We start from the raw sequence: 56,684 nt of genomic DNA on the forward strand, positions 1-56,684 counted from the left end.
ACACCAGTTTTTTGTTCATCTTCAACTAATAGTATTCTCATTTCCGAATCCTAAGTCATTCATTAAAACTATAATAACGTTATAAAACATCTAATCGAGATAGATTACAAAAATGTCATTTTCAAGTCACTTAGATGTTCAGTGCTTCACTTTATTGTAGTAGCAAGAAATTAACTTTTAGAGAAACTTATGAAAACTGTAGTGCGTCGTAGTCTAACAATTTTAATGTGTGCTGGAACTTTAATTGCTGGTACTCAATCTTGGGCAAAAGATGTATCAACCTCAAGTGCCACTAAAACGGTAAAAGCACAGGAACCTTGTACAAAACCTTGTAAAATGGAAAAAGATGACAAGACTCAGCAAGATCATAGTCAACATCAGTCTCCTAACTCATCTGACATGTCAAAAATGGATCATTCTATGATGAATATGGACCATTCTAAAATGGATCATTCAAAGATGAATATGCCTAGTAGCAATAAATAATTTTATAAATAGCGAGAAAGAAGTATTAAAGTTTATACTAAATATTTGCTTTATTACTTCAATCTTGACCTTTCTAAAGGTGAGATAGAATGTCAAAAAAGTTAAGTCATATACTCTTAATTGGAGTTGGTTTATTTTCATCAACTTGGGTAATGGCGGCAGTTAAAGAATATGATTTAACAATCGCTGAACAAACTGTAAATATCACAGGAAAACCAGTTGAGAGAATTACTGTAAATGGTAAATTCGTTGCACCACTTCTTGAATTTGAAGAAGGTGATGAGGCCGTTATCCGTGTTCACAATAAGTTAAAAAATCAGGACTCTTCAATCCATTGGCATGGCTTATTATTACCTGGAATTATGGATGGTGTACCTGGATTTAACAAATTTCATGGCATTGCCCCTAATAAAACTTATGAATATAAGTTTAAAGTCCGCCAAAATGGTACTTATTGGTATCATTCACATAGTAAAGGACAAGAACAAGACGGTTTATATGGTGCTTTTGTTATTTATCCTAAAGATAAAACTCCACTAACAGCTGCTGAAAAAACTGATAGAGATTATGTGGTTTTGCTTTCTGATTTTCATAATTCGACAAGTGATCAAATTATGAAAAATATTAAAAAAGAAGCAGACTACTATCAGAACCGCCGCGAAACAGTATTCGATGTATTAAAACAAGTTAAACGTGATGGGCTAAAAGCGACTTGGCAAGACCGTTCTATGTGGAATCAGATGCGAATGCTGAAAACAGATATGTCCGATGTGACTGGTTATACATTTTTAATGAATGGCAAGACACCTCAGCAAAACTGGACCGGTAACTTCAAAGCTGGTGAAAAAGTTCGCCTTCGTTTTATTAATGCTTCCGCTATGTCATTCTTTGATGTACGCATTCCAAACCTAAAAATGACTGTAGTCAGTGCTGATGGTCAACCTGTAAAGCCGGTTCCTGTAGATGAGTTCCGTATTGGTACTGCTGAAACCTATGATGTCATTGTGGAACCAAAACAAGCACATTACCAAATTGAAGCTGAATCTATTGATCGTACCGGTTTTTCAGTGGGAACATTACATGAAGAAAGCAGCCCAGCAGTCAAACAAATTGAGATGCCTAAATCTCGCCCTCGTGCTTTATTAACTATGGAAGATATGGGGATGAGCCATGACATGTCATCTATGAAAGACATGAATCACGATATGTCTTCTATGAAAGGTATGGATCATGATATGTCTTCTATGAAAGGCATGAATCACGATATGTCTTCTATGAAAGGTATGGATCATGATATGTCTTCTATGAAAGGCATGAATCACGATATGTCTTCTATGAAAGGTATGGATCATGATATGCCGATGAATAGCGCTACTGTCAAGGCGGCTTCAGACAAGAATGATAATACCGTATTTGGATGGGCAAATGCTTCAACACCTGAAGGTAATAAAGCATTGCAATATAGTGATTTGCAATCGTTAGATCCTCAAAAAGACACTCGTGCCCCTGAACGTGAAATGGAAATCCGTCTTGGTGGGAATATGGAGCGCTACATTTGGACAATTAATGGTAAGAAGTTTAATGAAACAGAACCATTCAAAGTGAAATATGGGGAACGTATACGCTTGAAATTTGTGAATGACAGTATGATGGCTCACCCAATGCACTTGCACGGTATGTTTATGCAGCTTGAAAATGGTCAAGATCCAAGTAATATGCCAAATAAACACACGATCATTGTGCCACCAGGGAAAACAGTTACAACTTTACTTACTGCTGATGAATTAGGTGAATGGGCTATCCACTGCCATTTGTTATATCACATGGCAGCTGGAATGATGAACAAACTCATTGTGGCAAATGTAGATAGCAATGATGTTGATTCAAAAAGTATCGTTGCCCAACCCCATGCAAATGATAAGGGAGTGAATCAACATGCAAACCACTAAAAAACTTTTTTCAAAAACACTTTTATCAGTTGCTTTAATTGGTTTAGCAGGTATGGCATTTGCTAATGATAATTCGACTGAAAATCTAAATAAGAGTACGTCAAGTATGAATGTGCTTTTAAAAGAAGCTGGAGGATTAGGCTATGTTGAACGTAATGCTGCTCAAAATACTTCAAAAGGCAAATTAGCTCTTAGCCAAAATCATGATAAACATCTGAACGAGCATGGTGGACAGATTTACCAAACAACTAAATTTTCCAATGAGTGGGTAATTGATAACGATGGTAAGGGTAGTTTAGGTTCTAGTTTCGAAACATTGATTGGAACAGATGAGAATCGAGTATTTGTTGAAGCCAATCTGAATAAAGCAGAGAGTAATGATCCCAATTATGATGTGTCTGCACTTTATAGCCGTAATGTAGCACCATTTTGGGATGTACAAGCTGGTCTAAGATACAGCGAGGATAAAAATAACAAGAACAGCGATCGAGTCGATGGTGTTGTTGGTATATTAGGTCTTGCTCCTTATTTCTTTGAGACCAAAGCTTACCTTTATGGTGGAAAAGACAACTTCTGGGGAGCTAGTTTTGATTTCGACCGTGATTTATTACTCACTCAAAAGTTGATTACTCAGCCATATATTGAAGCAGATGTTGTGTTTAATGATAATTCTGACTTTGCATCAAAGACGGGATTGTCAGAATTGAAGACAGGTATTAAAACTCGTTATGAGATTACCAAACGTATCAGACCATTTGTTGATATAGCCTATCAATATGAGAAAGGAAAAAAATCAACTCCTTTTCAAGAAGCAACAGATTCTGAAAAGGGATGGCTATATGGTGCAGGTATTGAATTAGTTTTTTAATTTGTCTCGATATTAAAATAGCAGCCTTAAGGCTGCTATTTTAATGAATAAAATTGCTAATTTTTTCTAAATCTGTAAAACTAAAAAAGCTTAAATTTTGGTCATGACATTATGCACTGGTTAAAAACATGCCTTTCGCTGTTTTTATCATTTGCTATCCTCATCGTAGGATCGGCAGCAGTAGCTTCATCTGTACATAGTCCATGTTTAATGTCATCTCAAGATATGCAATCCATGCAAATGATGAATTCTGAAGATCATGAAAAAGCAAGTGCTATGCACATGGATTGTATGAAAGCTGAAGTACAGATTAAGAAGCAATTACATGATCCATCATGTATGTCTAAGCAAGATTGTATTATGTCATTTTCTAAAATTGCATATACATCTACAGCACTAGGTGTTTTGCAATCTATGGTTTCTTCCCCTGTGGAACAGTCTGCTTTTTCTCCATTAAATCAAAATTTCACCTCATCTGATCCTTCCAATTTATGGAAACCCCCACGCTCTAATTAATTTGATGACTAATCATCATTCATAGAGTTTTCTATGGATGTTCTGCACGTGCGCGTGTACATCATTTTAGAGCTAAAAATATGAACTTTAATAAAGAAAAGCTGTCCCTAAAATGGGGTGGATGGTCAATAACCGCAGTTTGCTTTCTCTTGAGTTATGGTCATGCTTATGCCGAACCACTAACTTTGGATACAGCCTTAAAACTTGCGGAGCAATATGCACCTACCCTTAGAGCAAATAGTGCTCGAATTGAAGGGGCTGAGAATGTAGTTTCAGCTTCTGGCATTTTACCCAACCCTAAATTATTTTTCGGTTTGGAGAATTATCCTATATCTGGTGATGCGTCATGGTCAGTCACACAAGATGGCATGACCATGCATAAAATTGGTGTTATGCAAGATTTTCCAAACCGCGCCAAAAGACAAGCCGAGGTCGAGTTAGCAAAAGCTGAATTGGGTTCAGCTACTGCTCAAACTGAGATTCTACGTATTGAGTTACGTCAGAAAGTCGCATCTGCTTGGCTTAAACGCTTTTATCTTGAGCGTAAATTGGCGCTATATGATGAACTGTTTTCAGAAAATCGATTACTTTCTCAAATCACACAGACACAGGTCACATCCGGTCGGACAATTGTTGCTGATGCACTTGATCCAAAACAAGAAGCCACTGTATTACTTGACCGGAAGGATGATTTACTTCGTGATTTAAATAAAGCCAAACTAGAATTACATCGGTTGGTCAGTGTAGAGCAAACTGGAAATCCCTCTCAAATTGAAACCTTACCTGACCAAGCTCCATCCATCCATCTTGATACATCAAAGCTGTATCATAACTTGCATCAGCATCCTGAATTAAAAGCTTTTCAGGCTGAAAAGCTAACTGCTGAAGCAAAATTGAAACAAGCTCAGGCTTTACAAAAACCTGATTGGGGTATTGAGCTTGCATACCTGCATCGTGCCCCAGAGTTTGGCGATATGATCGGTGTACAACTGACAACTGAGCTTCCTGTATTTTCAAAAAAACGTAGTGGTCCCCTCATTCAGGCAGCCCTAGACGAGCAAAACAGGATTACTGCGGATCAAGAAGCCCAATACCGTGAACATCTCACGAAGTTAGATGACGGGCTATCCGATCTCGATGCGCTTGATCAGCAAATTAGACGTGCAATGCAAATAAGTATTCCACTCGCTAAACAAAAAGTGGGTTTACAGTTGGCAAGCTACCAAGCTGGTAAAAGCAATTTGTCTGATGTTATTACTGCCCGACAATCTCTTTTAGAACAACGTTTGCGTCTCATTGATCTCCAACAACAACAGGCTGTGACTAAAGCCCAACTTTATTTTGCCTTTGAAGAGCCGACCTTAAACCATGCTGAGGAGCAGCCATAATGTTAAGAAATAAATTGGCAATGACTGTCATGGGAGTTGCCACAATTAGTCTTGTCGTAGGTGGCGGTGCCGGATATTGGTTTGCTCATCAGGAAGAGGGTTCTCAATCGGCATCGGTAAGCCAGAAGCAGGATGCTAAAGTGCTTTATTGGTACGATCCAATGAAACCAGGACAGCATTTTGATAAGCCAGGCAAGTCTCCATTTATGGACATGCAACTGGTACCTAAATATGCAGACGAAAATACTACGATGACGGATGAAAGTCGTCCTACAGTCAAAATAGATCCAACTCTTCAACAAAATTTAGCCATCCGTTACGGCACTGTTGAACAGGCTGTAATTGGAAATGCCATGTTTACTAATGGCATATTACAAGCAAATGAACGGCAAACAGCTATTTTACAAACTAGAGCAAGTGGCTTTGTTCAGCGAGTGTATGGGCATGCTGTTGGAGATATGGTGACCGAAGGAAGCCCTATAGCTGATATTTCAATACCCGAATGGACTGGAGAGCAAACTGAATTTTTAGCTGTGCTCCGTACTGGAGATCGTTCCCTTATTCAAGCAAGCCGTCAACGTTTGCAGCTTTTAGGAATACCACAAAATGTGATTCATCAAGTTGAGCGAACTCGTCGAGTGCAATCTAATATAACTTTGCAAGCTCCCATTAGTGGATTTATTGATTCACTAGAAGTCCGCAATGGTATGGCTTTGGCTATGGGACAAACCTTGGCCACAATTAAAGGTATCAACCCGATTTGGCTAGAGGCAGCCGTTCCTGAAAAACAAATTGCTGGAATCAAACGAGGTATGAGTGTAGAAGCCAATTTTGCTGCTTTTTCTCAAAAAGTAACTGGCAAAGTTATCGACATTTTGCCTACCTTAGATACAACATCAAGAACTATTAAAGTTCGGATTGAATTACCAAATCCTAGTGGTCAACTTAAGCCAGGGATGTTTGCTTCTGTCAATATAATAAATAATCCCCAAAGCAGTTTGGTTGTACCAGAGCAAGCTGTTATACGGACAGGTACTCGGAATGTTGTCATTGTAGGGCGTGAGCAAGGGCGTTTTGAACCAGTTGTTGTACAGTTAGGGCAAAGTGATGGCAATAAAATTGCAGTCCTACAAGGGTTGAAAGCTGGTCAGAGAGTAGTGATTTCAGGACAATTTCTGATTGATTCTGAAGCAAATTTGCAAGGCGTATTGGATAAGCTCAACACTGGGCAACCAATTGCATCATCTCAAACGATTAAGAGGTCAACATATCAAGGTCTTGGTAAAGTTGAAAAAGTCACAAATCAAGATATTACCATTTCACACCAAGCTATTCCTGAGTTGGGCTGGGGTGCTATGACCATGAGCTTTAAACAGCCCGTACAACCATTTACCCGAATTCAGCAAGGTGACCAGGTCAACTTTAGTTTTACAAAAGTTGGAAATTCTTATGTCATTTCTGACATTTCAAAGATGTCTATGGCATCTTTGAAGAACTAACGGGAGAACTATTATGATCGCCCGTATTATTCGTTTTTCAATTTTGAATCGTGTATTTGTCTTATTGGCAGCTTTAATTCTGGCAGCTTGGGGTGTTTGGGCTGTAAAAAATACTCCGGTTGATGCTTTACCAGATTTATCTGATGTGCAAGTGATTGTCAGAACTAATTACCCAGGTCAGGCACCACAAATTGTTGAAAATCAGGTGACGTACCCTTTAACAACAACGATGTTATCAGTACCTGGTGTTAAAACTGTTCGTGGTTATTCTTTTTTTGGTGATTCATTTGTATATGTCATTTTTGATGAACATACCGATCTTTATTGGGCCCGTTCGCGTGTATTGGAATATCTAAATCAGATTCAGGGAAAAATGCCTGCAAATGCGAAATCTTCATTAGGGCCAGATGCCACAGGCGTTGGCTGGGTTTATGAATATGCGTTAGTTGATCCAACAGGACAACATGACCTTTCACAACTGAGAAGCATACAAGACTGGTTTTTAAAGTATGAACTAAAGACATTACCCAATGTGGCTGAAGTTGCCACGATTGGGGGAATGGTGAAGCAATATCAGGTTGTTTTAGATCCAAGTAAAATGGCCGCCTTAGGAGTTACTCAAAACAATGTCATTGAAGCGATTCAAAAGGCCAATCAAGAAACCGGTGGTTCAGTTCTGGAGATGGCTGAAACTGAATATATGGTACGAGCTTCTGGTTATTTAAAGACATTAGAAGATTTTCGACAGATCCCGATAAAAACAAATAGTTTTGGGATTCCTGTTACTTTAGGCGATGTTGCAACTATTCAACTCGGACCGGAAATGCGTCGTGGTATCACTGAGCTGAATGGACAAGGTGAAATTGTTGGCGGTGTTGTGATTTTACGGGCCGGTAAGAATGCACGTGAAACGATTACTGCTGTGAAAGCAAAACTGGCTGAATTGCAACAAAGTTTACCTAAAGGAGTGCAAGTTGTTCCTGTATATGATCGCAGTAAACTGATTGATCGGGCAGTCGAGAATCTCAGTCATAAATTAATTGAAGAATTTATTGTGGTGGCTTTAGTCTGTGGACTTTTCCTCTGGCATTTACGATCAGCAATGGTAGCTATTGTTTCTTTACCACTTGGGATTTTGTCGGCTTTCTTAGTCATGTACTATCAGGGCCTAAATGCCAATATCATGTCATTGGGGGGGATTGCCATTGCTATTGGTGCTATGGTTGATGCAGCGGTTGTGATGGTTGAAAATGCACATAAGCATATAGAGACTTGGCAGCATGAACATCCCAATCAAGTATTAGAAACTCAAGCACGCTGGAATATTATTGCCCGTTCCGCCAGTGAAGTTGGTCCTGCTTTATTTTTTTGCTTACTTATCATTACCTTATCTTTTATTCCTATTTTTACTTTACAGGCACAAGAAGGACGTTTGTTCTCGCCTCTGGCGTTTACCAAAACCTATGCCATGGCAGCGGCAGCTGGTTTATCCATTACCCTGATTCCTGTTTTAATGGGTTATTGGATTCGAGGGAAATTACCTTCTGAACAGCGTAATCCACTGAACCGTTTTCTGATCAAAATATACAGCCCTATGTTGGATAAGGTTTTAGCTCATCCAAAGACAATTTTACTTGGTGCATTGCTAATTTTCCTTATTAGTCTTTTCCCTTTAACACGCTTAGGTGGGGAGTTTCTACCCAATATGGATGAAGGTGATTTACTGTATATGCCTTCAGCTTTACCGGGATTGTCCGCAGCAAAAGCTTCTGAGCTACTCCAACAGACTGATCGAATGATTAAAACCGTTCCTGAAGTTGCAACAGTATTCGGTAAAGCTGGTCGCGCTGAGTCAGCCACAGATTCTGCACCATTAGAAATGTTTGAAACCACGATTCAGTTCAAACCACGGTCTGAATGGCGTTCAGGTATGACACCTGACAAATTGATAAAAGAACTAGATAAGGCAGTCCAAGTACCGGGTTTAACAAACATTTGGGTGCCACCTATCCGTAACCGGATTGATATGTTGGCAACTGGGGTGAAAAGTCCAATCGGGATTAAGATTTCAGCAAATGATCTGCAAGATATTGATCGGGTAGCACAGCAAATTGAACAAGTGGCTAAACAGGTGCCCGGTGTTAGTTCAGCTTTAGCTGAACGGCTCACAGGTGGTCGATATGTTGATGTCGATATTAACCGTATGCAGGCTGCGCGATATGGTCTCAATATTAAAGATGTACAGCAAATCGTCTCATCAGCGATTGGCGGGGAAAATATTGGAGAAACTGTTGAAGGCTTGGCACGGTATCCCATTAATGTACGTTACCCACGAGAGATTCGAGATTCACTGGAAGCCTTAAGAAATTTACCGATTCTAACAGAATCTGGTCAACAAATAGTCTTGAGTAGTGTTGCTAATATTCAAATTACAGATGGGCCGCCAATGCTTAAAAGTGAGAATGCCCGTCCAAGTGGTTGGGTCTATGTCGATGTACAAGGACGTGACTTAGCTTCGGTTGTACAAGATTTGAAGCAGGCCATAGACCAAAAAGTAAAACGTTCTTCTGCCATGAGCATTAGCTATTCAGGACAGTTTGAGTTCATGGAGCGTGCGAATGCTCGCTTAAAAGTTGTTATTCCAATTACTTTGATGATCATTTTTCTATTGCTCTATTTGATTTTTAGGCAAGTACAAGATGCTGTTCTGATTATGGCAACACTACCTTTTGCGTTGATTGGTGGTATTTGGGCTATGTACTTGAGTGATTATCACTTTTCGGTTGCGATTGCTGTTGGTTTTATTGCACTTGCTGGTGTTGCCGCAGAGTTTGGTGTAGTCATGTTGTTCTATTTAAAGCAAGCAATTGAGCATGCACAGCAAAGCCTATCTTCTTCAACGGCATCCTTAACAGAGCAACAACTCAATGAGGCAATTCATACAGGGGCCGTGCTACGTGTTCGCCCTAAAGCAATGACAGTCGCTGTCATTTTGGCGGGGTTAATCCCTATTCTGTTGGGGACTGGAACAGGTTCTGAATTAATGAGTCGTATTGCTTTACCTATGGTTGGGGGCATGATTTCAGCCCCTCTCTTATCTATGTTTGTTATCCCTGCGGCATATCAGCTTTTAATCAAAAGAAAACTATCAAAGAATTGATAGTTTTATTATTTCGTCTAAAGAGGTTTTATTATGTTGAAGTTTATAAAAATTATTGCTCTTGTTACCACTATTGCTGCATTAAGCGCATGTAGTAAAAATGAAGCATCAGAGCAGAAGAAAGCAGACGCACCTATGGAGCAGATGAATAAGGAGTCTTCTACCGCTACAACGGCTCAAGCCGTTGGCGTGATTACTGCTATTGATACGAAAGAAAATATTTTAACACTCGACCATGAAGCCATTCCTGCGATTAAATGGCCAGCAATGACTATGGGCTTTAAAGTCGCTGACCCGGTTTTATTAAGTGGTTTAACCGTAGGAGACAAAGTTGACTTTGAATTAAAAGCAGAAGGAGAAAATTATATAGTCATCACTGTGAAGGCTAAAAATCTATAACAGCCTTAGTATATGATGCCAGTAGTGCTATATCCTTTAGACGCTATTGGCATTTTTATAGAAGTTAAATAAGATCGCTTTAAAAATTCCAGTTTATATAGTTCAATTCTTGAATTTTATTTTATCAATTCCACTGTAAGGCAAGAAAGCATTTGAACCGTACCGGGTTTGTCGGAGAGTTTTTTATTTAAGTTAGGCCACCTGACCTAACGGGTTAATCTTATCATAGTACATTGCTTCAAAATCAAAAGGTGATACATAACCTAGTGCACTATGTACACGCTCTTTATTGAACCAATCTACCCAATTTAGTGTCGCAAGTTGTACATCCGCTAAACCTTGCCAATCTGCTTTTAGATATTCAATCACCTCTGTTTTGTATAAGCCATTCACCGTTTCAGCCAAAGCATTATCGTATGAATCACCAGTTGTACCGACTGATGCTCGTAAATTTGCAGCTTCTAAACGATTGGTATAGCGAATAGAAAGATATTGAACACCTCTATCGGAATGATGAATCACATTCTTTGGCATGCCTCGATCGTGCAATGCTTGCTCAAGTGCATCGAGTACCATATCTGTATTCATCCGTGTAGATACTTTCCATCCAACAATTGCTCGTGAGAACACATCAATAATAAATGCAGTATAAACCCAGCCTGAATGAGTTTGAATATACGTAAAGTCACTGACCCATAATTGGTCAGGTCGATCAGCACTAAAATTACGTTTCACTAAATCATCTGCTCGTTTTTGGTCATCTCGGCTACGGGTGGTTTGTTTGTTCTTACCTCACCAAACACCTTGTATACCTAGCTTTTTCATTAATCGAGCAACAGTACAGCGTGCAATAATATAGCCTTCACGTTTCAGTTTTTGCCAGACTTTACGTACACCATATCGACCTGAACTTTCCTTCCAAATTCGTTTAATCTCCTCAGCATGATGCAAGTCATGTAAATCTCGCTTTGCTCGATGTTCCCTTGCGAAGCAATGCTTCTCATCGCAGAGATCTAGAGTCCGGTAATAGGTTGAGGGTGCGATCGGTAAAATTCTACAAATCGCCTCGACTCCGTACAGCTCTTTATTAGGCACTGTTGCAAATAGAGATTTGAGTCGATGAAGTTCCTTTTTAAAAGTGCTTAGAGACCGAAAACCCTGTTGATTAGACACACTTCACCTTGAGGCTGACCATAATAAAATGACGATGCTTGTCCTTTACGTAGTGCACGCATGACTTCAATACCTTTAATTGTGGCATAAGCCGTCTTCATAGATTTGAATCCTAATGTGGCCCTGATGATCCGCTTTAACTTACCATGATCACATTCAATGACATTATTTTTATACTTAATCTGCCTGTGCTCAATATCTACTGGACATTTTCCTTCTCGCTTTAACCGTGATAAAGCATGGCCATAGGTCGCTGCTTTATCTGTATTGATGACCCGTGGAATTTGCCATTTTTTCACCGTATTGAAGATCTTTCCTAGAAAACTATAGGCTGATTTACTGTTCCGTCTAGCGGAAAGGTAAAAGTCAATCGTATGACCCCGTTGATCAACTGCACGATACAGGTAAGTCCATCGCCCCTTCACTTTGATATAAGTCTCATCCATATGCCATGAATGTAAATCTGTAGGATTACGCCAATACCAGCGTAACCGTTTTTCCATTTCTGGAGCATAACGCTGAACCCAACGATAAATTGTACTGTGATCCACATTTATGCCTCGTTCAGCGAGCATTTCTTGAAGTTCACGATAGCTGATGCCATATTTACAATACCAACGAACAGCCCAAAGAATGATTTCACCTTGAAAGTGCCGACCGTGGAAGGGATTCATCTGCTGTATCTCGAAATAAATAAGATATTTAGCTTATCATGTCAGCCTATTTGCAACAGTGCCGGAAGGGGACAGGGTGATTGTACATTCCATGGATCGTTTTGCGCGAAGCCTGAAAGATTTGGTCACTGAAGTAGATAAACTGGTCAAACGAGGGATTGCCATCCAGTTTGTAAAAGAAAATATTACTTTTACGGCCGAATCCACCCCGATGGATAATTTGATGCTGCAATTGATGGGTGCTTTTGCACAGTTCGAACGTGAGATCATTTTAGAGCGGCAAAAGGAAGGAATAAAACTCGCCTCTGCTCAGGGGAAGTACAAAGGTCGGGTGCATAAACTAAAGCCTGACCAAGCTGAAGCTTTACGACAAGCATGGAGGGAAGGGAAGTATCCATCAAAAATGGCATTAGGAAAAGCTTTTGGGATTAGTCGTCAGGCGGTATACCGATATTTACAAGTTAGTGAATAGCTTATTGGGATTGGCAACTAAATTTAGTTTAACTTATAAAAATCATGAAACATTGTTCGAATTTTAAGCGTGGAACATAAATAATCAATAAAAAGCCGCTCTGGTACCCTATGCCCCACAACGGCTTGATCTAATATACTGAAATTTAATGATAAATATCAAGTTGTTATTCCCCAATTAAAATGTCTATGCGATAAACCATTTAAAATGTCCTGTTTTTAATTACAACAGTCAAGAACAGGATTTAAATTTCTTTGTTCAATCACAGCTTTCTGAGCTTTACGACTTGGCATACTTTTCTTGGCACGAGTACGTTTATTCTGTTTTTCCAACTCTTCATGTTGTTGCTGAATATGGGCCAGAACTGAGCCTAATCTTTTATTCTCAACCACTTCATTCTGCTGTAATCCAGACAACTTGTTAAAAATACTGTAGTTGATCTTCTGTCCTTCATGCATGATTGCCACAGTACCATCTGGATATTCCATGAAAGTAATGTATTGCCCAACGAGCTTATGATTCAGCGCTGTTGGCTCAAGCAGATAAATACATTTGTCATAAGTAATGGTCAGACTCCTCGTGACCTTACGCGGTTCCTGCCAGGTAAACACATCATCCAGCTCAGCATCAGACTCTATTAAGGGACGATGCAAATCCTTTGAGTTTCTCGCACACTTGGCGAACTTCTGGTTAAACTGCTCAATAAAGCAAGGTAACCATGCATTTGCTTCCGCAATCGAACTGATGCCTTCCAGACGCATTTCCTTAATCAAACGGTCTTGTAGTGTTCTATTCGCTCGTTCCACACGCCCTTTGGCCTGTGGTGAGTTGGCATAGATAATATCAATGTTTAACTCGCTGAGAATTCGTCCAAATTGCGTGATCTGGCTGTCCTGACTGGATTTCTGGTTCACTCTGAATACCGAATGTTTGTCACTATAAAAGGCCAATGGCTTGCCATATTGCTCAATGTAGGCTCTGGTCGAAAGCATATAGTCAAAGGTGGTTTCAGCCTCACAAAAGCGCAGATGCAGCAGCTTTCCAGTGGCATCATCAATATAGACCAGCAAGCAGCATTTGGCAGCTCGACCTTCAAACCAGTCATGATATGAGCCATCGATCTGGATCAATTCACCGAAGCAATCACGGTTATATCTAGGCTGATATGGACGTTTCAGGCGTTTGGATCGCGGAATCCAGAGTTCATTGGCTGTCATCCAGCGTCGAACCGTTTCTACAGGAATATTCAGACCGAATATGCTGCTGAGCTTCTCATGAGCCAAGGTTGGACCAAAGCCCAGCAGATGTTCAGAAATAATGGCAAGGCATTCAGACTTTACGGCTTCATCATGACGATGATGACCAGGTTGGCCACGACTGGCATGTGTCAGGCCTGAAACACCGTCTTGCTTTAGCTTCTGCAATAACCGGGTAATTTGACGGGCTGAAAGATTCAGAATTTCAGCAGCACGGACTTGTGTAATACGTTGATCTCGAACATCTTGCAGGACTGCAAGACGTTGTATTTCCTTATCAGACATAGTGATCAGCATCTCAAGTTTTATCCAGTCCATGATGTTGATGTGGATCATAGACCAGACATTTTTATTGGTGAGAATATAGACACTTTAAATGGGTTCTAACATTTTTACTTCGCATAACGTGCATTATGTTAATTTTAGGAAAGCTTAATCTATCAGTTAAGTAGGCTTTCCTCATTTAATGCAAACTAGAACATAGAAATTATTTGATCCTTGATTGACGTTGTTTTACGTCCCAAGATATTTTCTAAATCTTTGCTATCACTATATAGAGTACCATTTAAAGCTTGAACATCGGCATCAACAATAACTTGAGCTAATCCATCAGGTAAGCCCAAGCTAACTAATGCAGCTAAATAGTCTTCGGGACTAATATTTTGATAGACAACTGACTTAGCTGAAGCTTGAGTTACATATGCTGCTAAATCATATAAAGTAAAAGAATTAGATCCAGCTAACTCATAAATTTTACCTTCATGACCTTCTGAGGTTAAAACTTTAGCCGCAGCTTCAGCATAATCTTGCCGAGATGCTGAACTAATTTTACTATCTAAAGCACTACCATACAAAACGCCATGATCTGCAACCTGTTGAATATTAGATATATAATTTTCGTTGTACCAATTGTTGCGAAGAAGTGTGTACTGTAAACCACTTTGTTGAATTAAGCTTTCTGTTTCCCGATGTTCTTTTGCCAAAGCTAGTAAGTTCGTATTTGCCCGTAATAAACTTGTATATGCAATATAAGGAACTTGCGCTTCAATAGCAGCATCAACAACAGCTTTATGCTGTGGTGTTCTTCGACCAACTTCATTAGCCGAAATTAATAATAATTTATCTACTCCTTTAAGAGCAGGAACCAATGTTTCTGGTAGATCATAATCAAAAGGTCGAAGCTCAATGCCTTTATTCTCAAGGTCTTTAGCCTTATTTTCATCACGAACCAAAGCAATAATATCTGAAGCATCTATTTCTTTTAGCAGTGCCTCAATAATGAGTTTTCCAAGTTGTCCTGTTGCGCCTGTAATTGCGATTTTCATTGTATTACCTTCTTGATCTAATAACTTTAAAAGTAGACAACATTAGGTTATACAAAACACTTACAAAATGTAAGTACTTACACTAATGTAAGTTTCGACTCAATACTATGAGTATTGGTTATTAGCTTCTTCTAAAGGACATAATCTTCGGAATATTGAGTTCAATCCAATCAGCTAATTCAATCACATGCTGAGCGATTTCTTTTCCCAGTGGCGTCAATGAATATTCCACATGTGGGGGAACAACATCATAAACTTTACGGTTTATAAAACCATCTAACTCTAGATTCTTTAACGTATGTGATAGCATTTTTTCACTTACACCCGGTACTTTCCTCCTTAATTCACTAAATCTTAATGTGCTACTTCTTAATGCAATTAAGCATAAAACAGCCCATAAGCTTGTTACATGTTTGAAGACTTCTCTAGAAGGACAATCAACAGTTTTTAGTTCACCATAGCGGACTTTATCGGTAAGCGATTCCATAAATTTAGCTCTCTCATATTACTTACATTTTTGTAAGTACTATATTTAGTATAGTGTAAGTAGTATAACTAACTTTTGCAAAATGGAGAGTAGTTATGACGAATAAAGATCTCGTATTACGCTATTTAGACATCGTTTTTAATAAACGTGATTTAGATGAAGCCGAAGCATATTGGGAAGGAAATATGATTCAACATAACCCTAATATGCCGAATGGTTTAGACGTTTTACGCGCATTCATCACGAGTCCAGATCCAACTCCAACCTATCAAGCCAGTTTAGCTTCTGAAGTAGGTGACTACGTCATGGTTCATGGAAAATATACTGGTTGGCAAGGTAAAAATATGATTGCTGTTGATATTTTCAGAATCGAGAATAGAAAGATTATTGAACATTGGGATGTGATGCAGGAAGAAGTTCTTGCTGAAAACAGTATTAATGGCAATCCAATGTTCCCAATTTTAATTGAAGGCAATTAATCAATGAAAGCAATTAGAATTAATAATTTAAACAATCAGGCAAAGTTAGAGTTCACCAATATTGAAGAGCCAAATGTCATAAATAAAAATGATATTAAAGTAAGAGTCTATGCAACATCCTTGAATTATCATGATTTAGGAGTTGTTTCTGGGCATATGCCAACTCAAAATGGACGCATTCCTATGGCTGATTGTTCAGGAATCGTTGAAGAATTAGGTTCAGATGTCACTGAATTCAACGTTGGCGATCATGTAATCTCTACGTTCTTCCCAACTTGGCTAAACGGATCTCCTGAAGTTGGTGATTTCTCAACGGTTCCAGGTGATGGAATTGATGGTTTTGCACAAGAAGTTGTTGTAAAACCGGCTAGCAGCTTCACATTAGCACCTAAAAATTATTCACATATACAAGCAGCAACATTAACTACAGCAGGTCTAACAGCGTGGCGAGCTTTAGTTATTAATGGTCAGATCAAGAAGGGAGAGACTGTATTAGTATTAGGTACAGGAGGTGTTTCGCTTTTTGCCTTACAAATTGCGAAGGAGTTGGGTGCAAACGTAATTGCTACATCATCATCTGAAGCAAAAATAGCTAGATTGAAAGAGTTAGGGGCTGATCATGTTATTAATTATCGAGAAACACCACTATGGGGAAATAAAGTCCTTGAATTAACCAATGGTAAAGGAGTGGATCATGTTGTTGAAGTTGGAGGAGCCAATACTTTTGAACAATCAACAGTTGCTTGTAAAGTAGGTGGTCATATTGCATTAATTGGCGTATTAAGTGGTGTACAAGCTCCTATCAATACAGCAAATATAGTAATCAAACAGCAACATATTCAAGGGTTAGTCGTAGGGAATAGAGAACAACAGAATCAATTTGTTAACGCTCTAGAAAACTACTCTTTCTATCCGATCATTAGCAATATTTTTAAATTTAAGGATCTAGAAAGAGCTTTTGAATTTCAAAAAAATGGAGAACATTTCGGCAAGATTTGTGTCGAATACTAATTCATTTTGAAAATGAATGTTTGTTAAATAGATATCAGTTAGGTATCCATTTAACATAATGGCGGTTATACGAAGTACACTTGTATATTAATTTAAATATCAATAACTTAAAAATTTCACCATGATCACAAAATGCACAAAAAATGGCTTTTGTAATAAGTTGGTGAGTTTTTAAGCGAATCTGTAACATTTTGCCAAGAAATTTGATCAATAAATGATCAATTTGGCAATCAGTGCCCATTTCATACGGATCCAGGTTCCAAAAATATCCCCAATTGCTGTGGATAAAATTTAGGCTATTTTGTACGCTCTGGCGCACATGAAACTCGGCCCTTTGCGGCTATCCGCGATACTGGAATTTTCCTATGATGAACTCATCGGGAACAGGAAGTTTCATAACATAAAACAATAATTATAAGTTATTCGATAGGGATCCGAGGATATTGAAAGCACATGAGAAAACATGAAAAACCCCGGCAGGATGCCGGGGTTTTTTATTACCTATCATTTCTCATTTGCAAAACAAGCATAATGCCTCTAAAATATAGATTATAATCTATATTTTGGTTGTGGTATGTGGACAGTCATTACGACAGATCTATTTAATCAGTGGCTTGAACAGCAAGATGAATCTACTCAAGAGAAGGTCCTAGCTGCCCTGGTTGTTCTACAGCAGCAGGGGCCGAGTTTAGGCCGCCCTTTAGTAGATACTGTGTATGAGTCTAAATTTACCAATATGAAAGAACTGCGCGTTCAACATCGCGGCAGACCCTTAAGAGCTTTCTTCGCATTTGATCCCTTACGACAGGCTATTGTTCTATGTATTGCTGATAAAGGCGGTAAAAAGCGTTTTTATAAAGACATGCTGGATATTGCAGATGAACAATACCAACTTCATCTCACTACCCTAGGAGATAAATCTAATGGCTAAGACTCTGCAAGAATTGTTAGCTAGCCGCTCTCCAGAGAGCCAAGCCCGTATTCAAAAAATGGCAGATGAATTACTGCTAGAAAATCAGCTTCATCTTATTCGTGAAGAACTCGAAATTTCTCAAAAAGAGCTTGCTGAAACTTTGGGAATAAAACAGCCATCGCTTTCAGCAATAGAAAATCGTGGCAATGATCTTAAGATTTCAACCATGAAAAAGTATGTTGAGGCAATGGGTGGGAAGCTCCGTATTGATGTAGAGCTTCCAACAGGAAAACATATAGGATTCAACGTTTAACAATAAAAATGGGAGCTATAGGCTCCCATTTTTAGATTCGTATAACGTTGAACCCAACGGTAAATAGTCGTGTGATCAACATTCACACCCCGTTCGGCCAGCATTTCCTGCAGTTCACGATAGCTAATGCCATATTTACAATACCAGCGCATAGCCCAAAGAATGATTTCGCCCTGAAAATGCCGACCATGGAAAGGATTCATATGCTGCACCTTTAGCTAAAACAGTCTTCAGCTTACCATTCGTGGTTATTTGCAACAGTGCCTGTTGAACTATGTCCGGGAAGGGGACAGGGTGATTGTACATTCCATGGGTCGTTTTGCTCGAAGCTTAAAAGATTTAGTCACTGAAGTAGATAAACTGGTCAAACGAGGAATTGCCATCCAGTTCGTAAAAGAAAATATTACTTTCACTGGGCTTTGTTGCACAAAGCTGTTCTTAAGGGCTTCTTCAGCAATATAATTTTCAAATGAAGAAGCCTACACAAAAAATCTACCGCACAACCAATTGGCCCGCATATAACCGAGCTCTCATTAATCGTGGGAATATTGCCATTTGGTTCGATCCAAAGACCCAGTGGTATGCACAATCACAAGGCAAGCATGGTCGAAATCAAACTTACTCTGACACCGCTATTCAATGCTGTTTAATGATCAAATCTTTATTCAGACTCTCTTTACGTATGGTCACAGGTTTTGTGCAAAGTCTGATTAAACTTTGCGGATTAAATTGGATAGCTCCAGATTACACCACGCTTTGTAGAAGACAAAAGCATATTGATATTGTAATCAGCTACCAAAAAAGTAGCGATGGGCTGCATCTACTCATGGACTCTACAGGCATGAAGTTTCTAGGTGAGGGCGAATGGAAACGCAAGAAACATGGACCTGAATATCGTCGCCAATGGCGTAAACTTCATATTGGTATAGATGCTAAAACCCTACAAATACGAGCAGTTCAGCTTACAACCAATAATGTCAGTGATTCACAGGTGCTTGGTGATTTACTTAATCAGATTCCACAAGATGAGCAGATTGACTCTGTTTATACCGATGGAGCTTATGACACCAAGAAATGCCGTCAGGTCATTGCAGATAGGCAAGCGCATGCGGTGATTCCACCTAGAAAAAATGCGAAACCATGGAAAGATACAAAGATCAGCTCGCTAGAGCGAAATGAATTACTTCGAACAGTTAAACGTTTAGGCAGGACACTATGGAAAAAATGGTCAAGCTATCATCGGCGAAGTTTGGTTGAAACTAAGATGCATTGCATTAAGTTATTAGGCGATAAACTCAGTGCTAGGAATTTTGACAGCCAAGTGAATGAGATCCATGCACGCGTAGCCGTATTAAATAAATTTACAGAATTAGGCAGACCTCATACCCAAGTTGTAACCTAAATTTTAGCAACTTAGGAAAACTCTGCCGTCAAAGGCTTTATGCAACAAAGCCTTTCAAAACTATGGATAAATCGGCTTACGATTATAGTGGTAGTGAAGTGGATATCTATGCAAGATGGCTAATAAAAGAACACTACTTTGTCAGCCCATTAGTTGGTCTCTTTAACCCGAAGAAGAGCTCATCTGAAGGTGGCTTACAGTTGGGTAAAGCAGATACTAATGTTTATTCGCAATTAATCCTCGGAGTTTTCTTTTAAATAAGTAGGATCAAAATTAGAAAAATCTATCTCGCAAAGCTATCATACCCTTGTGGATTATGTGAATCTTGCTCTAGAGATTGTATTCATAACTACTATTGTAGAATATTAGATGATTGTTTGCTCTAATTTAATTTGTAAAACCCAAGGTGCTAAAAACATTCAGCAATCATTAGGATGAAGCCTATACATCACTTATAATTTGAAAGATTATATTATTCTTTTTGCACAGGTAACTACCTTTGACTTTCGAGTACTTACAATGAATAGAAAAGGCTCATCAATAACCCGAGTTTTAGATATTATTGAGGCTATTTCAACAGCCAAACATCCTCCGACCCCTTTAGACCTCTCAGTAGAATTGGATATTCCTAAACCTAGTATTCATCGACTTTTACAGACCTTGGAGCAGGAAAAGTTCATCAAGGTAGATACCTATGGAGGTTACATCGTAGGAGAACGAACCTATGATTTGCTCATGAGTGCATGGCAGCAAGAACCCCTAAAAATAGAAAGACTAGCGATTTTGCAAAAGTTGTCAGAGCAAATTAATGAAACATGTGGAATCGCTATACTGCATAACAATCAAATGCTATACACAGACCGCATCCAGACCAATTGGCCCTTACAAGTCTATCTACCGATTGGTTCAACTGTGCCACTATGGTGTACATCCAGTGGGAAATTACTACTGAGTTTTCAATCAGATCAACGTAGAAAAAAAATATTGGAACATCTGTCTATTGAGCAAATGACTAAAAATACCATTACAAATCCAATCTTGCTTGAAGAAAATTTAAGTCAAATTTATTCAAATCAAATTGGAACAGATAACGAAGAATTTATCTCAGGTATGGTGGCATGTTCAGTTCCAATCTTTAGAAAAGAAGAGATTGTTGCATGTTTATATGTACATGCACCGACCATACGTAAATCATTAGATGATCTTTTGGCTTTTGAACCACTATTGCGTCAAGCTGCCAACGACCTGAGTCATCTGATTGATACTAAATAAAAAAGGGAAGCTATAACAGCTTCCCCCTTATCTTGCTTGCTAATCTTAGTTTAAAGTCGGCATAGAAAATTGTGCGCCTTCTCTAACATTCGCACTTGGCCAACGTTGAGTAATGGTTTTGCGTCGAGTATAGAAACGGGCACCATCTGGACCATACGCATATAAGTCACCAAATAATGAACGTTTCCAACCACCAAAACTATGATAAGCAACAGGTACAGGAAGCGGAATATTAACTCCGACCATACCAACTTTAATGTTATCACTGAAATAGCGGGCTGCTTCACCGTCACGTGTATAAATACAAGTACCATTACCATATTCATGATTATCAATAAGGCTCATAGCTTCTTGCATTGTACTTACACGAATCACTTGTAATACAGGTCCAAAAATTTCTTCTTTATAACTGGTCATGTCAGCAGTGACTTGATCAATGAGTGTGGCACCAACGTAGAAACCATTTTCATAACCAACTGGAGCAGCATCGCGACCATCAACCACAATGTTCGCACCTTGTTCTTCAGCACTATTAATATAACCTACAACTTTAGCTTTATGTTGAGCTGTAATGACTGGTCCAAAATCGTTATTTTTATCCAAATAAGGACCATATTTGAGTGAACTCATCGCTTCAGAAAGCTTAGTTATCATTTGGTCTGCAATTTCATCGCCTACCGCCACAGCAACCGAAAGTGCCATACAGCGTTCGCCAGAAGAACCAAACGCAGCGCCAAGTAAAGAGCTAACTACATTATCCAAATCTGCATCAGGCATCACAATTGCGTGATTTTTTGCACCACCAAGGGCTTGGCAGCGTTTTCCTGATGCTGTAGCAGTTTTATAAATATACTCAGCAATCGCTGTAGATCCGACAAAACTCACAGCCTGTACACGAGTATCTAAAAGTAAAGTATCAACAGCTTCTTTATCACCATTTACCACATTGAGTACACCATCTGGTAATCCAGCTTCCTTCATCAACTGCGCAATAAACAAAGTAGATGATGGGTCACGCTCAGAAGGTTTCAAAATAAAGGTATTTCCACAGACAATAGCCATAGGGAACATCCAAAGTGGAACCATCGCTGGAAAGTTAAATGGAGTAATTCCAGCGACTACACCTAATGGCTGGAATTCGCTCCAAGAATCAATAGATGGGCCAACATTTTTACTAAATTCGCCTTTTAAGAATTCAGGTGCACTACAAGCATACTCGACGTTTTCGATACCACGCTGTAATTCGCCAGCAGCGTCATGCATGATTTTTCCATGTTCTTCACCAATAAGTTGGCAAATTTTTTCAGCATTTTTTTCCAGCAGTTCTTTGAATTTAAACATGACACGTGCACGTTTAATCACTGGAGTATTTCGCCATTCAGGAAATGCTGCTTCAGCTGCGGCAATTGCTTCTTCAACTGTTGCTTTGGTTGCAAGCGCTACTTCCTTGCTTTGCTTACCTGTTGATGGATTGTAAACAGGTTGAGTTCTTGCATGTTGGGTATTCAGAGTCCCATTAATAAAATGCCCGATTAATTCCATGTGGATCTATCCTCTTGATGTGGAAAAATGAATTAAATATGCCTTACCAGAGTTGCTTATATAGTGAAACTATTTCGGTGACTGTAGGAACGACAGGGTTGTTGGAAGGTGAACCAGATGCGAGTGCTTGTTCAGCCATTGTTTCGACAATTTCATCGAAAAATTGTTTATCAGCTCCAAATTCAGCTAATGTTGGAACTTTGAGGTCTCTATTTATTTCGATTAATGCTTGGATAAGTTTCTGATTTGCAACATTGTCAGAGTCATCCATATGGGCAACACCCATTGCTTTAGCACAGTCTGCATAACGTTCTGGTGCAGCGTGTATTGAAAACTCAGTAATCATCGGTAGTAACATTGCATTAGATAATCCATGCGGAACATGGAAAAAAGCACCAATCGGTCGACTCATACCATGTACTAAAGCAACAGAGGCATTGGAAAATGCGATACCTGCAAATGTAGATCCGAGCATCATTTTTTCACGTGCAGATTCATTATTTGGTTCGTGAAAAACGGTCTGTAGATTTGGACCAATGAGCTTCATTGCTGCAATCGCTTGGGAATCACTATATGGACTTGCCTTTTTGCTAACATAAGCTTCAATTGCATGCGTGAGTGCGTCAATTCCAGTATCAGCCGTTGTACGGGCAGGCATTGACATCGTTAACTCATAGTCTACGATTGCAGCCACAGGTAAAAAACCTAACCCTGCGCACAGCATTTTTTCACTGGTTTTATCATCAGTAATGATCGTAAATCGAGTACATTCTGAACCTGTACCTGCTGTTGTTGGAACAGCAATAATAGGCAATCCAGTCTCATTCACTTGTCGGGGAAATTTATAATCACGAATTTCTCCACCAAACATGCCCAAAATACTAATGGCTTTGGCACTGTCGATTGGGCTTCCGCCACCTACAGCAATGATGGAGTCATATTGATGAGATCTAATATGATTTACACCTGCTTCGATTGAAGCAGAAGTTGGCTCAGGAATAGTCTCGTCAAAATAGTCGCTTTCAATATTTGCTGTTTTGAGTATGTTCTGGATTTCATTGATATAACCTAATGTAACCATCATTTTGTCAGTGATGATCAAAGGCTTTTTTGCTCCTAAGCTATTTAATATTGCAGGAAGCTGGCTTCGAGCATTTTTTCCAACCTGCATAATTCGAGGAAGGTTTATCGTATGAGACATTTTTAATTCACCATATAGGGTTAAGGTATTGAATTTTCTAGAATGATCCAAATATTGTACCGAGGGTAATGACACCACTTAATGCAATCAGCGGTATAACAACAGCGACAATGAACATGTCGTAGTAAGATTGTTTATGAGTTAATCCACATAAGGTGATGATAGTAATTACGGCACCATTGTGTGGAAGTGAGTCAAGTGCGCCAGAGGCCATTGATGCGACTCTGTGCATGAGTTCTAATGAAATCCCATGCTCTAGTGCCAAACTTTTATAGGTTTCACCCATTGTTTTTAGGGCAATACTAAGACCACCTGAAGCTGAGCCTGTAATCCCTGCTAATACATTGATAACAATAGCTTCAGAAATTAGTGGATTACTTGGCGCAATACCGATTAGAAAATCACGCAGAATAATAAAACCTGCCAATGAAGCGATGACTGAGCCATAACCCACCTCAGAAGCCGTATTAAAAATAGGTAAGAATGAAGATGACACCCCTTGCTGAATTGAATCTTTGATATCAACAAAGGCCTTCCAATTTAGAACGATGATGCTTAAGCAAGCTAAGACCAATGCACAGATAATCGCCCATAGCCCAATGACTGAACTTAATGAAGTATTTCCAAATTGATCAGTAGAAAGATATGCCGTATCCAGAGAAGGTAAAATCACTTTAGTTAACAGTAAGTTGGAAATTATAACTACTAGGATTGGTGCAAAAGCAATCAGTAAACTTGGAGATGATGAGGTTAATCCACTTTCACGTTGGTGTGATTCAAAGTGATTGCCATAACCTTCATTCTGTAAATGTGCTTTAGCAATACGCTTGTTTAACCACCACATTCCTGTAACTAGAATAAAAATGGATGCCAGTATTCCTAAGCCAGGTGACGCGTATAGGTCTGTATTAAAAAATGGCATTGGAATAGCATTTTGAATAGCAGGTGTGCCAGGTAATGCCGTCATGGTAAAAGTAAGAGCACCTAACATAATTGCTGCAGGAATTAGACGCTTCGGAATCCCAAGTTCTTTAAAGAGTGCAGATGCAATTGGGAATACAGCAAAACCAACAACAAATAACGAAACCCCACCGTAAGTTAAAATCGAACATGAAAGCACGATAGAAAGCATCGCTCTTTTATGTCCCAATTTTTCTACAAAAAAATTGGCGATAGTTCGAGCTGAACCTGAGTCATCCATTAATTTCCCAAACACAGCTCCTAATAAAAAGAGTGGAAAATATTTGATGATGTAACCACCTAGACCTGTCATGAAAACTTGAGAATAAAACCCAAGTACCTCATTGCTGAGCCCACTCCATGCAACTGCAAATAATGCAAGTATTGGTGCAAGAACAATAACGCTGAAGCCCTTATATGCTAAATACATCAGCAATATTAGGGACAAGACTATTCCGATTAGCCCTATCATTTTAAACATCCTATTTAAAGTATTTTGGTATAATGATACATATCGTATCATTATTAATATATTTTGTTTTTTAGTCATGTCAACAAAAAATCGAGAAGTTCGACCTTAGTTGCAGAGTGTAAGTTTGAAAAAAATATTATTTAATTATTTTAAAACATAGACTTATGTTGGTTTAATCTTGAAATGAATAAGTTGTTGCTAGAAGGTTTGCAAAAATCCTAAAATAAACTCAAGGAATAGTGTATGTAATTGAATAGCCGTACTTATTTTTATATTTCTGCATGAAAATGATTTATGACAAGCCGAAGTCGGATATCGATGAATATATCGAAGTATGGTCTAGCTCAAAGAGCTGTTGTGCTTCCAATGGTTAGTGTTTCCCATTAGCTTATGAAGTGATTCATCAAAAGATGGTTAGATGTGTCAATAATTGGGGGAACTATTCGTAGAATCTATTTAATTTTGATTTGAATAAGACCTTAAAACTGTATAGTTATATCCTTAAATTACAGGGTATTACACAACTGAAATTTTCACGAGTGACTTATAATATATTGAGATGACTAGATAACGCTAAGTACTCAATTTAACATAATCTCTATTATACGAAATCAAAATGTAAGCCCAAAGTAGAAATGTCCGGTTTCTCCAAAGTAAAAATGTCCGCTTTTAGAATATGCGCTTTTGCAATTTTCTTAGCGGACGGTTTGATATGTTGGTGTCTATGTCGGATAAAGAACTTAAACGATTGTCGGTCTTGCAAGACATTATATTTCCTTGTCAGACATAGTGATCAGCATCTCGATTCATATCCAGCCCATGATGGTGAAAACCATCATAAACTAGACATTTTTATTGGTGAGAATATAGACACTTTAAATGGGTTCTAACAGTGTTGTTGCGTATAACGTGCATTATGTTTAAAGGAACTTAATTAATTAGAGATTTACCGTTGCAACTTCGTATTGAGCTTTATCCAGTTTACCTTGCTGAAATAGCCAAGTGGCAACTTCTGACCATAAGTACATAGCTGATTTAGATGCTAAACCGTACATCGGCTTAGGAAAATTCCCATTACCTCGCTTGTTCTGAGCATATAGGGACAAGGCTTGACGTGATATACCTGTACGTTCAGCCATTTCTGATAGCGTTGAGAACCCTTGTTCTTCGACAATCAAATCTTTAAAGCCAAGGCTTCTTATAGAATCTAAAGCTGAACGAACAGCTTGTAGGGCACTGTCTGCCTCACGATCAAATTCTAGATAAATCGTACCATTGTATTCGCACAGTAATGCATCGTCACAACCAACTTCAAAGAATTGATCTTCTAAATCGGCAAGATTTGAACTAGCATCACGCACAACAATAGTGAAATGGTAAATACTCATTGTTCATCTCCATTACATTGCTTAACCTTTCGAAGAATTTGTTTTGCATGTGTTTCTGGATCCTTCGGCGTACTCCAAATACTCATCTGATGCTCTGCATGCCCTGAAATACATTTTAATCTACAGAATGCATGCCCAGACTTTCCTGTTTCAACAACATCCCATCCATTTTCAACCGCATATTCAATAGCTTCTCGTATATGCTTATTGGGATGTTTTTTCATAAAAAAACCATATTAAATTTACTTAATACTAGGTTTTTTGTTGACTAATGTCAACAAAAAACCTATGTGTTTGTTTGTGTTGAATTTTGAATAATAGAGATTATGTTAAATCCGATACACCTAATCATAACTTCGAATTTCTGTTGTTTTGAATGCCATTAGAAAATAATTTTGTAATCATAAAAACTGTTCTAATAAAATAAGAACAGTCTCTATCATAATTAATTAAATTTAAAAAATGATCTTCGAACTTAAACCCAACACAAGAGCATTATCAACATAGTTCGTTGCTCCAGAATTGATTACATATTGAAAATTAGGTCTAAGCATCAACCATTTCCTTGGGAAATATGAATAGTTCAACTCAATATTATATTCAGCATCTTTGTTAATCGCTTGGCGTGTTTGGCTGTAACGATCACTAACATCAACTCTATTCACAGCAAAACCTACAATATCATTGGGATAATGATTTAAAAGTCCTACATACTTCAAACCCATTTGTTGCATATTTTCAACTTTGTTAGTAGTTTGATCATGAAAGCTGAAGTTCATAAAAGCATACAGCCCCTGATGAGTTGAGTCTTTTTGGGTTAATTGTTGTTCAATAACTCCCCAGAAACCGTAACTTCTATCTTCAGATTCACCAGTGACAATATCTTTCTGGTTGTTGAGATCGTCAGCCGTATTATAAAATAACCCTAAACGATAAGTTCCAGCTAAGTTATTAATTGCCTGTTTGGGCTGCCACACAAATTCGACAGGAACATTGACGCCATCGGCATCCTTTGTATCCAAATTCCATCCTTCACTTTCTTCCAAGTTTTTTGGGTTATATTCGAATACACCAAATTGTATAAAGGTCTCAGGGTTAAAACTATATTTAGACATTACAGCCCATTGGCTTACAGGTGCATTAATCCATTTACTGCCTTGCCATTTCCCCATTTGTGCACCGCAAAAAGAATTATTTTGAAAGTCACAGGACATCACATTGAAATAGGTTCCCATAGCAAAACGACCAACTCGGATACTAGTAGCTGTGTTACTAATTTTTTTTTCGATCGATAGTTCTGCAAGCCTTGTACCCGTATTACCTCGACCATAATTTGCCTGTACGTTGGCCAATTGTGGTGCTTGTGGATCGGAAATTTGTTCTACTGATACACTCTGCCCTTGTCTTGCCATAATTAAAGCTCGGACACTGACCCCTTCCACATTTATCAATTTTTCTAAATCCAAAGTTGAACCGAGTGAAAACTGGCTAACATATGTTGGGCCTTGTCGTGGGGCATATCCACCATCTGCCAAGTAAGCAATATCGAGATTGGAACTAGCATCAAATTTGATTCCTTTATCTGCTAAAGCTGTTCGTTCACCCTCCCAGTCCCCTGTTAAATTTGTCCGATTCACATCAAATAAGTTCTCAGCAAAACAAGCCGTATTTGTTCCAATAAGTACACCAATAAGACATAAAAAATTACTTTTTTTCATTGCACAATCCCTGCAAATTTTAAATATAAGTTTCCCTAAACAGCTAATTGAATAAGCTATTTTGAATGATTAAATGGAGTAAAAGTGATTTGATAAAATTGCAGCATGGCGGGACTCCTGTCATACACCATGCTCAATTCACTAACAGAGTTGGACTCTCTTAGGTTAAGTGATTTTTAATTTTCTCTTTAACTGCTTCTGTAGAAATACCATAACGATCATGTAATGTTGGTAATGCTCCCGCATCTAAAAATGCATCAGGTAAACCAATCATATCAAAACGTGGATGTTGCCCATTTCTTAATAGTAAGGTTCCAACTGCTTCACCTAAGCCTCCAACCATAGAATGATTTTCAGCAGTAAGTACAGGCCGTCCTCCTTTTGCAACTTCTGCTAAAATCGTTTCTTCATCAAGAGGCTTGATGGTTGGAACATGTAGAACTGAAACCTCAATTCCTTCTTTTTCAAGTTCTTCAGCGGCCTCAAGCGCGCGCATAGTCAGCAGTCCTGTAGAAATAATCAACAGGTCTTTACCAGGTTTAATGACTTGGGCTTTACCTAATTTAAATTGGTAGTTATATTTATCCAGTACCAATGGAACTTGACCACGCAACAAGCGCATATAAACAGGACCTTGATGAGCAGCAATCTGTGGAATAGCCTGTTCAATTTCCAAGGCATCACATGGATCAATGATCATTAGATTTGGCATTCCACGGAAAATGGCAATATCTTCTGTTGCTTGGTGACTTGGTCCATATCCTGTAGTTAAACCAGGAAGGGCTGCTACAATTTTCACATTCAGATTATCTTCGGCAATCGCCATACAAATAAAATCGTAAGCTCGACGTGAAGCAAATACAGCATAAGTTGTGGCAAAAGGAACAAAGCCTTCGCGAGCTAATCCAGCAGCAGCACTCATCAGGAGTTGTTCTGCCATACCCATTTGAAAGAACTTGTCTGGATTTTGATTCGCGAAAATATGTAGATCTGTATATTTGGATAGATCTGCTGATAATCCAACAATATCATCACGCTCTTTCGCTAGTGCATTTAAAGCATGTCCAAATGGTGCCGACTTGGTTGGTTGTCCTTCTGCAGCAATCGAAGCAATCATTGCAGACGTTTTTAATTTTTTCTTAGGAGAGTTCGCTAATTGGCTCATGGATCTAGACTCCTTATTTGCCGTAATGGGTTAATATATTTAAAGCTTCATCCCATTCGCGTTCATCCACGCGAATAAAATGTGTTTTTTCACGGCTTTCCAAGAAGGAAACGCCTTTCCCCATTTTGGTATCGCAAATTATGACTCTTGGGCATGCTCCTTCGTAGCTTTTCGCTTGATCAAATGCATCAAGTAAAGCCTCCATATCGTTGCCATCTACACGCTGCGTATACCAACCAAAAGACTGCCAACGATCGATAATCGGTTCAAAAGCAAGAATTTCACTAGAATGTCCATCAGCTTGTTGGTTGTTGACATCAATAATTGCGATGAGATTATCTAATTTCCAATGTGAAGCCGACATCACGGCTTCCCATGTCGAGCCCTCATTGAGCTCACCATCTGACAAAAAGTTATAAACAAATGCATCAGATTTTTTCTGCTTAAGACCTAAACATGCGCCAACTGCGATGCCCAAACCGTGACCCAATGAACCACCTGTGATTTCCATACCCGGGGTATACGTTGCCATGCCAGACATTGGCAGACGACTATCATCAGAACCATACGTTTCTAATTCCTCGAGAGGAATGATTTTGGCTTCAATCAACGCTGCATATAAAGCAATTGCATAGTGACCAATCGAAAGATAAAAACGATCACGCCCTTCCCATTCAGGGTTTTCTGGTCGGTATTGCATGGCATGGAAATAAGAAACTGCAAGTAAGTCTGCTGCACCTAATGCTTGTCCAACATATCCTTGGCCCTGTACTTGCCCCATACGTAAGGCATGTTGGCGTATGTTATAAGCACGTTGCTGTAGTTCAGCAATACGTTCTGCTTTATTAATATTTGACATGATAGATTTCTCTTATTAACGATTAACCAGTTTTGCTGGTACGCGCAGTACTAGGCTGGCGCCGACAACTAAGACTGCTGTGATTAAGAACATCCCTATAGCATTCGAACCTGTATTCGTGGTAATCCAGCCGATGAGAAACGGAGAACAAAATCCAGCGAGATTGGCAAAACTATTGATTCCAGCAATACCTGCGGCAGCTGAAACACCACCTAAAAAGTTGGTTGGCAACATCCAAAACAAAGAAGATGCGGTGAGTACACCTGATGCCGCAATACATAAACAAATCAGTGATAGGGTTAGATTTGACGCAAACAATGTTGCGAAGGTCAGTGCAATTGCACCAGCACACATAGGAATAATTAAATGCCAGCGACGCTCTCTAAAGTGATCCCCGCTACGACCTGCTAACAGCATTACAACTATGGCACACATATAAGGTAGACTGGTCAACAAGCCAATATGCCAGTTATCACTAATACCCGAGTTACGAATTAATGTCGGCAACCAGAAAGTAATTGCATATTGTCCCATTACGACACAAAAATAGATTCCAGCTAGTAACCACAAGCGTTTATCACTAATGAAGTCTTTAATACTGCTATGCCCTTCTTTCTGTTGATTATCTTGAGCGATTTCTTGCTGAACTAAATTCTTTTCAGCACTTGTTAACCAATGTGCATCTTGAACAGAATCTTTTAGAACTGCGAGGACTAACAAACCAACAACCACTGTAGGTATAGCTTCAAGTACAAACATCCATTGCCAACCATGCCATCCTTGCACATTGTTCATTTGATCCATGATTAAGCCAGATAGAGGACCACCGATCATTCCTGAAATTGGAATCGCAATAAACCAAAGCACAGTCATACGGGCCCGACGATAAGAGGGGAACCAATATGTAAGATAAAGTAATAAACCTGGCGCTAACCCTGCTTCAGCAACACCGAGTAAAAAGCGTAAGGTATAGAATTGCCATTCTGTTTCAACAAATGCAAAACAGCCTGACAAAATACCCCATGTAATCATGATTCGAGCAATCCAACGTCGAGCACCAACTTTGTGAAGCACAATATTGCTAGGTACTTCACATAAGAAATATCCTATAAAGAAAATACCTGCGCCGAGTCCATAAACAGCTTCACTGAACTGTAAATCACTCATCATTTGAAGTTTGGCAAAACCAACATTTACACGGTCTAAGTAAGCACAAAAATAACAAAGCATTAAAAATGGCATCAGCCGAAATGCAATTTTTCGATATGCAGATTTACGAATAGCATCTGTATCAGATGAAAATACGGTATCCATCATGCGAGTCCCTTTACATTTGGCCACAATATCCTCTCGTGGCCATGTCTCTATTTTAAATTTTCTAATACTAATACTGAGTTTTAGTGAATCAGCATTCCGCCATTTACATCTAAAGTTACACCTGTTAAATAGGCTGATAGATCACTGGCTAAGAATAATGCTGCATTTGCAACATCTTGAGCTTTACCTAAGCGACCAAGTGGAATACCTGCAAGAATGTCATGACGACGATCATCCTGCATTAGACCACCAGTAATATCTGTTTGAATCAGACCTGGTGTAAGTGAATTCACACGAATATTATCTGCACCAAATTCACGTGCCATCGCTTTACCTAATCCTAAAACCCCAGCTTTGGCAGCGCTGTAGTGTGGACCACCAAAAATACCACCACCTCGTTGTGCCGAAACGGATGATAAGCACACAATACTTCCTCCACCATTTTCTTTCATTGAGGGAATTACAGCCTGAGACATAATGAGTGTTCCACGCAGACTGACATCCAAAATACGGTCATAATCATTACGTTTGATATCTAATGTTTTTACAGGTTGGGTAATGCCTGCATTATTGATCAAAATATCAATTTTTCCGTAGTGTTGAAGGGCTTGTTCCACAGCAGCGTGTGCTTGTTCTTCATTAGCAACATTTGCTGCTAGACCTAAATGACCTTCGCCCAATGCTTTAGCTGCATGCTGGCTTTGCGCAAGATCTAGATCAACAATAATGACTTTGGCACCTTGCTGTGCAAAGATTTCTGCTGTTGCACGACCAATACCACGTTCAGATGCTGCACCTGTGATTAACGCTACTTTTCCTTGTAGTAACATGTCTATTCCTCTTTTCTTCAACATATTTATTCATCGCTAGATTCTCTTTTTTCACAGTGAGCAGCAATAAGGTTAAACTCAACTAGGCATGAATATTATTCATGCCTATGATATTTTTAGTTGAGATTCGAAAGAAAAATGGAATTTTAAATGAACACTAGTGAAAAAAATTACAATCAAGTGCCTGCAATAAAAACCTTACAAGCGTTTGAACAAACTGCTCGGTTAGGAAATGTGGCAAAAGCGGCAGAGGTTTTGAGCCTCACACCATCTGCTGTCAGTCATCAAATAGCAAAACTAGAAGAAATGATTGGTCAAAGCTTATTTATAAGGGGCGCACGCGGAGTGACCTTAACACCTTCTGGTGAACGTTATTATCAAGATGTAACGACTATCTTGCATAATTTGATGTTAGCGACTGAACAAGCATCAGATAAAAGCCCAAAAGATAGTTTATATATCCATTCTTCACCTAGCTTTGGACTTCTCTGGTTATTGCCAAGATTGGAATCATTTAAAGAACAATACCCTCTCATTCAGGTAAATTTATCTTGCTCTTATGAAAACCTTCATTTCACACGAGATAAAATTGATATTGATATTCGTCATGGTATTCCAAATTGGACAGGTGTCGAAATTAGAACTGTTCGAAGTGAAAAATTAGAAGTTCTTGCCTCGCCCAAACTACTTGAACGCAGCCCAGTATCTAAGCCTAAAGATTTACTAAAAAAAGAATTAATTTTATCGAAGTCCACTCTCGTTACATGGCCCCAATGGTTTGCACATCAAGGATTAAGCATTCCTGAATTTCCTTATACTTTTAGTTTTGATCGCTCATATATGTCACTCGAAGCTGCAACTCATGGGCTTGGATTCGTCCTAGAAAGCAATTTACTTACCCAAAATTATCTAGATTCAGGCAAACTTGTGAAAGTCTTTCCTGATGAATTATCCGTACCCATATCTGCACACCACTTAGTTTATCCACGTACCCATGAGAACATTCTCAAAGTGAACCATTTTTTAAATTGGATTAATGAAGAAATTAGCAGAAATGATAAATGATAAATTAATGAGCTTTTGCTTCCTGTTTAAGCCAATCTCTAAATGCGCTTAATTTGGCAAGTGATTGGCTTTCCTCACGATATACAACATAGTAAGCAAGCACAGAAGCACATTGTAATTCAGGATAAAGCCGAATTAAACGTCCAGCCTTTAAGTCATCATGCGTCATAACACTACGTGCAAGCGCGACTCCTTGACCATCAATTGCAGCTTGTAAAACAGCAGCAGAATTATTAATTTTTAATCCTCGCTTTGTATTTTCTTTTGTAATTTTATTACAATGCAACCATTTATTCCATGTTGCAAAATCAGCGTGTTGCTCCATCGATAGATCATGAATAAGCGGAAGTTCTAAAAGCTGAACTGGACTCTCTAATTTGTCATGGTGTTCTTGATAAAATGCTGGAGAACACACTGGAAATACTTCTTCATCCATTAACTTTTCAGCAACTAAACCAGTCCAAATACCCCGACCATATCTGACGCCAATATCAATTCCATTTTCGATAAAATCTAAAGCTTTTAAATTGGTATCTAAACGCACATCGGTATCTGGATATAGTTCTTGAAATTTATCAATTCTCGGTAACAACCATTTGGCAGCAAAAGCAGGACTCACCGTTACAGTTAAAATTCCAGAAGTTCCTCCTTGCCTTAATTTATCAAATCCTTGCTTTAATTTATCAAACCCAGCACGGATATCAGCTAAAGCAATTTCAGCTTGTTCTGTTGTTATAAGACGTGTGTTACCACTGATCTGCCGATGAAACAGCGAAAAGCCTAAATACTCTTCCAAAGTGCGAACGAGCTGCCCCACCGCAGCAGGAGTGACATTAAGCTCTTTAGACGCAGCAGAAAAACTTTTATGTCGTGCACTCGCTTCAAATGCTCTCAAAGCATTTAAATGTATTGGTGAATTCATAGCGATAAAGATTTTCTTTCTATTCAAGATATTTTATCTGATTTGCTCAAACTTACAAATCCTTCAACACTATGGTCATTCTTCAAATCATCAAAGTTAACCAAATTATTTTGGCATGTCGAGCGTACCGAGAAAGTTACAAAATGTCCGAAACTTTATACGTTATTTGTAAAATCATCCTCACTGGTATTGGTGCCACAGCAATTCTTGACTTATGGGCTATTCTCAGCAATCAACTCTTCAAAACGCCTATCACCAATTGGGCTATGGTTGGTCGTTGGATTGGTCATATCCCTTCAGGGAAATGGGTTCACAAAAACCTTGATAAAACCGCACCGATCAAGCATGAGTTGGCATTAGGTTGGCTTTCACACTATCTCATTGGTATTAGCTATATCGTCATTCTTGTACTTTATGAAGGGATTGTATGGATTTCACACCCATCAATATCTTCGCCACTACTCATATCATGGATTTTATTAATAGCTCCTTTTTTCATCATGATGCCAAGTATGGGTGCAGGTATTGCTGGTTCAAACACCCCTAACCCAAACAAAACAAGACTAATGAGTATTGTCGGTCATACCATTTTTGGTCTGGGTATTTACATCAGTGCAGTTATTTTAAATATATTAATGAGTTGAGAAAAATTATGCTCATTCATGCAGATTTCTCCCAAATTGCTGTCATCAAACCCGAAGATTACCATTGGATTCACTCTCCGCATGGGGAAGTAAAACGAGTCATGTTTGATCGTATTGGGACAGAGCAAGCCCGTGCAACAAGTCTTGTAAAGTTTGATAAGAACTCTCGCTTTCCTGCCCATCAGCATCCGCTAGGTGAAGAGGTTCTTGTGCTATCAGGCATATTTACAGAAAATGATACAAATGATTTTCCAGCTGGATGGTATTTAAGAAACCCTCACAATTCTCATCATCAAGTTTCAAGCAAAGATGGAGCCTTAATTTTTGTCAAACTGATGCAAATGTCTGAACATGAAACTCAGACAACACGAATCAATACCAATGATCCCATCAACTGGATTCTTAAAGGACATAAAGCAATTTGTCCATTATACGAATCAGAATTCGAATATACCTATTTAGAAAAACTCAGCCCTTACCAGATGTTTACTAATATATCAGATCAAGGGGTCGAGATTTTCATCATTTCAGGTCAACTCCAGCAAGGCTTAGAAATTTATCCGACAGGGTCATGGATTCGTTTGCCGCCCAAACGACATGCAGATTTTCAGGTGTGTGAAAAAAATACCATGTTGTATGTAAAAACTAAACATCTACTCCATGCTCAGCAAATTTGGAATTCTAAAAATGATTAAGACCTCCATAATCATCATTGGCGGTGGTCTAAGTGGGCTATACGCGGCTTATTTATTAGAACAAGCAGGGTTTAAAGATTATCTACTCATTGAAGCAAAAGATCATCTTGGAGGTCGAATCCAGTCAAAAGATGAGATTGATCTTGGTGCAACATGGATTTGGCCCAACCTAAACCCTGAATTAATGAAACTGGTACACAAATTAAATCTTCCGTATTTCTATCAGCAATCTTCTGGGGAAATTATGTTTGAAAAACAACGTAATCAACCTGCCATACGTGTTTCTAGTGGCTCATTGGAAACACCCTCTATTCGACTAGAAGGTGGTATGGAAAGTTTAATTCTAGCTTTAACCAAAGGTATTTCAGTTGACCGGATTCTATTTGGGCATCAAGTGAAAGAAATTACCTATTTAGACGATCGCACTTTAAGTGTGAAAGTAAAAGATCGTTTGGGAACAGAAACACGATTTGGTTGTAATCAACTACTATTGGCTACTCCTCCAAGATTATCTGCAAACCAATTTATATTTGATCCCCCATTATCAACCACAACCTTAAAACATTGGACAAATACACCTACTTGGATGGCACCACACGCTAAATATGTTGCTGTTTATTCTGAAGCCTTCTGGAAGCAACAAGGCCTTTCAGGTCAAGCTCGAAGTTATGCAGGTCCATTGGGTGAAATTCATGATGCATCAACGTCCAGTAAGCATGCTGCACTTTTCGGATTCTTCAGTATTCCTTACGCTATACGTAAAGAAATGGAAGCAACAACTTTAATGGCTCATTGTCGAGCACAACTAGTCCGCCTATTTGGCTCTTTAGCAGCGATACCCCAGTCAGAATATCTCAAAGATTGGTCTGAAGATGAATGTACTGCCGTAGAGTCGGATTGGAAAAACCCAGCTCTATTTCATGGTATTGCACCTGAAAATACACCTAAGCAATGCATTTGGCAGCATAGGATCATCGGTATCTCTAGTGAATGGTCTAAAAAATATTCAGGATATTTAGCGGGTGCAATTGATGCAGCTGAAATAGGTATTGAGCAAGTTTTAAATCCTATTAAATAAAAATCAGTGAGATAGATCCATGAAAAATACATTTCAGGCGATACAAGCCAGTCAAACTGGAGAATTAGAACTAGTTGAACGTATCGTACCCACTCCAAACAAAGATGAAGTTTTAATCGCTGTCGAGGCTTGTGGAATCTGTGGGGCCGATACCATGACCATTGAGAATCCAAATCCTGATACCTTCCCCCGTATTCCTGGTCATGAAGTAGTTGGACGTATTGTTGCGATTGGAGACACTGAGTCCAACTATTGGAAAATTGGACAACGTGTTGGGGTTGGACGTCTAGGTGGGCATTGCAACCAGTGTGATGAATGTCGTCAAGGTTTATTCAATTTATGCAGTCATCAACCTGTTACGGGAAGTACACATGATGGTGGCTATGCTGAAATGATGATTGCAAAAGGAACTGGTCTAGTTTCAATCCCTGATGAACTGAGTTCAGTAGAAGCAGCTCCTTTACTTTGTGCAGGGATAGCAACTTTTAATGCACTGAAGAAATCTGGTGCCCAAGCGGGAGATACGGTTGCAATACTTGGCATAGGTGGCTTAGGACATCTTGCAATTCAGTACGCACGAAGAATGGGATTTAGAGTGATTGCTATAGGTCGTGGACAAGATATTGCTGAACTGACACATGCTTTAGGGGCACATATTTATATTAATACCCAATTAGAAAATGCTGTGGATCGTCTTAAGGAATTAGGAAAAGCTCAAGCCATTCTGACCACCATTACTAATGGTGAAGTTTCTTCAGAGCTTTTTGCAGGTCTAGCAGCGCAAGGGAAAATGATTGTGGTTGGAGTTGGGAAAGAACCTCTTGTAATTTCATCTCCCTTACTTGTTGGCGGTGAACGAACTGTTCAAGGTAGTATTACGGGTACACCTTTTGAGGTGGGTAAAACACTGAATTTTAGTGTGCTTGCAGATGTTCGTGCCAAAACAGAAGTCTTTCCATTACATCAGGCTCAGCAAGCCTACCAAAGAATGAAAACTGGAAATGCTCAATTCCGTGTTGTGCTCACAATGACTCAAGCTATTTAGCTCAACTTTTACGATAAAAGCCTCATTTAAAAAGGTTTCCTATGCTTCAAAATAATATGCATCGCCAAGTGCTTATCTTGGCGAGTTCTCAGTCTCTTTTTCAAACTGTATCCGTAATGGTCATGACGATTGGTGGTTTGGCTGGCGCCAACATTGCCAATACACCTCTCCTTGCAACGTTACCAATCGCAGCGATGTTTCTCGGTACAGCAACCATGATGTTTCCTGCATCTATCCTCATGGCTCATATTGGTAGAAGAAAAGGCTTTATTTTGGGGGCATTATTAGGGGTAATCGGAGGGATTATTGCAGCTCTAGGAATTATGTATAGTTCACTGGCGCTGCTCGCTGTAGGGACTTTTTGTGTTGGTTCTTATCAATCTTTTGCTCAGTTTTATCGCTTTGCAGCCAGCGAAGTTGCAGATGATGCTTTCCGTTCTCGTGCCATTTCTTTCGTAATGGCTGGTGGTGTGGTTGCTGCAATTATTGGCCCTACACTCGCACGGTTTGGTGGTCCAATATTTAATCATTTGGAATATGTAGGTTCATTCCTCATTATTACGGTGGTATCACTATTAGCAATCGGAATTTTGTCTGGTCTGAAAATTCCAGATCAAGTAGAAGTAAAAAACGGATTTTAGCACTGGTAGACCGTGGTATCAGATCGTATCGCAGCCTACTTATTTAGTCGCTTTATTTGGTTCTATTACGGGGTATGGGATCATGATTTTAGGTATGACAGCTACACCTATTGCCATGCGTCATTCCCATCATGAACTCAGTGCAATTACCACTGTTATTCAACTGCATGTTTTAGGTATGTTCTTGCCCTCGTTTATTACAGGTAATTTGATTGCACGTTTTGGTACGCTAAAAATTATGCTGATGGGAGTAATGCTGTTCCTTTGCTATATAGCGATGGCTTTATCAGGCTTCCACTTCTTCTCTTTTGCAACATCATTAATTCTTTTAGGTATAGGCTGGAATTTCTTATTTATTGGCAGCACTTCTCTGTTAACAGGGACATACACTTTAGAGGAGAAAGCCAAGGCACAAGCCATCAACGATATGACAGTTTTTGTGGTTGGGCTAATTTGTTCTTTTAGTGCTGGTGCTGTACTAGATATCTTTGGCTGGAAGGCGATGAATTTAGCTTTGCTTCCTTGGTTGGCAATTACTGCAATATCTTTAGTGTGGCTTAGTGCTAAGAAAGTTCCAGTTAGAATTTAGGGTTGAATTTCTAACTGCTAGTATTGAATATTAATCCTAAATAATAAAGAAAGCCCGACATCCTGTCGGGCTTTCTTTAAATTAGAAACTATATGTTATTCCTAACTTCGCAGTACGAGGTTGCCCAGGATAAACATAACGGTTGAAAGCACTATCATCATATTCTTTGTTAAAAATATTTTTGATATCAAAGCTTAAGCGTACATCTTTGTTCCAATCGTAATAAGATATAAGATCTGTAGTCGCATAACTCCCCATATTGTAGGTTTGATTGGCCGTTTGCCCTTTACGACTACCAACATAACGTTGATTCACACCTAAGCCTAAACCATTCAAGGCACCAGATTTAAACTCATAAATACTTAAAAGATTGAATGAGTCTTGTGGAATATTGGCCAAACGCGTGCCTTTTGCCAAGGTATTGTCCTTGCTTACAGCAGCATCAACATAGGAATAATTACCAATAATTTTCCATGCTGGTGTGATATTCCCGACAAGACTTAAATCAATGCCTTTACTGGTAACTTCACCTGCTGCAATGCTTTTGGTGGAATCCAACGGGTCTAAGGTTAATACATTTTCTTTCTTTACATAGTACATCGCAGTATCAAAAGAAAGCTGGTTATCCAATAAGGCATACTTCGAACCAATTTCGTAAGAAATACCTTCTTCGGGGTCGAAACCTTGATTGTTACGATCTGCACCAGAGTTTGGTTTAAACGATTTACTGATGTTGCTGTAAACCGTAAGTTGATCTGTCAGGTCATAAGTTAAACCCACACGTGTAATAAAGGCATTGTTGTCGGTAGACCAAGACGAGTTATTTACGAAGTTGCTGTAATCCTGCTGATAGTTTTCAAAGCGCATCGCAATCAAAGTATTTAAACGATCTGTAATTCGGATTTGATCTTGCACAAAGAATGCTTGGCTTTTCAATTGTTCACGATCATTCGTCGTCACGTTCACCAATTCAGGCAACGGCTGTGTGTTGTACGGTTGATTGATGTTTAAATCAAAACTGTCGATTGAACGGATGATGTAAGACTTATAGTCATAATCTTCAAGTTCAATCCCCGAGATTAAGGTGTGTTGTAAATTGAATAGGCTTTGTTGCACAAACCAACCTCTAAGGGCTTATTCCGCAATATAATTCGCATATGAATAAGCCTACACCTAAAATTTATCGTACAACCAATTGGTCATCCTACAATCGCGCTTTGATCAATCGAGGAAATATTTCAATTTGGTTTGATCCTAAGACTCAATGGTATGCGCAGCCACAAGGCAAACATGGTCGAAATCAAACTTATTCCGACACAGCCATCCAATGCTGTTTAATGATTAAATCCTTATTTCGTCTTTCTCTACGTATGGTCACAGGCTTTGTACAAAGCCTGATTAAACTTTGCAGATTAGATTGGACAGCTCCGGATTATTCAACCATTTGCAGAAGACAAAAGCATATTGATATTCAAATTAGCTATGAAAAGAGTTGCAATGAACTGCATCTACTCGTCGATTCCACGGGCTTGAAGTTTTTAGGTGAAGGTGAATGGAAACGTAAAAAGCATCAACCCGAATATCGTCGCCAATGGCGTAAACTTCATATTGGTATAGATGCTAAAACCCTGCAAATACGAGCTGTTCAGCTCACGACCAACAATGTGAGTGATGCACAGGTACTCGGTGATTTACTCAACCAGATTCCACACAATGAGCAGATTAACTCCGTTTATACCGATGGAGCTTATGACACAAAACAATGCCGTCAGGTCATTGCAGATCGGCAAGTACATGCAGTGATTCCACCCAGAAAAAATGCGAAGCCTTGGAAAGATACAAAAGTTCATTCTCGGGAGCGAAATGAATTACTACGAACAGTTAAACGTTTAGGCAGGACACTATGGAAAAAATGGTCAGGCTATCATCGTCGCAGTTTGGTGGAAACCAAGATGCACTACATCAAATTATTAGGCGATAAATTAATGGCAAGAAGCTTTCCTAGTCAAGTGAATGAGATTCATGCACGTGTGGCAGTATTAAATAAATTCACAGAGTTAGGCCGACCTCACACCCAAGTTGTCACTTAAATTTGGATAACCTGAGGAAAGTTTCGCTTTTGAATGTTTGTGCAACAAAGCCCCCCATCATGAGAATAGGAAGTGTAACGATGCCCCCACCGCCCCCTGTTAAGCCTAGTAAAATTCCAACAAATAGACCAAAAATGACTGTAAGCATAGCCACCTCCATTAATTTCCATTAGAAACGAATGAAATTAAAGATTCAGGCATCAACATACTCTCAATGTCACACGTGGATGCCCAAAAGGTTATACAGGTTGTTCCTTCATTTGCTGAACTTGTCCAATTGAACCTCTCTCATCACTGACATCTCTGGCTTTTAGGCCGGGATGAACATGTAAAGGTTCAGCATCAATCGGAATAAGCTCTTTTTTCACTTCTTTGGAACGTCTTACTAAAAAGTCTATCAGATGGTTACGGATCTGATAGTACTGGGGATCATGGTGCATCGTTTCACGACTTCGATCACGAGGTAAAGTATTCACCACAATTTCAGCCACACAGGCTTGAGGTCCATTACTCATCAACATGATTTTATCTGCCAGTAAAATGGCTTCATCAATGTCATGAGTAATCATAAAGACTGTTTGTTTAGTCATTTCACAGATTTTTAGTAGCTCGTCTTGGATCACACCTCGTGTTAACGCATCCAGAGCACCAAATGGTTCATCCATCAGCAACATCTTAGGTTCTACTGAAAATGCCCGTGCGATGCCTACACGTTGCTTCATTCCACCTGAAAGCTCACTCGGCTTTTTCTTGCCTACATTTTTGAGTCCAACCAAATCTAAAAATTTAGATGCGTGTTCTAGAGTCTTCTGTTTGGACCAGTCTGGGTAACGTGATTTAATTGCAAAACACACATTTTCTTCAACTGATAGCCACGGTAACAAAGCATGGTTTTGAAATACTACGCCACGATCTAGACTTGGCCCCTGAATCTCCTTACCTGCCATAATGGCAACGCCTTCACTGGCCTCTTCCAAACCTGCAATCACATTTAAAATTGTACTTTTGCCACAACCTGAATGACCAATTACACAAACAAACTCACCTGGCATAATGCTAAAGTTAATATGTTCAAATACAGCAGGTTGATCTTCACGGTAGCGCTTTGCTAATCCTTCGACTTTGATAAAAGGTGTATTCATCTTATTCTCCGCTCTATTCTACATAAGTCACTTTCTTTTGCAGTTGTCCAAACATCATGTCGAGTAACATCCCAATTAAACCAATTAGAAAAACTGCAAACACTACATTGCCAATTGACAAGTTATTCCATTGATTCCAGACAAAGTAACCAATACCTGTACCCCCTACTAACATCTCAGCAGCAACAATCACGAGCCATGCAATCCCCATTGAAATTCGCATACCGGTAATGATGGTAGGTGCAGCAGCGGGTAAAACCACCAAGAAAGCCTTACGAAGTGGATTCACTTCTAGAACTCGTGCCACATTGAGCCAATCTTTACGTACAGCTGCTACACCAAAAGCGGTATTAATCAGCATCGGCCACAGTGAGCAAATGAAAATCACAAAGATGGCGGAAGTCGTTGAGTCTTTGATGGTGTAAAGTGCAATCGGCATCCAAGCTAAAGGAGAAATAGGTTTTAAAATCTGAATAAATGGATCAAGAACTTTGTATAGCAAAGGAGAATTACCAATCAAGAAACCCACCGGTATGGCAACCATTACCGCAAGCAAAAAACCAATCGCTACACGGCCCAGAGAATGCATCAACTGGACACCAATACCTTTGTCATTTGGACCATTGTCATAAAATGGATCTTTGAGCTGATTGATAGTGATATCGACAAACTGCGCGGGTGTCGGCATGCCATTATTGGCTTTAACATTTCCATATTCATCTGGAATTTTTCCCATCAACTTTGCATATTCAGTTTGTTCACTGGTCATACCTGTCGTTGGTTTTGGCATTGTTGCGATTTGCCACACCATCAGAAGTGATAACATGAGGAAACAGGATAAAACCGCTGACTTTAATTTAAAGGACATGTGCAGTACTCCTATGATGTGCGTTTAATTTTGAAACTATTGATATAGGCATCGGGCTGGGTTGGATCAAAAACTGTCCCCATCACAATAATTTTTTTTCTCTTTTGATATTCGCTTGGATGGAATACACCCAATTCTTTCATTTGCTTTTCAGCATCTGTCATTAGAAAAATCTGCTTGGCAATATCTTGATAATTCACGTTTGCTTTGAGATACCCCCAACGCTTCATTTGAGTTAAGATCCAAATCGCCATCGAGTCCCATGGCATTGGATCGAACCCTGCCCGATTCGGTTGGTGAATGACATTACCCAAACCATCTGCAAAACGGCCTGTTAATGTCTGCCGGACCACAATTTCAGGTTGATTGAGATAATTTGGTTTTGAGATCACCTTAGAGATGTTCATTAAATTTTCTGACTGATTGGCCAAATTCGCTGACTTCAAAATTGTGCGATACAATGCGGCAAAGGTATTCGGGTTTTGCTGAATAAAGGCTTGAGATGTTCCAAAGGCACAACATGGATGACCATCCCAAATGTCTTTAGATAAAATATGAATAAACCCCACTTCTTCATAAACAGCACGTTGATTAAATGGGTCAGGGCCCAAGAATCCATCAATGTTTCCAGCTCGTAAATTTGCAATCATTTCCGCGGGTGGCGTCACTCGAATCTGAATATCGCGGTCTGGATTTAAACCATGCTCAGCCAAGTAGTAACGCAACAGAAAGTTGTGCATGGACTGCTCATAGGGAATTGCAAAGCGAAAGCCTTTCCAGTTTTTCGGGTCGCGGTTATTTTTGTGCTTTAATGCCAAAGTAATACTTTGACCATTGGTGTTCTGAACTGACGCCACTCGCATAGGTTGAGCACTTGAACCAATCCCCATACTAATAAAAATAGGCATTGGTGCCAGAAAGTGTGAGGCATCCAGTTCATTGTTCAGCATTCGGTCGCGCACCAAAGCCCATCCTGCAACCTTTTGAAGTTGCACATCTAGACCTTGCTCCTTATAAAGTCCCATTGGATGCGCCATGATTAAAGGTGTGGCACAGGTAATTGGAATAAATCCAACATCCAGCGTTTTTTTCTCCAAAGGCCGTTTTTCTAAAGCCATGGCTTGTAAGGATTGAATGGGAAGTATTGAACTGATCGCAGCTAAAGCCGTACCCGCACCGACCGTTTTTAGAAATTGTCTTCGCGTTACTTCTTGCGGAAAAATTGCTTTCATCAATGCTGCTTCAACAAAATCATGTGAGTTCTGCTCAATCACTGATTCGGTTACTTGAAGCGCAAGCTGATGCTCTGCCTCCGATGAATGTTGACCACATTGACATCTACCCAATGTTGAGTCTGAGGCATAGGGGCGATAACGGTTATGATGTTCCATATGCGTACTCCCTATTTATGAGCCATTTTAAATTCGGCTGTGATCGTTGTTTGATGACGTTGTTGCATATGCAACATCCCTGTGTGATCTTCAATACTTTCCCAAGGCAGATCAGATTTTGGTGAACCTTGAATTTCGATAGAAACCGTTTTGGTTTTAAGTTTGATCAACGGTATGCTGTGTTGATAGCCTGTATGCTCTTTCTCTAAAATATGATGTGCAATGGCTTGAGCTTGTTTAGCAATCGGCTCAATGAAACGACAAGGCGAACCATTTAAACTGATACAATCACCTAGTGCATAAATATCAGGTTGGCTTGTCTGTAATGTCATAGGGTCAACCACATAGCCATTTTCAAACGCTAAACCAACTTGTTTAGCCAATCTTGAATCGGTTCTCAGGCCCAGTGAAACAATAATTAAATCAACTGTTAATGTCTCACCATGATCTAAATACAAAACTTTTTTACTGCCCTTTTCCTCAATTTTTTTAACTTGGGCATTACCATAGAACTGGATACCAATTTTCTCCTGCTCTCCGACAAGTTTCTGACCAGCACATGTCGGCAATAAAGTGGATAATGGATATGCATTACGTTCAATCAAATGCACGCGATATCCAGAACTGGCTAAATCCTCTGCAAGTTCACACCCAATCATTCCTGCCCCGACCAATGCAATACTCACCTCAGAGTTAAGCTTGTTTGAAAGTGCCTTCCAGTGATCTAAGCTATTGATACGCCAGCAAGTCTTTGGAGAAAATGGCATGGGAAGAAAAGATTGTGCACCTTGAGCAAGAATCAATTTTTGATAAAAAAACATACCTCGTGTCGTGCGAATCATTTTTGCTTGCACATTGATTCCTGTTACAAAGCAATGTGTTACCAATTGGACATTTAGTCGTTTAGCTTTATCAATCGCACTTTCTTTCACTAACTGATCGGGGGTGCGCTGGCGGGAAAATGCAACAGAAAGCTCAGGCTTATGATAAACATTAGCCTCACACGCACTGATAATCGTAATTGGTCTATTCAAATCCAGGCGACGTATATTTTCAGCAGCAGACCAACCGGCTAAGCCAGCACCCACAATAATAATTTGCTCTGCTGAATTTTTAATAAATGGACTGCTATCGGCTGAGATCGATGTGTAATCAAGTGCCACATAGGGTTCAAAATCTAGTTTGGTTACACCGCATAAAGGGCACTCCCAGTCATCAGGAATATCCTCAAAACGAGTACCAGCTACTAGACCACTATCTGGATCGCCTAGGGCCTCGTCATAAATCAGACCACATGCTCGGCAGATATATTTTTTCCATTCGATTGCTGTTGTTTGAGAGTTATTCATGCTGGTAACTCCTCTTTAAGCAGTCGTTGCATTTCCCAGCGTAAATGTTTAATAGCAGGGGTGACAATTGCAACAAAATGGGCTTCTCGAATGCGACGTTGTGGAGCGGCCGTTTTTAAATATCCTCTGGCACCTTGATGCAGTAATGCAGATTGTGTCGCCCGTAGGGCTAATGATGCTCCTTCAGCACGTGCGTCCAAAACATCTAAAAATTCTTCTGCTGGGGCTGTAAGTGGCTGTTTAGCCAAACTCATTACCCGTGACAAAAGACTATCGAGTTCGAGTTGTAATTGTTCTGCAGAATCTTCTAAATATTGATTCACATGACCTAAATGCTGACGAACTTCTAAAATAGAATCGATACTTCCGGCCACCAAACCACTAGCCATACCCGCCTGAAGTAAAACAAAGGCTTGTTTCACTTTTTGAATGAAAGGTTTTGCTGGCACAGCTATTAATTGATCCGGTGACACAAAATAGCTAACTAGATTAATTCTCCAAGTGCTAGTACCTTCCATTCCCGAGAATTCAGGACACTGACTTAATTTGACCCGTTCATCCAGATCAAGGATGAACATAATTTCATATGGCTCTTGTTGGTCATTGAGAGGTTCTACCATAGCGATTGCACCACAATACTGACCGTATTGAATATGACTCACCCAGGGTAAAGTGCCAGACACCTCATAACCATCACCCACTTTTTTTGCCTTAAAGACCATTTTTTCAATGCCTGCAAATGCTTTCATGGGATTGGAAAGTGCAGTTCCTCCAAAGCTATTTCCTTCAGCATGATCTTTTAAACGTGCAATCAACGCTGGATTATTTGACTCTTGCATATATAAGCCACAGACCATATGACACCACATTAAAAATGCAGTTGAGCCACAAGTTTTTCCAACTTCATGCATCGCTAAAAGCGCCAAATCATAACGACTACCGTACATTTTTAAATGTGCCGCTAAAGCCCCTGTTTGAGCCAATGCTTGCATGACATCTAAAGGATAATAGCCCTCATCAATGCTTTGAACTTTAGGTAACAGTTTTTCTTGAATGACAGATTTAATTTTCGTTAAGAATTGATCGGCATGGGGATGTTGTTCGATGTGAATATTTAAACTGGTCATTTGGTTATTCCTTCTCTTATCAGATCTAAAGCAATGTGATCAATACTGCTCGTTTAAATCATTTAACGGCTCTATGCCATAAGGATTGCAACCATTGTGCCAAGCATTAAAATTATTTTTTATTAATAAATTTCAATAACTTAATCTCTTAAAAATTTTTATAGTTCTTTATTTTGTCAAACATTATTTACAAAGTCTGACATTTTGTACAAATGAACAATCTCAATTGGATTGTTCGTTCATTTTACCCAGACGATAACTAAACTGCCGTGGTGTCATTCCTAACAATTGCGCAGCTCGAGTTTTATTTCCACCCGCGCGCTCCAAAGCAGTCATCAATTCATTCATCTCATGTGAATCTACTTTTGCATAGGGACGAATTGAAAAATTATTTGGCATTTCAGCTGGATATGGCATATGAAATGCAGCCGATGCTATAGGTGCGGGATAATGTTGTCTGCTTGGAAGGTGAATATTTTCTGCCTTATTTTGAGTTAAAAAAAATTGAATATCTTCTGAACTTACAATCGACTTATCACTAAGTAAAACCAGACGTTCAATAAAATTAGAAAGTTCTCGGATATTCCCAGGCCAAGTATGCTGTTGTAGTTGATCCAATGCACTTTGATTTAAATGCAGATTTTTCTGATTGTTCTGATTCGTTTTATTTAAAAAATACATTGCCAGTAAAGGAATATCACTGCGGCGTTCTGCTAAAGTAGGCAGTTGAATTGGAATCACATTGAGTCGATAGAATAAATCCTGTCTAAAGTTACCTATATTAACTTCGTGCGCCAAATCTCTGTTAGTAGCTGCAACGACTCGAACACTAATTTTAATTTCAGACTTGCCTCCCAAACGCGTTAAAGTACCTTCTTGTAGCGTTCTCAACAGTTTGGTTTGCATCAGCATCGGCATTTCCCCAATTTCGTCAAGGAAAATTGTCCCACCATTGGCTTGTTCAAAAAAACCAGCTCGCATACCGACTGCGCCAGTAAATGCTCCCTTCTCATGACCAAATAATTCAGATTCAAATAAGTTTTCAGGGATTGCAGCACAGTTAACTTTGATGAATGGTTCTTCTCGGCGTGGACTTGCCAGATGTAGCGCACGTGCGAATAACTCTTTGCCAGTACCTGACTCCCCCAGTAAGAGAACACTAGCATTGGCTTGTGAAACCTGTTCGATAGTGGTTATAGCTTTGAGAACTTGGGGGGATTTGCCAACAATACCATAACGTGTACTGTCCGAATGGAACATTTTTTTTAACCAATCATTTTGTAATGCCAACGCACTGGTTTTGTCTTCAATATGCTGATGCATATACAAAATCTGGCTAATCATAGTGGTCAAGATTTTTAAGATCGTTAAATCATCATTCATCATCCGCCTTCTCAACCGGATACGATGACAAGCCAAGACCCCCACAGTTTTAGAATCAACATGAATAGGCAAAGCATAAAAAGAGACTATTTCCTGAGGCAGGTTTTCGCGCTTAACACTACGCGCTAAAAAATTATGATCCTCATCGATGTTTTGAACAATAATGGTTTGTCCCATCTCTAAAACACTACCTGTGATCCCCTCACCTAGAGCATAGCGACCACGTTCAACTTCTTGACGCGTTAAACCATAGGCATATTTAATACTACCAAATTTTTTATTGTCTTCTAATAAGATAATACGACCACGATTTAGTCCCAATAATTCAGACATAAGATGAAGGATTTCTCTAAATACAATTTGGGTATTTAGTTGCTTACTGGCCAAAGATGTCACTTGTTGTAAAAGCAACATTTCCTGGGTGCGCCAATAGGCTGTTTCCGTATTGAGCTGGGTCACTTCGTTAACGTTATTGCTCATGTTAAACGTATCCCTTCTAATTCCATATTAATATTTAGGGATTGCTTCAGCAAAACCTGTACCAACAGGAGATTCTCATCAACTAAAATTTTGAAAAAAAACAATTATGCTCATTTAACGAGCATAAAGATGCATTATACAACTACAGACTAACCGGATTGAGGGATGATTTGAATTCTACTTTGTTGGTAACTAACCTGAAATTCTAACTAACTCTAAAGTGTATGTTTAATTGATCTCTATACGTTTTGCATTTAAATATAACTTTGAAAATGCTAAACCAATTTCAAAGAGCAAATACATAGGAACCGCAAGCATAATCATGCTCAGCGCATCGGGTGGTGTAATAAACATCGCTACAAAAAAACAGCTCACAATAACCAAACGACGTTGTTGCTTCCAGACATGGACTGATACGATTTGATTGATAGAAAGTAAAAAAATTACAATCGGAATTTCAAAGATCATTCCAAAGATAAAAAATAAACTCAAACAAAATTGAAGATAGCTTTGAATATCCGTCATTGGTAATACACTATCAGGACTAACACTCATAAAAAAATGGAGCGCTGTCGGTAAAACAAAATAATATGCCCCGCTCGCCCCTAGATAAAATAAACCAATCGCACAGAGAAATAACGGCAATACCAGTCTCCGTTCAATATGTTTAAGGCCCGGTTTAATAAAGTTCCACAGGCAATACACCAATATTGGCAAGCTGATTAATACACTGACAAATAAAATGAGTTGAATCGGCGCAACAAATGTTCCTGTAACCGAGGTTGCAATCATCTGACTTTGATTAGGTAATTGTTCAATTAGGGGTTGGGAAATCCACTCATATATAGTTTTGTAAAAAGGTAATAATCCAAGCACCAACAACATTACAAAACCAAGCATTTGAATCAAACATTTTCTTAAAGCACGAATGTGTCCTGTCATTGGTAAAATTGCAGTATCAGGCTCAGCAAGTACATATGATTTTTTCATTTAAGCTACCTCCTGCAAGTGCTGTATTGAAGCCTTATGCTGCAAATTTTGTTGTATTTTCGCTGCCCAAATTTCCTGCTGCAATGCATGACTATGTAATTGATGGATTAAGCCAATAGTGCATAATTGATTCGAACGGATCCGAAATAACTGCTGAATGAACAGACTGTGATAAGGGGAAAATGCAATTGGGTCAAGGTAGATATATTGCTTTCGAGACAATTCTATAGGACTATAATATTTTTCGATTTGTGCTTCTAAATCATAAATATTGCTGTCAAAAACATACTTTGTCTTTTTATAAAAAGAACGTGCTTTCGCCAAAACAAATGGTAGCTTTTCTGGACCCAGAATTAAAATTGCTAGAATTACAAACACAATGAATTCTGTGATGCTTACATTAAGCATAACTATCCCTCCTTAAATCAGCACATCATGTTCTTCATTGCACTTACTACTTGTCCTGTGCAACTTGAGTTGTTTTGTGATTCTGCTTTAAGTCATCCTGAGAATTGCCGATCATGGCAGAATCATCATTGATACTGTGCCGAAAATCTTTCATTGCAGTACCTAAATCACGACCAAGAGTTTTAATACGTGAAGTACCAAACACCAAAATCAATACAATCAGCATGATCAAAATATGCCAAATGGATAATCCCATGAAATTTTCTCCCAAAAATTAACCTCGTGATAGAAAATATCTAAAGGCTCATGCCTGAGCCTTTAGTCGTAACAGAATTAGTAACTCTTATATGGCAAGAATTTTCCTGAGAGGATGACATTGACACGGTCACCATTTGAATTGCTTTCACGCTGGATATCCATACTAAAATCAATCGCACTCATGATCCCGTCACCAAATTCTTCATGAATTAATTCTTTAATGGTTGAACCATAAACACTAACCACTTCATACCAGCGGTAAATCAGTGGATCGGTTGGAACAGATGTAGGTAATGACCCTTTGTAAGGGACAATTTGTAGCCATGCCACCGCTTCGTCAGACAGATCAAATATTTCACCCAATTTTTCAGCTTGTGCTTTATCAAAAGCCATTTGGCCTAGACAACCTGATGTCACCCACTCTTTTGATAAGCCAAGTTGCTCTGCAACGTCAGACCACTTTAAACCTTTCATGACTTTGGCGGAGATAATTTGTTCTGTGACCTGATTTCGATTTGTAATCATCATTTTTTCCAAAATTTTTATAAAAAGAGAAATAAAGGCTTAGATAAATTCTATTTATTCATCCATTAAACTGATACTAAGTGCGATAGGATTACGCATAGAATTGGCAACTGGTGAGTAGAAATTGGCATGTTTCACAATTTCATCCAATTCTTCACGTGTTGCATCCCCCTCAATTAACACTTTAACTCGAATCGCTTGGAAGCCCATTTCTTCAGGCGCTTTTAATGCACCACCTGCACCCCAAGCGGCAGGATTACCAATATCTGCTTCTAAGAAAATTTCAAGCTTGCTTAATGGGATACGTTTCCATGTCGCTACAGCTGTAATACCAACAGCTAAACACCCCCCCAAACCAGAAAGTACAATTTCACCTGGTGCTGGTGCGGTATCTTCACCAAATAAATGTAAAGGCTCATCCACCACAACAGGCTGATGGTTTCCTACATAACTTAAGCTTCGATACATGCCTTGCATGATGGTATGTACCTTGTTTCCGCCCATGCTTTGTGGGTTATTACGACCTTTTTCAGCAAAGGCCATTAAGCCATCACGGTCAATCGGTTTAAGATGAGTTTTTACAGTTTTAGCTTGCTCGATTACATCTGACATAGGTTTCACCTTTTAGGTTGATCAATTGTTTATGCCATATAGATAGCAAACTGTGTGCCAATAATTTTTATTCAATAAAAACAATGGTATAAAAAAAATTTAGTATTTTTTTAAAATGCTTGATTAGACATTGATTACAAAGTTCGACATTTTGTCCGAAGTGTCAAATGCTATATATTCTATGTTGCTTAAAATCTTAGTACTGAAAAATGAGTTCATTAGCGAAGCCAATCTAAGAAAAATAAAAAATTCAAAAATGGTTATCAAACTATAATTCTGGTGAATTCTATAATTTGTAAAATTTTCTGTTTCAGATGGCTTCGTTATATAAGATTTATGAATGCTTTTGAGCTAGCTTATTTTTGATCGGGCAGATTATTGGTACATTACAGTATATCTCTCAATTGAATGAAACCATGGGAGAAAGTACTGTATCTTCATTCATGAAAGCTTATTTCATTCCTGGAATGGGACACTCTTTTGCAAATGGCACGTCTAATAGTAATGCCAATGTTGCGCTACCAACCAATCAGGAGATGTATCAAGCCTTAACAAATTGGGGCGAAAAATGAATTCAACCATCTTCTCTAACTGCATATTCAGAAACAAAAGATCGAAGCCTGCCAATTTGGGTGTATCCGCAAAAATTAGCTATATTTATGGAAACATTAATAGCGTTGAAAGTTACATGTATAGTTAAGATACAGGAAATAAAAAAGCCCAACATCCTGTTAGGCTTTTTCGTATCGGTGGTTTAGGTATAACTCCTGTCGTACCTCACGTCCTGGTGTTGCACTTATCATTATTGTTTTATGTGTTGGAACATCCTGTTCTCTATGCCCCATCATATGAAAAATCGCAGGGATGCCATAGACGCAATGGTCCTTAATTGATATCAGCCTGAGCTTACAACATTGCTCAAAACTTACCCCAAGGTTTATCCGCAGAAATTGCGGATAATTTCCGAAGTGCAGGCATTGAGTTATCAGGGAAAAGTCAAAATATGATCGTTTTTTAATCAATTTAATTGACTGAAAGTGACAGACCTGTTCAATACAAAGCCAACTTGTTTCAAAGTCGGCGTTTTGTGTATTTTTTGGCTAAAGTTAATTCTTTAAGTATCTGATATTTATATTTTGGGCTTACAGAGGCGAATTATTCTCATTAATGATCCCAAAAGATTTTCTCCACGCTTGAGGACTGGTACCATATTTTTCACGAAAATTTTTTCTAAATGACACGGTATTATTAAAACCTGAAAGCTCAGTTATCTTTTCGATAGACAAGTTTGTCGTTTCTAAAAGTTCACAACTTAATCTAATTCTTTCAGTACTCAGCCAATCGACTAAGGTCATACCTGTCGCTCTCTTAAAATGCCGTGTGAACGTCCTACGAGTCATGTGTGTCCGTGCAGCTAAGGTTTCAATATTATGTTGTGCAGCTAAATTCTTTCTTAAAAAATCAAGCAATAGGTTAATTTGTGCATCTTGGCTTGATTCTGCTATAGGTTGTTCAATGAACTGCGCTTGTCCACCTTCACGATGAGGTGGTATCACCATTATTCTAGAAACTTTATTTGCAATTTGTGCATTATAGATTTCACGTACCAAGTATAAGCAGCAGTCTAACGCTGCGCCTGTTCCAGCAGAGGTTACGATCCTTTGGTCTTCTACATACAAGGCATCATGATCAAGCTGAACCTGTGGAAATCGCTCATTGAAATCTTGTTCAGCCATCCAGTGCGTCGCTGCTTTTTTATGGTCAAGTAAGCCAGCATATGCTAATGCATAAGTTCCATAGCATAACCCCACAATTCTAATTCCAGTCTGATATGCGCAATTTAAAGCATCGATAAGTACTTGTTCAGGCTCGTGATTAAAATCATCCCACCCAGGAATAATAATAAGATCCGACTCTTTAATAAGTTCGATCCCACCATCAGGCATAATCATCATGGATTGTTCTGTTTTTACAGGCTGAGCATCTATAGAAAAAATTTTAAGGTCAAATAAGGGTTTATCTTCAATTTTGATATTGAAGATAATGTGGGGAATAGAGAAGTGAAATGGATTTATATTGGGATAGACGAACAATCCAATCACTGGTATAGCCATTAAACCAACCTTTCTAAAATAATGAATATAGCATGTTGTCCCAATAGTTTCGATGTTTGTCTTTAAGGACAATTTTTTTGTTTGATGTTTTCTATCATGATTCAAGTATGACTAAATGATTGGATCTGGAACATGAATAAAATTTTAAGTAGTTCTCTTATTACACTCTCTCTGGTAATGGCTTCAGTCCATTCATATGCGAATGATAAGGTGGTTCAGAGAGATACCTCTAAAGTCACGCATATACAAGAAATTCGCAATGCAACGATTAAAGTAACCTATGCTGATACGACTTTTTTAATTGACCCAATGTTTGCTAAAAAAGGATTCTATGAAGGTTTTCCTAATACTCATCGTAGCTATTTACGTAACCCATTAGTCGATTTGCCCATCAAACCCGAAACGATTTTAGAAGGTGTAGATGCGGTAATCGTGACCCATACCCATTTAGATCATTGGGATGATGCAGCACAAGCGGCTATTCCAAAAAATATGCCTGTTTTTGTACAAAACACACAAGATCGAAAAACGATTCAATCACAGGGTTTTAAAGATGTTCGCATTTTGGCTCAAACATCTTTCCAAGGCATTAAGCTGACTAAAATTGGCGGTCAACATGGTACTGATACCATGTACCGTATTCCTAAGCTTAAAGCTCTATTAGGTGAAGCAATGGGTATGGTATTTGAAGCTGATGGTCATGAAACGGTTTATGTGGCTGGTGATACGATTTGGCATCCTGAAGTTGATCAAGCAATTCAAACATTTAAACCTGATGTCATTGTCCTAAATACTGGGAAGGCATTAATCAATGGCTTTGATGACTCCATTATTATGGGTAAAGAAGATACCTATATTGCTACCCAAAAAGCACCAAATGCAAAAATTATTGCTGTTCACATGGATGCTATTAATCATATGTCGTTAACACGTGCTCAGCTTGCTGAATATGTAAAAGACAAAGGAATTCAAGATAAAGTACTAATTCCAGCCGATGGTGAAACCCTTTCATTTTAAAGTAACTTAAAGAAATGGAATACTTCCACGTCTTTAAAAAACCTAAGTAGAACAAAACAAATATTAGTTAAGTAAAGGAACAGATATGTCAAAATCAGCTTTATTAGTTATCGATTTACAAAATGAATATCTACCTACAGGTAAATTACCATTGGTAAATATTGAACAAGCTGCTGCTAATGCAGTGAAAGTAATTGCGAAGGCCCGTCAACAGGGTATTCAAGTGATTCATGTCCAGCATATTGCTAATGCTGAATCTCCTATATTTGAACCCAATTCAAATGGTATTGAATTTCAGGATGCAGTTAAGCCACACGTAGATGAAACTGTAGTAATTAAAAATCATATCAACGCATTCTTAAATACGAATCTCAAAGAAATTTTAGATAGTAATCAAGTGACTGAGCTAGTCGTGATTGGCGCTATGAGCCATATGTGTGTTGATGCTGCTGTACGTGCTGCTTCTGACTTTAGTTATAAGGTAAGAGTTATTCATGATGCTTGTGCAACGTTAGACCTAGAGTTTAATGGCGTTAAAGTACCTGCTGGTCATGTCCATGCATCATTAATGGCCGCTTTTGAATTTGCATATGCTCAAGTTATATCAACTGAAGATTATGTTAGCTAAAGATTAAGTTTCCCTAAAATTAGCATAATGCACGTTATACGAAATTCTTTATTTATTCTTATTTAAATCATAAATTTACATAAAACCGATCTAGGGTTCAGCGCACTAGATCGGCTTTTTCTTGATTCTTCACGTTCCACGTACACTATTTGAGCAAAGTTCCATATATTTGATTAGTTCATATTAACGGTACCTTGAGCTAAAAGAGTATTCGGCAACATATCATCAATGACTTTTTAAAAAGCTCTACATCAATTGATGTTCATCGCTAACTTTCAAATAACGATATACAGCCTGACGGCTAATACCATATGCCTGGCCTAATGCCATTTTTGAAGGGTACTTCCCTGCCTTCCATTCTTGTCGCAAAGTTTCAGCTTGTTCAGGTTTCAACTTATGTACACGACCTTTATATTTTCCTTGCGAAGAGGCCAGTCTAATTCCTTCCTTTTGTCGCTCTAAAATAATTTCACGTTCGAACTGTGCGAAAGATCCCATCAGTTGCAGCATCAAATTATCCATAGGCGTAGATTGAGCCGTAAATGTAATATTTTCTTTGACAAACTGAATAGCAATTCCTCTTTTGACAAGTTGATCAACTTCAGTGACCAAATCTTTCAAACTTCGCGCAAAACGATCCATGGAATGTACAACAACCCTGTCCCCTTCTCGAACATAGTTCAACATTTCTTGAAATTTTGGTCGATCTGTATTTTTGCCTGAAGCACGGTCAATAAATATGGCACTGTTGCAAATAGAGATTTGAGTCGATGATGTTCCCTTTAAAAAGTACTTAGAGACCGAAAACCCTGTTGATTAGACACACTTCACCCAGAGGCTGGCCATAATAAAATGATGAAGCTTGTCCTTTACGCAGTGCACGCATGACTTCAATCCCTTTAATTGTGGCATAAGCCGTTTTCATAGATTTGAATCCTAACGTGGCCCTGATGATCCGCTTTAACTTACCATGATCACATTCGATCACGTTATTTTTGTACTTAACCTGCCTGTGCTCAATGTCTGGTGGACATTTTCCTTCCTGTTTTAACCGTAATAAAGCACCTCCATATGTGGGTGCTTTATCCGTATTGATCACTTGTGGAATTTGCCACTTTTTCACATTATT

Annotated in this window: 51 protein-coding genes and 7 pseudogenes; 26 read left to right on the forward strand and 32 right to left on the reverse strand. The window is 38.8% G+C overall.

All coding sequences use genetic code 11. The annotated features are described in order from the left end of the window. Window positions 1-189 precede the first annotated feature (189 nt). From ACWQ4X_RS13605 to ACWQ4X_RS13640, 8 genes are all read left to right on the forward strand, one after another. Complete coding sequence (locus ACWQ4X_RS13605) at window positions 190-486, forward strand: hypothetical protein (protein WP_004281865.1); 297 nt, start codon at window positions 190-192, stop codon at window positions 484-486. An 89-nt stretch (window positions 487-575) separates the two neighbouring features. Further along, the gene (locus ACWQ4X_RS13610) at window positions 576-2,435 is read left to right on the forward strand and encodes a copper resistance system multicopper oxidase (protein WP_457904014.1); all 1,860 of its coding nucleotides are present in this window, start codon (window positions 576-578) and stop codon (window positions 2,433-2,435) included. Beyond that, window positions 2,422-3,303 (forward strand): copper resistance protein B, encoded by an 882-nt coding sequence (locus ACWQ4X_RS13615; protein ID WP_004637557.1) that lies wholly within the window; start codon window positions 2,422-2,424, stop codon window positions 3,301-3,303. Before ACWQ4X_RS13610 ends, ACWQ4X_RS13615 begins: the two co-directional genes overlap by 14 nt. Before the next feature lie 111 nt (window positions 3,304-3,414). Beyond that, the gene (locus ACWQ4X_RS13620) at window positions 3,415-3,819 is read left to right on the forward strand and encodes a hypothetical protein (protein WP_006581738.1); all 405 of its coding nucleotides are present in this window, start codon (window positions 3,415-3,417) and stop codon (window positions 3,817-3,819) included. Between the two features lie 80 nt (window positions 3,820-3,899). Then, entirely contained in the window at window positions 3,900-5,207 is a 1,308-nt protein-coding gene (locus ACWQ4X_RS13625) for a TolC family protein (protein WP_457904015.1), read from the forward strand. Then, window positions 5,207-6,706, forward strand: a complete 1,500-nt coding sequence (locus ACWQ4X_RS13630; RefSeq protein ID WP_058971418.1) for an efflux RND transporter periplasmic adaptor subunit — start codon at window positions 5,207-5,209, stop codon at window positions 6,704-6,706. The genes ACWQ4X_RS13625 and ACWQ4X_RS13630 overlap by 1 nt, the downstream gene beginning before the upstream one ends. Window positions 6,707-6,719: 13 nt before the next feature. Then, a complete protein-coding gene (locus tag ACWQ4X_RS13635) occupies window positions 6,720-9,866 on the forward strand; it encodes an efflux RND transporter permease subunit (RefSeq protein ID WP_151832968.1) in 3,147 nt (1,048 codons plus the stop codon). A gap of 33 nt (window positions 9,867-9,899) precedes the next feature. Beyond that, on the forward strand, window positions 9,900-10,265 hold the full coding sequence (locus tag ACWQ4X_RS13640) for a copper-binding protein (protein ID WP_119690357.1): 366 nt from the start codon (window positions 9,900-9,902) through the stop codon (window positions 10,263-10,265). A 192-nt stretch (window positions 10,266-10,457) separates the two neighbouring features. Here the strand turns inward: ACWQ4X_RS13640 and ACWQ4X_RS13645 are convergent. Both ACWQ4X_RS13645 and ACWQ4X_RS13650 read right to left on the reverse strand, forming a co-directional pair. Continuing rightward, a pseudogene (locus tag ACWQ4X_RS13645) lies at window positions 10,458-11,354 on the reverse strand (IS3 family transposase); the annotation flags it as partial. Window positions 11,355-11,407: 53 nt separating this feature from the next. After that, the gene (locus tag ACWQ4X_RS13650) at window positions 11,408-12,112 is read right to left on the reverse strand and encodes an IS6-like element IS1008 family transposase (RefSeq protein ID WP_001067783.1); all 705 of its coding nucleotides are present in this window, start codon (window positions 12,110-12,112) and stop codon (window positions 11,408-11,410) included. A gap of 58 nt (window positions 12,113-12,170) precedes the next feature. Here ACWQ4X_RS13650 and ACWQ4X_RS13655 point away from each other — a divergent pair. Next, a pseudogene (locus ACWQ4X_RS13655) lies at window positions 12,171-12,584 on the forward strand (recombinase family protein); the annotation flags it as partial. A gap of 218 nt (window positions 12,585-12,802) precedes the next feature. Here the strand turns inward: ACWQ4X_RS13655 and ACWQ4X_RS13660 are convergent. The 3 genes from ACWQ4X_RS13660 to ACWQ4X_RS13670 form a co-directional block, all read right to left on the reverse strand. Next, window positions 12,803-14,137, reverse strand: coding sequence for an ISNCY family transposase (locus ACWQ4X_RS13660; RefSeq protein WP_457904051.1), 1,335 nt, complete (start codon window positions 14,135-14,137; stop codon window positions 12,803-12,805). Between the two features lie 176 nt (window positions 14,138-14,313). After that, a complete protein-coding gene (locus tag ACWQ4X_RS13665; RefSeq protein WP_457904016.1) occupies window positions 14,314-15,165 on the reverse strand; it encodes an SDR family oxidoreductase in 852 nt (283 codons plus the stop codon). Between the two features lie 121 nt (window positions 15,166-15,286). After that, a complete protein-coding gene (locus ACWQ4X_RS13670) occupies window positions 15,287-15,652 on the reverse strand; it encodes a winged helix-turn-helix transcriptional regulator (protein ID WP_457904017.1) in 366 nt (121 codons plus the stop codon). A gap of 95 nt (window positions 15,653-15,747) precedes the next feature. Between ACWQ4X_RS13670 and ACWQ4X_RS13675 the strand changes: the two genes are divergently transcribed. The 4 genes from ACWQ4X_RS13675 to ACWQ4X_RS13690 all read left to right on the forward strand — a co-directional run bounded on the left by ACWQ4X_RS13675 (window position 15,748) and on the right by ACWQ4X_RS13690 (window position 18,368). Beyond that, window positions 15,748-16,131: a nuclear transport factor 2 family protein gene (locus tag ACWQ4X_RS13675; RefSeq protein WP_457904018.1), complete on the forward strand. Its 384-nt coding sequence runs from the start codon at window positions 15,748-15,750 to the stop codon at window positions 16,129-16,131. Between the two features lie 3 nt (window positions 16,132-16,134). Continuing rightward, window positions 16,135-17,142 (forward strand): zinc-dependent alcohol dehydrogenase family protein, encoded by a 1,008-nt coding sequence (locus tag ACWQ4X_RS13680; RefSeq protein ID WP_457904019.1) that lies wholly within the window; start codon window positions 16,135-16,137, stop codon window positions 17,140-17,142. A gap of 574 nt (window positions 17,143-17,716) precedes the next feature. Beyond that, window positions 17,717-18,073 (forward strand): type II toxin-antitoxin system RelE/ParE family toxin, encoded by a 357-nt coding sequence (locus tag ACWQ4X_RS13685; RefSeq protein WP_000269911.1) that lies wholly within the window; start codon window positions 17,717-17,719, stop codon window positions 18,071-18,073. Beyond that, window positions 18,066-18,368 carry a helix-turn-helix domain-containing protein gene (locus tag ACWQ4X_RS13690; protein WP_001140620.1) on the forward strand — a complete coding sequence of 101 codons (303 nt, stop codon included), beginning with the start codon at window positions 18,066-18,068 and terminating at the stop codon, window positions 18,366-18,368. The genes ACWQ4X_RS13685 and ACWQ4X_RS13690 overlap by 8 nt, the downstream gene beginning before the upstream one ends. A gap of 41 nt (window positions 18,369-18,409) precedes the next feature. On the opposite strand, the pseudogene ACWQ4X_RS13695 reads toward ACWQ4X_RS13690, so the two are convergent. Beyond that, window positions 18,410-18,571, reverse strand: a pseudogene (locus ACWQ4X_RS13695) (IS6 family transposase); the annotation flags it as partial. Between the two features lie 55 nt (window positions 18,572-18,626). Between ACWQ4X_RS13695 and ACWQ4X_RS13700 the strand changes: the two are divergent. From ACWQ4X_RS13700 to ACWQ4X_RS13710, 3 genes and pseudogenes are all read left to right on the forward strand, one after another. Continuing rightward, a pseudogene (locus ACWQ4X_RS13700) lies at window positions 18,627-18,782 on the forward strand (recombinase family protein); the annotation flags it as partial. Between the two features lie 55 nt (window positions 18,783-18,837). Next, complete coding sequence (locus ACWQ4X_RS13705) at window positions 18,838-19,770, forward strand: IS5 family transposase (RefSeq protein WP_457904020.1); 933 nt, start codon at window positions 18,838-18,840, stop codon at window positions 19,768-19,770. Between the two features lie 519 nt (window positions 19,771-20,289). Then, complete coding sequence (locus tag ACWQ4X_RS13710) at window positions 20,290-21,042, forward strand: IclR family transcriptional regulator (RefSeq protein WP_457904021.1); 753 nt, start codon at window positions 20,290-20,292, stop codon at window positions 21,040-21,042. 45 nt (window positions 21,043-21,087) lie between these two features. Here the strand turns inward: ACWQ4X_RS13710 and ACWQ4X_RS13715 are convergent, their stop codons facing one another. From ACWQ4X_RS13715 to ACWQ4X_RS13760, 10 genes are all read right to left on the reverse strand, one after another. Next, window positions 21,088-22,584 (reverse strand): CoA-acylating methylmalonate-semialdehyde dehydrogenase, encoded by a 1,497-nt coding sequence (locus ACWQ4X_RS13715; protein WP_457904022.1) that lies wholly within the window; start codon window positions 22,582-22,584, stop codon window positions 21,088-21,090. A 43-nt stretch (window positions 22,585-22,627) separates the two neighbouring features. Then, window positions 22,628-23,785, reverse strand: a complete 1,158-nt coding sequence (locus ACWQ4X_RS13720) for an iron-containing alcohol dehydrogenase (RefSeq protein WP_457904023.1) — start codon at window positions 23,783-23,785, stop codon at window positions 22,628-22,630. A 37-nt stretch (window positions 23,786-23,822) separates the two neighbouring features. After that, on the reverse strand, window positions 23,823-25,217 hold the full coding sequence (locus tag ACWQ4X_RS13725) for a GntP family permease (protein WP_457904052.1): 1,395 nt from the start codon (window positions 25,215-25,217) through the stop codon (window positions 23,823-23,825). Between the two features lie 938 nt (window positions 25,218-26,155). Next, window positions 26,156-26,605, reverse strand: a complete 450-nt coding sequence (locus tag ACWQ4X_RS13730) for a helix-turn-helix transcriptional regulator (RefSeq protein ID WP_457904024.1) — start codon at window positions 26,603-26,605, stop codon at window positions 26,156-26,158. After that, a complete protein-coding gene (locus ACWQ4X_RS13735; RefSeq protein WP_457904025.1) occupies window positions 26,602-26,829 on the reverse strand; it encodes a hypothetical protein in 228 nt (75 codons plus the stop codon). The genes ACWQ4X_RS13730 and ACWQ4X_RS13735 overlap by 4 nt, the downstream gene beginning before the upstream one ends. Before the next feature lie 231 nt (window positions 26,830-27,060). Further along, a complete protein-coding gene (locus ACWQ4X_RS13740; protein ID WP_457904026.1) occupies window positions 27,061-28,323 on the reverse strand; it encodes a carbohydrate porin in 1,263 nt (420 codons plus the stop codon). Window positions 28,324-28,483: 160 nt separating this feature from the next. Continuing rightward, complete coding sequence (locus tag ACWQ4X_RS13745; RefSeq protein WP_457904027.1) at window positions 28,484-29,488, reverse strand: transketolase family protein; 1,005 nt, start codon at window positions 29,486-29,488, stop codon at window positions 28,484-28,486. 13 nt (window positions 29,489-29,501) lie between these two features. Continuing rightward, window positions 29,502-30,347 (reverse strand): transketolase, encoded by an 846-nt coding sequence (locus ACWQ4X_RS13750; RefSeq protein WP_457904028.1) that lies wholly within the window; start codon window positions 30,345-30,347, stop codon window positions 29,502-29,504. A gap of 15 nt (window positions 30,348-30,362) precedes the next feature. Next, window positions 30,363-31,661, reverse strand: a complete 1,299-nt coding sequence (locus ACWQ4X_RS13755; protein WP_215904343.1) for an MFS transporter — start codon at window positions 31,659-31,661, stop codon at window positions 30,363-30,365. 83 nt (window positions 31,662-31,744) lie between these two features. Next, the gene (locus tag ACWQ4X_RS13760; RefSeq protein ID WP_457904029.1) at window positions 31,745-32,494 is read right to left on the reverse strand and encodes an SDR family NAD(P)-dependent oxidoreductase; all 750 of its coding nucleotides are present in this window, start codon (window positions 32,492-32,494) and stop codon (window positions 31,745-31,747) included. Between the two features lie 180 nt (window positions 32,495-32,674). Between ACWQ4X_RS13760 and ACWQ4X_RS13765 the strand changes: the two genes are divergently transcribed. After that, a complete protein-coding gene (locus ACWQ4X_RS13765; RefSeq protein WP_457904053.1) occupies window positions 32,675-33,559 on the forward strand; it encodes a LysR substrate-binding domain-containing protein in 885 nt (294 codons plus the stop codon). Between the two features lie 4 nt (window positions 33,560-33,563). Here ACWQ4X_RS13765 and gcvA read toward each other — a convergent pair whose 3' ends face one another. Further along, complete coding sequence (gene gcvA, locus ACWQ4X_RS13770; protein ID WP_457904054.1) at window positions 33,564-34,481, reverse strand: transcriptional regulator GcvA; 918 nt, start codon at window positions 34,479-34,481, stop codon at window positions 33,564-33,566. Between the two features lie 143 nt (window positions 34,482-34,624). On the opposite strand from gcvA, the gene ACWQ4X_RS13775 reads away from it, so the two are divergent. The 5 genes and pseudogenes from ACWQ4X_RS13775 (at window position 34,625) to ACWQ4X_RS13795 (ending at window position 39,173) form a co-directional block, all read left to right on the forward strand. Continuing rightward, the gene (locus ACWQ4X_RS13775) at window positions 34,625-35,125 is read left to right on the forward strand and encodes a DUF2938 domain-containing protein (protein ID WP_457904030.1); all 501 of its coding nucleotides are present in this window, start codon (window positions 34,625-34,627) and stop codon (window positions 35,123-35,125) included. A gap of 8 nt (window positions 35,126-35,133) precedes the next feature. After that, window positions 35,134-35,820: a cupin domain-containing protein gene (locus ACWQ4X_RS13780; RefSeq protein ID WP_457904031.1), complete on the forward strand. Its 687-nt coding sequence runs from the start codon at window positions 35,134-35,136 to the stop codon at window positions 35,818-35,820. After that, the gene (locus ACWQ4X_RS13785; protein WP_457904032.1) at window positions 35,813-36,898 is read left to right on the forward strand and encodes an FAD-dependent oxidoreductase; all 1,086 of its coding nucleotides are present in this window, start codon (window positions 35,813-35,815) and stop codon (window positions 36,896-36,898) included. Before ACWQ4X_RS13780 ends, ACWQ4X_RS13785 begins: the two co-directional genes overlap by 8 nt. 19 nt (window positions 36,899-36,917) lie before the next feature. Further along, the gene (locus ACWQ4X_RS13790; protein ID WP_457904033.1) at window positions 36,918-37,943 is read left to right on the forward strand and encodes an alcohol dehydrogenase catalytic domain-containing protein; all 1,026 of its coding nucleotides are present in this window, start codon (window positions 36,918-36,920) and stop codon (window positions 37,941-37,943) included. Between the two features lie 41 nt (window positions 37,944-37,984). Next, window positions 37,985-39,173 (forward strand): annotated as a pseudogene (locus ACWQ4X_RS13795) (MFS transporter). An 81-nt stretch (window positions 39,174-39,254) separates the two neighbouring features. Here ACWQ4X_RS13795 and ACWQ4X_RS13800 read toward each other — a convergent pair. After that, window positions 39,255-40,280, reverse strand: a pseudogene (locus ACWQ4X_RS13800) (TonB-dependent siderophore receptor); the annotation flags it as partial. A 50-nt stretch (window positions 40,281-40,330) separates the two neighbouring features. On the opposite strand from ACWQ4X_RS13800, the gene ACWQ4X_RS13805 reads away from it, so the two are divergent. Continuing rightward, window positions 40,331-41,263, forward strand: coding sequence for an IS5 family transposase (locus tag ACWQ4X_RS13805; RefSeq protein ID WP_457904034.1), 933 nt, complete (start codon window positions 40,331-40,333; stop codon window positions 41,261-41,263). A gap of 239 nt (window positions 41,264-41,502) precedes the next feature. Here ACWQ4X_RS13805 and ACWQ4X_RS13810 read toward each other — a convergent pair whose 3' ends face one another. The 11 genes from ACWQ4X_RS13810 to ACWQ4X_RS13860 all read right to left on the reverse strand — a co-directional run bounded on the left by ACWQ4X_RS13810 (window position 41,503) and on the right by ACWQ4X_RS13860 (window position 51,796). Then, entirely contained in the window at window positions 41,503-42,405 is a 903-nt protein-coding gene (locus tag ACWQ4X_RS13810; RefSeq protein WP_457904035.1) for an ABC transporter ATP-binding protein, read from the reverse strand. A gap of 13 nt (window positions 42,406-42,418) precedes the next feature. Then, on the reverse strand, window positions 42,419-43,273 hold the full coding sequence (gene ntrB, locus ACWQ4X_RS13815; protein WP_457904036.1) for a nitrate ABC transporter permease: 855 nt from the start codon (window positions 43,271-43,273) through the stop codon (window positions 42,419-42,421). A gap of 11 nt (window positions 43,274-43,284) precedes the next feature. Next, window positions 43,285-44,664, reverse strand: coding sequence for an ABC transporter substrate-binding protein (locus tag ACWQ4X_RS13820; RefSeq protein WP_457904037.1), 1,380 nt, complete (start codon window positions 44,662-44,664; stop codon window positions 43,285-43,287). Between the two features lie 11 nt (window positions 44,665-44,675). Further along, window positions 44,676-46,013, reverse strand: a complete 1,338-nt coding sequence (locus tag ACWQ4X_RS13825; RefSeq protein ID WP_457904038.1) for an FAD-dependent oxidoreductase — start codon at window positions 46,011-46,013, stop codon at window positions 44,676-44,678. Then, window positions 46,010-47,140: an acyl-CoA dehydrogenase family protein gene (locus tag ACWQ4X_RS13830; protein WP_457904039.1), complete on the reverse strand. Its 1,131-nt coding sequence runs from the start codon at window positions 47,138-47,140 to the stop codon at window positions 46,010-46,012. Before ACWQ4X_RS13830 ends, ACWQ4X_RS13825 begins: the two co-directional genes overlap by 4 nt. A gap of 222 nt (window positions 47,141-47,362) precedes the next feature. Next, window positions 47,363-49,003, reverse strand: a complete 1,641-nt coding sequence (locus tag ACWQ4X_RS13835; protein WP_457904040.1) for a sigma 54-interacting transcriptional regulator — start codon at window positions 49,001-49,003, stop codon at window positions 47,363-47,365. Window positions 49,004-49,231: 228 nt separating this feature from the next. Then, entirely contained in the window at window positions 49,232-49,993 is a 762-nt protein-coding gene (tatC, locus tag ACWQ4X_RS13840; protein WP_457904041.1) for a twin-arginine translocase subunit TatC, read from the reverse strand. Then, window positions 49,994-50,401: a Sec-independent protein translocase subunit TatA/TatB gene (locus ACWQ4X_RS13845; protein WP_457904042.1), complete on the reverse strand. Its 408-nt coding sequence runs from the start codon at window positions 50,399-50,401 to the stop codon at window positions 49,994-49,996. Window positions 50,402-50,447: 46 nt separating this feature from the next. Further along, window positions 50,448-50,657: a twin-arginine translocase TatA/TatE family subunit gene (gene tatA / locus ACWQ4X_RS13850; RefSeq protein WP_457904043.1), complete on the reverse strand. Its 210-nt coding sequence runs from the start codon at window positions 50,655-50,657 to the stop codon at window positions 50,448-50,450. Window positions 50,658-50,734: 77 nt separating this feature from the next. Beyond that, complete coding sequence (cynS, locus tag ACWQ4X_RS13855) at window positions 50,735-51,184, reverse strand: cyanase (RefSeq protein WP_457904044.1); 450 nt, start codon at window positions 51,182-51,184, stop codon at window positions 50,735-50,737. Window positions 51,185-51,238: 54 nt separating this feature from the next. Then, window positions 51,239-51,796 carry an OsmC family protein gene (locus ACWQ4X_RS13860; RefSeq protein WP_457904045.1) on the reverse strand — a complete coding sequence of 186 codons (558 nt, stop codon included), beginning with the start codon at window positions 51,794-51,796 and terminating at the stop codon, window positions 51,239-51,241. A gap of 362 nt (window positions 51,797-52,158) precedes the next feature. Here ACWQ4X_RS13860 and ACWQ4X_RS13865 point away from each other — a divergent pair, with 362 nt between their 5' ends. Further along, window positions 52,159-52,368 carry a hypothetical protein gene (locus tag ACWQ4X_RS13865; RefSeq protein WP_457904046.1) on the forward strand — a complete coding sequence of 70 codons (210 nt, stop codon included), beginning with the start codon at window positions 52,159-52,161 and terminating at the stop codon, window positions 52,366-52,368. Between the two features lie 570 nt (window positions 52,369-52,938). Here the strand turns inward: ACWQ4X_RS13865 and ACWQ4X_RS13870 are convergent. After that, on the reverse strand, window positions 52,939-53,910 hold the full coding sequence (locus ACWQ4X_RS13870; protein ID WP_457904047.1) for a GlxA family transcriptional regulator: 972 nt from the start codon (window positions 53,908-53,910) through the stop codon (window positions 52,939-52,941). 132 nt (window positions 53,911-54,042) lie between these two features. Here ACWQ4X_RS13870 and ACWQ4X_RS13875 point away from each other — a divergent pair, with 132 nt between their 5' ends. Both ACWQ4X_RS13875 and ACWQ4X_RS13880 read left to right on the forward strand, forming a co-directional pair. Beyond that, window positions 54,043-54,927: an MBL fold metallo-hydrolase gene (locus ACWQ4X_RS13875; RefSeq protein ID WP_457904048.1), complete on the forward strand. Its 885-nt coding sequence runs from the start codon at window positions 54,043-54,045 to the stop codon at window positions 54,925-54,927. An 85-nt stretch (window positions 54,928-55,012) separates the two neighbouring features. Beyond that, complete coding sequence (locus ACWQ4X_RS13880) at window positions 55,013-55,555, forward strand: cysteine hydrolase family protein (protein WP_457904049.1); 543 nt, start codon at window positions 55,013-55,015, stop codon at window positions 55,553-55,555. 246 nt (window positions 55,556-55,801) lie between these two features. Here ACWQ4X_RS13880 and ACWQ4X_RS13885 read toward each other — a convergent pair. Both ACWQ4X_RS13885 and ACWQ4X_RS13890 read right to left on the reverse strand, forming a co-directional pair. Beyond that, window positions 55,802-56,296: pseudogene (locus ACWQ4X_RS13885) on the reverse strand (recombinase family protein); the annotation flags it as partial. A gap of 52 nt (window positions 56,297-56,348) precedes the next feature. After that, on the reverse strand, window positions 56,349-56,684 hold a 336-nt coding region (locus ACWQ4X_RS13890; RefSeq protein WP_457904050.1), incomplete at its 5' end, for a DDE-type integrase/transposase/recombinase.

Source organism: Acinetobacter sp. NigerLNRRAM0016 (genome assembly GCF_054112845.1).

Excerpts from the sequence above, each read along its gene's own strand:
- ntrB (WP_457904036.1), bottom strand. The coding sequence starts at position 43,273 with ATGTCCTTTAAATTAAAGTCAGCGGTTTTATCCTGTTTCCTCATGTTA.
- ACWQ4X_RS13745 (WP_457904027.1), bottom strand. The coding sequence starts at position 29,488 with ATGAGCCAATTAGCGAACTCTCCTAAGAAAAAATTAAAAACGTCTGCA.
- ACWQ4X_RS13660 (WP_457904051.1), bottom strand. The coding sequence starts at position 14,137 with ATGCTGATCACTATGTCTGATAAGGAAATACAACGTCTTGCAGTCCTG.
- ACWQ4X_RS13780 (WP_457904031.1), top strand. The coding sequence starts at position 35,134 with ATGCTCATTCATGCAGATTTCTCCCAAATTGCTGTCATCAAACCCGAA.
- ACWQ4X_RS13665 (WP_457904016.1), bottom strand. The coding sequence starts at position 15,165 with ATGAAAATCGCAATTACAGGCGCAACAGGACAACTTGGAAAACTCATT.
- ACWQ4X_RS13880 (WP_457904049.1), top strand. The coding sequence starts at position 55,013 with ATGTCAAAATCAGCTTTATTAGTTATCGATTTACAAAATGAATATCTA.
- ACWQ4X_RS13675 (WP_457904018.1), top strand. The coding sequence starts at position 15,748 with ATGACGAATAAAGATCTCGTATTACGCTATTTAGACATCGTTTTTAAT.
- ACWQ4X_RS13620 (WP_006581738.1), top strand. The coding sequence starts at position 3,415 with ATGCACTGGTTAAAAACATGCCTTTCGCTGTTTTTATCATTTGCTATC.
- ACWQ4X_RS13670 (WP_457904017.1), bottom strand. The coding sequence starts at position 15,652 with ATGGAATCGCTTACCGATAAAGTCCGCTATGGTGAACTAAAAACTGTT.
- ACWQ4X_RS13805 (WP_457904034.1), top strand. The coding sequence starts at position 40,331 with ATGAATAAGCCTACACCTAAAATTTATCGTACAACCAATTGGTCATCC.
- ACWQ4X_RS13820 (WP_457904037.1), bottom strand. The coding sequence starts at position 44,664 with ATGGAACATCATAACCGTTATCGCCCCTATGCCTCAGACTCAACATTG.
- ACWQ4X_RS13725 (WP_457904052.1), bottom strand. The coding sequence starts at position 25,217 with ATGATAGGGCTAATCGGAATAGTCTTGTCCCTAATATTGCTGATGTAT.
- tatA (WP_457904043.1), bottom strand. The coding sequence starts at position 50,657 with ATGGGATTATCCATTTGGCATATTTTGATCATGCTGATTGTATTGATT.
- ACWQ4X_RS13715 (WP_457904022.1), bottom strand. The coding sequence starts at position 22,584 with ATGGAATTAATCGGGCATTTTATTAATGGGACTCTGAATACCCAACAT.
- ACWQ4X_RS13810 (WP_457904035.1), bottom strand. The coding sequence starts at position 42,405 with ATGAATACACCTTTTATCAAAGTCGAAGGATTAGCAAAGCGCTACCGT.
- ACWQ4X_RS13630 (WP_058971418.1), top strand. The coding sequence starts at position 5,207 with ATGTTAAGAAATAAATTGGCAATGACTGTCATGGGAGTTGCCACAATT.
- ACWQ4X_RS13860 (WP_457904045.1), bottom strand. The coding sequence starts at position 51,796 with ATGTCAGATGTAATCGAGCAAGCTAAAACTGTAAAAACTCATCTTAAA.
- ACWQ4X_RS13845 (WP_457904042.1), bottom strand. The coding sequence starts at position 50,401 with ATGCTTAATGTAAGCATCACAGAATTCATTGTGTTTGTAATTCTAGCA.
- ACWQ4X_RS13730 (WP_457904024.1), bottom strand. The coding sequence starts at position 26,605 with ATGAGTATTTACCATTTCACTATTGTTGTGCGTGATGCTAGTTCAAAT.
- ACWQ4X_RS13605 (WP_004281865.1), top strand. The coding sequence starts at position 190 with ATGAAAACTGTAGTGCGTCGTAGTCTAACAATTTTAATGTGTGCTGGA.
- ACWQ4X_RS13640 (WP_119690357.1), top strand. The coding sequence starts at position 9,900 with ATGTTGAAGTTTATAAAAATTATTGCTCTTGTTACCACTATTGCTGCA.
- ACWQ4X_RS13615 (WP_004637557.1), top strand. The coding sequence starts at position 2,422 with ATGCAAACCACTAAAAAACTTTTTTCAAAAACACTTTTATCAGTTGCT.
- ACWQ4X_RS13835 (WP_457904040.1), bottom strand. The coding sequence starts at position 49,003 with ATGAGCAATAACGTTAACGAAGTGACCCAGCTCAATACGGAAACAGCC.
- gcvA (WP_457904054.1), bottom strand. The coding sequence starts at position 34,481 with ATGAATTCACCAATACATTTAAATGCTTTGAGAGCATTTGAAGCGAGT.
- ACWQ4X_RS13775 (WP_457904030.1), top strand. The coding sequence starts at position 34,625 with ATGTCCGAAACTTTATACGTTATTTGTAAAATCATCCTCACTGGTATT.
- ACWQ4X_RS13875 (WP_457904048.1), top strand. The coding sequence starts at position 54,043 with ATGAATAAAATTTTAAGTAGTTCTCTTATTACACTCTCTCTGGTAATG.
- ACWQ4X_RS13790 (WP_457904033.1), top strand. The coding sequence starts at position 36,918 with ATGAAAAATACATTTCAGGCGATACAAGCCAGTCAAACTGGAGAATTA.
- tatC (WP_457904041.1), bottom strand. The coding sequence starts at position 49,993 with ATGAAAAAATCATATGTACTTGCTGAGCCTGATACTGCAATTTTACCA.
- ACWQ4X_RS13685 (WP_000269911.1), top strand. The coding sequence starts at position 17,717 with ATGTGGACAGTCATTACGACAGATCTATTTAATCAGTGGCTTGAACAG.
- cynS (WP_457904044.1), bottom strand. The coding sequence starts at position 51,184 with ATGATTACAAATCGAAATCAGGTCACAGAACAAATTATCTCCGCCAAA.
- ACWQ4X_RS13650 (WP_001067783.1), bottom strand. The coding sequence starts at position 12,112 with ATGAATCCCTTCCACGGTCGGCACTTTCAAGGTGAAATCATTCTTTGG.
- ACWQ4X_RS13830 (WP_457904039.1), bottom strand. The coding sequence starts at position 47,140 with ATGACCAGTTTAAATATTCACATCGAACAACATCCCCATGCCGATCAA.
- ACWQ4X_RS13825 (WP_457904038.1), bottom strand. The coding sequence starts at position 46,013 with ATGAATAACTCTCAAACAACAGCAATCGAATGGAAAAAATATATCTGC.
- ACWQ4X_RS13720 (WP_457904023.1), bottom strand. The coding sequence starts at position 23,785 with ATGTCTCATACGATAAACCTTCCTCGAATTATGCAGGTTGGAAAAAAT.
- ACWQ4X_RS13760 (WP_457904029.1), bottom strand. The coding sequence starts at position 32,494 with ATGTTACTACAAGGAAAAGTAGCGTTAATCACAGGTGCAGCATCTGAA.
- ACWQ4X_RS13710 (WP_457904021.1), top strand. The coding sequence starts at position 20,290 with ATGAATAGAAAAGGCTCATCAATAACCCGAGTTTTAGATATTATTGAG.
- ACWQ4X_RS13755 (WP_215904343.1), bottom strand. The coding sequence starts at position 31,661 with ATGGATACCGTATTTTCATCTGATACAGATGCTATTCGTAAATCTGCA.
- ACWQ4X_RS13735 (WP_457904025.1), bottom strand. The coding sequence starts at position 26,829 with ATGAAAAAACATCCCAATAAGCATATACGAGAAGCTATTGAATATGCG.
- ACWQ4X_RS13610 (WP_457904014.1), top strand. The coding sequence starts at position 576 with ATGTCAAAAAAGTTAAGTCATATACTCTTAATTGGAGTTGGTTTATTT.
- ACWQ4X_RS13740 (WP_457904026.1), bottom strand. The coding sequence starts at position 28,323 with ATGAAAAAAAGTAATTTTTTATGTCTTATTGGTGTACTTATTGGAACA.
- ACWQ4X_RS13680 (WP_457904019.1), top strand. The coding sequence starts at position 16,135 with ATGAAAGCAATTAGAATTAATAATTTAAACAATCAGGCAAAGTTAGAG.
- ACWQ4X_RS13690 (WP_001140620.1), top strand. The coding sequence starts at position 18,066 with ATGGCTAAGACTCTGCAAGAATTGTTAGCTAGCCGCTCTCCAGAGAGC.
- ACWQ4X_RS13705 (WP_457904020.1), top strand. The coding sequence starts at position 18,838 with ATGAAGAAGCCTACACAAAAAATCTACCGCACAACCAATTGGCCCGCA.
- ACWQ4X_RS13870 (WP_457904047.1), bottom strand. The coding sequence starts at position 53,910 with ATGGCTATACCAGTGATTGGATTGTTCGTCTATCCCAATATAAATCCA.
- ACWQ4X_RS13750 (WP_457904028.1), bottom strand. The coding sequence starts at position 30,347 with ATGTCAAATATTAATAAAGCAGAACGTATTGCTGAACTACAGCAACGT.
- ACWQ4X_RS13625 (WP_457904015.1), top strand. The coding sequence starts at position 3,900 with ATGAACTTTAATAAAGAAAAGCTGTCCCTAAAATGGGGTGGATGGTCA.
- ACWQ4X_RS13785 (WP_457904032.1), top strand. The coding sequence starts at position 35,813 with ATGATTAAGACCTCCATAATCATCATTGGCGGTGGTCTAAGTGGGCTA.
- ACWQ4X_RS13635 (WP_151832968.1), top strand. The coding sequence starts at position 6,720 with ATGATCGCCCGTATTATTCGTTTTTCAATTTTGAATCGTGTATTTGTC.